General features: G+C 36.3%; 52 protein-coding genes (2 of these 52 cut by a window edge). 8 read left to right on the plus strand and 44 right to left on the minus strand.

What is annotated here, in order from left to right:
* From murA to A5866_RS05160, 22 genes are all read right to left on the minus strand, one after another.
* On the minus strand, positions 1 to 923 hold the 5' portion of the coding sequence (gene murA, locus A5866_RS05055) for a UDP-N-acetylglucosamine 1-carboxyvinyltransferase (RefSeq protein WP_086444185.1). 376 nt of this gene lie to the left of the window's left edge; 923 of the gene's 1,299 nt are visible here — the first part of the coding sequence; it begins with the start codon at positions 921 to 923; the stop codon falls past the left edge of the window.
* A 106-nt stretch (positions 924 to 1,029) separates the two neighbouring features.
* Positions 1,030 to 1,266: a DUF1146 family protein gene (locus A5866_RS05060; protein WP_086279032.1), complete on the minus strand. Its 237-nt coding sequence runs from the start codon at positions 1,264 to 1,266 to the stop codon at positions 1,030 to 1,032.
* Positions 1,267 to 1,663: 397 nt separating this feature from the next.
* On the minus strand, positions 1,664 to 2,083 hold the full coding sequence (locus tag A5866_RS05065) for a F0F1 ATP synthase subunit epsilon (protein ID WP_010772960.1): 420 nt from the start codon (positions 2,081 to 2,083) through the stop codon (positions 1,664 to 1,666).
* Positions 2,084 to 2,100: 17 nt separating this feature from the next.
* Positions 2,101 to 3,507, minus strand: coding sequence for a F0F1 ATP synthase subunit beta (gene atpD, locus A5866_RS05070; protein WP_086444184.1), 1,407 nt, complete (start codon positions 3,505 to 3,507; stop codon positions 2,101 to 2,103).
* Between the two features lie 374 nt (positions 3,508 to 3,881).
* Positions 3,882 to 4,802, minus strand: coding sequence for a F0F1 ATP synthase subunit gamma (locus tag A5866_RS05075; RefSeq protein WP_086444183.1), 921 nt, complete (start codon positions 4,800 to 4,802; stop codon positions 3,882 to 3,884).
* A 15-nt stretch (positions 4,803 to 4,817) separates the two neighbouring features.
* Positions 4,818 to 6,374 carry a F0F1 ATP synthase subunit alpha gene (gene atpA / locus A5866_RS05080; protein ID WP_086444182.1) on the minus strand — a complete coding sequence of 519 codons (1,557 nt, stop codon included), beginning with the start codon at positions 6,372 to 6,374 and terminating at the stop codon, positions 4,818 to 4,820.
* A 28-nt stretch (positions 6,375 to 6,402) separates the two neighbouring features.
* On the minus strand, positions 6,403 to 6,945 hold the full coding sequence (atpH, locus tag A5866_RS05085) for an ATP synthase F1 subunit delta (RefSeq protein WP_086279028.1): 543 nt from the start codon (positions 6,943 to 6,945) through the stop codon (positions 6,403 to 6,405).
* Positions 6,932 to 7,459, minus strand: coding sequence for a F0F1 ATP synthase subunit B (gene atpF / locus A5866_RS05090; protein ID WP_086279027.1), 528 nt, complete (start codon positions 7,457 to 7,459; stop codon positions 6,932 to 6,934). Before atpF ends, atpH begins: the two co-directional genes overlap by 14 nt.
* A 454-nt stretch (positions 7,460 to 7,913) precedes the next feature.
* Complete coding sequence (atpE, locus tag A5866_RS05095) at positions 7,914 to 8,135, minus strand: F0F1 ATP synthase subunit C (protein WP_069654656.1); 222 nt, start codon at positions 8,133 to 8,135, stop codon at positions 7,914 to 7,916.
* A gap of 41 nt (positions 8,136 to 8,176) precedes the next feature.
* Entirely contained in the window at positions 8,177 to 8,893 is a 717-nt protein-coding gene (atpB, locus tag A5866_RS05100) for a F0F1 ATP synthase subunit A (protein ID WP_010763288.1), read from the minus strand.
* A gap of 339 nt (positions 8,894 to 9,232) precedes the next feature.
* Positions 9,233 to 9,697: an SsrA-binding protein SmpB gene (gene smpB, locus A5866_RS05105; RefSeq protein WP_086444181.1), complete on the minus strand. Its 465-nt coding sequence runs from the start codon at positions 9,695 to 9,697 to the stop codon at positions 9,233 to 9,235.
* Between the two features lie 17 nt (positions 9,698 to 9,714).
* Positions 9,715 to 12,063 (minus strand): ribonuclease R, encoded by a 2,349-nt coding sequence (rnr, locus tag A5866_RS05110; protein ID WP_086444180.1) that lies wholly within the window; start codon positions 12,061 to 12,063, stop codon positions 9,715 to 9,717.
* Positions 12,060 to 12,824, minus strand: coding sequence for an alpha/beta hydrolase (locus tag A5866_RS05115; protein ID WP_086444179.1), 765 nt, complete (start codon positions 12,822 to 12,824; stop codon positions 12,060 to 12,062). Before A5866_RS05115 ends, rnr begins: the two co-directional genes overlap by 4 nt.
* Before the next feature lie 145 nt (positions 12,825 to 12,969).
* Entirely contained in the window at positions 12,970 to 13,206 is a 237-nt protein-coding gene (gene secG / locus A5866_RS05120; RefSeq protein ID WP_010765524.1) for a preprotein translocase subunit SecG, read from the minus strand.
* Between the two features lie 131 nt (positions 13,207 to 13,337).
* A complete protein-coding gene (locus tag A5866_RS05125; protein WP_086279022.1) occupies positions 13,338 to 13,613 on the minus strand; it encodes a GNAT family N-acetyltransferase in 276 nt (91 codons plus the stop codon).
* A gap of 2 nt (positions 13,614 to 13,615) precedes the next feature.
* Entirely contained in the window at positions 13,616 to 13,888 is a 273-nt protein-coding gene (locus A5866_RS05130) for a (4Fe-4S)-binding protein (protein WP_086444178.1), read from the minus strand.
* 156 nt (positions 13,889 to 14,044) lie between these two features.
* The gene (locus A5866_RS05135) at positions 14,045 to 15,835 is read right to left on the minus strand and encodes a heavy metal translocating P-type ATPase (RefSeq protein WP_086444177.1); all 1,791 of its coding nucleotides are present in this window, start codon (positions 15,833 to 15,835) and stop codon (positions 14,045 to 14,047) included.
* 178 nt (positions 15,836 to 16,013) lie between these two features.
* Complete coding sequence (locus tag A5866_RS05140; RefSeq protein ID WP_086444176.1) at positions 16,014 to 18,482, minus strand: HAD-IC family P-type ATPase; 2,469 nt, start codon at positions 18,480 to 18,482, stop codon at positions 16,014 to 16,016.
* 517 nt (positions 18,483 to 18,999) lie between these two features.
* Positions 19,000 to 19,827 carry an ammonia-dependent NAD(+) synthetase gene (gene nadE / locus A5866_RS05145; RefSeq protein WP_086279018.1) on the minus strand — a complete coding sequence of 276 codons (828 nt, stop codon included), beginning with the start codon at positions 19,825 to 19,827 and terminating at the stop codon, positions 19,000 to 19,002.
* A gap of 141 nt (positions 19,828 to 19,968) precedes the next feature.
* The gene (locus A5866_RS05150; RefSeq protein ID WP_086444175.1) at positions 19,969 to 21,441 is read right to left on the minus strand and encodes a nicotinate phosphoribosyltransferase; all 1,473 of its coding nucleotides are present in this window, start codon (positions 21,439 to 21,441) and stop codon (positions 19,969 to 19,971) included.
* Between the two features lie 82 nt (positions 21,442 to 21,523).
* Positions 21,524 to 21,934 carry a GtrA family protein gene (locus tag A5866_RS05155; RefSeq protein WP_086444174.1) on the minus strand — a complete coding sequence of 137 codons (411 nt, stop codon included), beginning with the start codon at positions 21,932 to 21,934 and terminating at the stop codon, positions 21,524 to 21,526.
* A 222-nt stretch (positions 21,935 to 22,156) separates the two neighbouring features.
* Positions 22,157 to 22,513, minus strand: a complete 357-nt coding sequence (locus A5866_RS05160; protein ID WP_086279015.1) for a DUF1827 family protein — start codon at positions 22,511 to 22,513, stop codon at positions 22,157 to 22,159.
* Positions 22,514 to 22,669: 156 nt separating this feature from the next.
* On the opposite strand from A5866_RS05160, the gene A5866_RS05165 reads away from it, so the two are divergent.
* Positions 22,670 to 23,428, plus strand: coding sequence for a MerR family transcriptional regulator (locus A5866_RS05165; RefSeq protein WP_086279014.1), 759 nt, complete (start codon positions 22,670 to 22,672; stop codon positions 23,426 to 23,428).
* Between the two features lie 131 nt (positions 23,429 to 23,559).
* Here A5866_RS05165 and A5866_RS05170 read toward each other — a convergent pair whose 3' ends face one another.
* The 19 genes from A5866_RS05170 to A5866_RS05260 form a co-directional block, all read right to left on the minus strand.
* A complete protein-coding gene (locus A5866_RS05170) occupies positions 23,560 to 24,768 on the minus strand; it encodes a hypothetical protein (protein ID WP_086444173.1) in 1,209 nt (402 codons plus the stop codon).
* Positions 24,769 to 24,876: 108 nt separating this feature from the next.
* Positions 24,877 to 25,728, minus strand: a complete 852-nt coding sequence (locus A5866_RS05175; protein ID WP_086279012.1) for an HAD family hydrolase — start codon at positions 25,726 to 25,728, stop codon at positions 24,877 to 24,879.
* A 218-nt stretch (positions 25,729 to 25,946) separates the two neighbouring features.
* Complete coding sequence (locus A5866_RS05180) at positions 25,947 to 27,017, minus strand: acyltransferase (RefSeq protein WP_086279011.1); 1,071 nt, start codon at positions 27,015 to 27,017, stop codon at positions 25,947 to 25,949.
* Positions 27,017 to 28,048, minus strand: coding sequence for a glycosyltransferase family 2 protein (locus A5866_RS05185; RefSeq protein WP_086444172.1), 1,032 nt, complete (start codon positions 28,046 to 28,048; stop codon positions 27,017 to 27,019). Before A5866_RS05185 ends, A5866_RS05180 begins: the two co-directional genes overlap by 1 nt.
* 24 nt (positions 28,049 to 28,072) lie before the next feature.
* Positions 28,073 to 29,752 carry a hypothetical protein gene (locus A5866_RS05190; protein ID WP_086444171.1) on the minus strand — a complete coding sequence of 560 codons (1,680 nt, stop codon included), beginning with the start codon at positions 29,750 to 29,752 and terminating at the stop codon, positions 28,073 to 28,075.
* Positions 29,753 to 29,774: 22 nt separating this feature from the next.
* A complete protein-coding gene (locus A5866_RS05195) occupies positions 29,775 to 30,512 on the minus strand; it encodes a hypothetical protein (RefSeq protein ID WP_086279008.1) in 738 nt (245 codons plus the stop codon).
* The gene (locus A5866_RS05200) at positions 30,512 to 31,483 is read right to left on the minus strand and encodes a DUF5067 domain-containing protein (protein ID WP_086444170.1); all 972 of its coding nucleotides are present in this window, start codon (positions 31,481 to 31,483) and stop codon (positions 30,512 to 30,514) included. The genes A5866_RS05195 and A5866_RS05200 overlap by 1 nt, the downstream gene beginning before the upstream one ends.
* A complete protein-coding gene (locus A5866_RS05205; protein WP_086444169.1) occupies positions 31,480 to 34,074 on the minus strand; it encodes a YfhO family protein in 2,595 nt (864 codons plus the stop codon). The genes A5866_RS05200 and A5866_RS05205 overlap by 4 nt, the downstream gene beginning before the upstream one ends.
* 73 nt (positions 34,075 to 34,147) lie before the next feature.
* Positions 34,148 to 34,822, minus strand: a complete 675-nt coding sequence (lepB, locus tag A5866_RS05210; protein WP_086279005.1) for a signal peptidase I — start codon at positions 34,820 to 34,822, stop codon at positions 34,148 to 34,150.
* Between the two features lie 22 nt (positions 34,823 to 34,844).
* A complete protein-coding gene (lepB, locus tag A5866_RS05215; RefSeq protein WP_086279004.1) occupies positions 34,845 to 35,585 on the minus strand; it encodes a signal peptidase I in 741 nt (246 codons plus the stop codon).
* Positions 35,586 to 35,611: 26 nt separating this feature from the next.
* Positions 35,612 to 36,280 carry a hypothetical protein gene (locus A5866_RS05220; protein WP_086279003.1) on the minus strand — a complete coding sequence of 223 codons (669 nt, stop codon included), beginning with the start codon at positions 36,278 to 36,280 and terminating at the stop codon, positions 35,612 to 35,614.
* Between the two features lie 21 nt (positions 36,281 to 36,301).
* Positions 36,302 to 37,354: a DUF916 and DUF3324 domain-containing protein gene (locus tag A5866_RS05225; RefSeq protein ID WP_086279002.1), complete on the minus strand. Its 1,053-nt coding sequence runs from the start codon at positions 37,352 to 37,354 to the stop codon at positions 36,302 to 36,304.
* A 100-nt stretch (positions 37,355 to 37,454) separates the two neighbouring features.
* Positions 37,455 to 38,267 (minus strand): WxL domain-containing protein, encoded by an 813-nt coding sequence (locus tag A5866_RS05230; protein WP_086444168.1) that lies wholly within the window; start codon positions 38,265 to 38,267, stop codon positions 37,455 to 37,457.
* Between the two features lie 30 nt (positions 38,268 to 38,297).
* Entirely contained in the window at positions 38,298 to 39,101 is an 804-nt protein-coding gene (locus A5866_RS05235; protein WP_086444167.1) for a WxL domain-containing protein, read from the minus strand.
* A 4-nt stretch (positions 39,102 to 39,105) separates the two neighbouring features.
* The gene (locus A5866_RS05240) at positions 39,106 to 39,450 is read right to left on the minus strand and encodes an LPXTG cell wall anchor domain-containing protein (RefSeq protein ID WP_086278999.1); all 345 of its coding nucleotides are present in this window, start codon (positions 39,448 to 39,450) and stop codon (positions 39,106 to 39,108) included.
* 19 nt (positions 39,451 to 39,469) lie between these two features.
* The gene (locus A5866_RS05245) at positions 39,470 to 42,541 is read right to left on the minus strand and encodes a hypothetical protein (protein ID WP_086444166.1); all 3,072 of its coding nucleotides are present in this window, start codon (positions 42,539 to 42,541) and stop codon (positions 39,470 to 39,472) included.
* Between the two features lie 138 nt (positions 42,542 to 42,679).
* Positions 42,680 to 44,011 (minus strand): pectate lyase-like adhesive domain-containing protein, encoded by a 1,332-nt coding sequence (locus tag A5866_RS05250; protein WP_086444165.1) that lies wholly within the window; start codon positions 44,009 to 44,011, stop codon positions 42,680 to 42,682.
* Between the two features lie 243 nt (positions 44,012 to 44,254).
* Positions 44,255 to 44,977, minus strand: coding sequence for a winged helix-turn-helix domain-containing protein (locus A5866_RS05255; RefSeq protein ID WP_086444164.1), 723 nt, complete (start codon positions 44,975 to 44,977; stop codon positions 44,255 to 44,257).
* A gap of 409 nt (positions 44,978 to 45,386) precedes the next feature.
* Entirely contained in the window at positions 45,387 to 46,451 is a 1,065-nt protein-coding gene (locus A5866_RS05260) for a tyrosine-type recombinase/integrase (RefSeq protein WP_254907266.1), read from the minus strand.
* A gap of 758 nt (positions 46,452 to 47,209) precedes the next feature.
* Here A5866_RS05260 and A5866_RS05265 point away from each other — a divergent pair.
* Positions 47,210 to 47,953 (plus strand): TraX family protein, encoded by a 744-nt coding sequence (locus A5866_RS05265; RefSeq protein ID WP_086444163.1) that lies wholly within the window; start codon positions 47,210 to 47,212, stop codon positions 47,951 to 47,953.
* A 63-nt stretch (positions 47,954 to 48,016) separates the two neighbouring features.
* Here the strand turns inward: A5866_RS05265 and groL are convergent, their stop codons facing one another.
* Both groL and groES read right to left on the minus strand, forming a co-directional pair.
* The gene (gene groL / locus A5866_RS05270) at positions 48,017 to 49,645 is read right to left on the minus strand and encodes a chaperonin GroEL (RefSeq protein WP_086278993.1); all 1,629 of its coding nucleotides are present in this window, start codon (positions 49,643 to 49,645) and stop codon (positions 48,017 to 48,019) included.
* Between the two features lie 61 nt (positions 49,646 to 49,706).
* Positions 49,707 to 49,991, minus strand: coding sequence for a co-chaperone GroES (groES, locus tag A5866_RS05275; protein WP_086278992.1), 285 nt, complete (start codon positions 49,989 to 49,991; stop codon positions 49,707 to 49,709).
* Positions 49,992 to 50,240: 249 nt separating this feature from the next.
* Between groES and A5866_RS05280 the strand changes: the two genes are divergently transcribed.
* Together A5866_RS05280 and A5866_RS05285 are read left to right on the plus strand one after the other, a co-directional pair.
* A complete protein-coding gene (locus tag A5866_RS05280) occupies positions 50,241 to 50,423 on the plus strand; it encodes a hypothetical protein (RefSeq protein ID WP_086445511.1) in 183 nt (60 codons plus the stop codon).
* A gap of 75 nt (positions 50,424 to 50,498) precedes the next feature.
* The gene (locus A5866_RS05285; protein WP_176271466.1) at positions 50,499 to 51,167 is read left to right on the plus strand and encodes a CPBP family intramembrane glutamic endopeptidase; all 669 of its coding nucleotides are present in this window, start codon (positions 50,499 to 50,501) and stop codon (positions 51,165 to 51,167) included.
* A gap of 67 nt (positions 51,168 to 51,234) precedes the next feature.
* On the opposite strand, the gene A5866_RS05290 is transcribed toward A5866_RS05285, so the two are convergent.
* Positions 51,235 to 51,900, minus strand: coding sequence for a redox-sensing transcriptional repressor Rex (locus A5866_RS05290; RefSeq protein WP_086278990.1), 666 nt, complete (start codon positions 51,898 to 51,900; stop codon positions 51,235 to 51,237).
* A 216-nt stretch (positions 51,901 to 52,116) separates the two neighbouring features.
* On the opposite strand from A5866_RS05290, the gene A5866_RS05295 reads away from it, so the two are divergent.
* The 4 genes from A5866_RS05295 to A5866_RS05310 all read left to right on the plus strand — a co-directional run.
* Positions 52,117 to 54,060, plus strand: coding sequence for an ABC-F family ATP-binding cassette domain-containing protein (locus A5866_RS05295; RefSeq protein ID WP_086444162.1), 1,944 nt, complete (start codon positions 52,117 to 52,119; stop codon positions 54,058 to 54,060).
* 16 nt (positions 54,061 to 54,076) lie between these two features.
* Positions 54,077 to 54,712, plus strand: a complete 636-nt coding sequence (locus tag A5866_RS05300) for a TrkA C-terminal domain-containing protein (RefSeq protein ID WP_086444161.1) — start codon at positions 54,077 to 54,079, stop codon at positions 54,710 to 54,712.
* A gap of 330 nt (positions 54,713 to 55,042) precedes the next feature.
* Positions 55,043 to 56,233 carry a quaternary amine ABC transporter ATP-binding protein gene (locus A5866_RS05305; RefSeq protein ID WP_176332551.1) on the plus strand — a complete coding sequence of 397 codons (1,191 nt, stop codon included), beginning with the start codon at positions 55,043 to 55,045 and terminating at the stop codon, positions 56,231 to 56,233.
* Positions 56,226 to 57,671, plus strand: the 5' portion of a protein-coding gene (locus tag A5866_RS05310; RefSeq protein WP_086278986.1) for an ABC transporter permease/substrate binding protein. Its footprint extends 270 nt past the window's final position; the window shows 1,446 of its 1,716 coding nt (coding positions 1-1,446); its start codon is at positions 56,226 to 56,228; the stop codon falls past the right edge of the window. The genes A5866_RS05305 and A5866_RS05310 overlap by 8 nt, the downstream gene beginning before the upstream one ends.

The following is a 57,671-nucleotide window of genomic DNA, read 5'->3' on the forward strand; positions in this document are numbered from 1 at the left end:
ATATCTGTAGGGAAGCCCGGATGAGGCAATGTTTTAATGTCAGTTGGTTTAATCACTTTAGGTCCAATGACACGTAACCCGCCTCGTTCTTCGCGAATAACAGCACCCATTTCAGTTAATTTTGAAATAAGTGGACGATTATGTTCAGGAATTGCTTCTTCAATCAACACATCGCCTTCAGTCATCGCAGCTGCAACCATGAATGTTCCAGCTTCAATACGATCTTGAACGATGGAATGTTCAACAGCGTGAAGTTTAGTCACACCCTCGATACGCATCGTTTCAGTACCAGCACCGACAATTTTAGCACCCATTTTATTAAGAACATTCGCTAAATCAACGATTTCAGGTTCTCTTGCAACGTTTTCGATAACTGTCATTCCTTTAGCTTTGACAGCTGCCATCATAATATTTTGAGTAGCACCTACACTTGGGAAATCTAAATAAATCGTATTACCGATCAATTCATCCGCAATAGCTTCAATATAGCCATTTTTTTGAATGATTTTTGCACCTAGAGCTTGGAAGCCTTTCAAATGCAAATCAATTGGTCGTTTACCAATGGCACAGCCACCAGGCATTGCAACCTTGGCATGACCATTACGAGCCAATAGAGGCCCCATAACAACGATTGACGCTCTCATTTGACTAACATACTCATAATTTGCTTCGATGCCCAAAGGCTTAGTTGCATCTATTGTGACTTGGTTTTCTTCTTCATTAAAATCAATATCGACATTTAAGTGTTTGATAACTTGGTTCATTGTAAAAACATCAGAAAGAATCGGTACATTATTTAAAGTTGTTGTTCCTTCTTCAGCTAAAAGGGTTGCTGCTAAAATTGGCAATACTGCATTTTTAGCCCCTTCGATTTTCACAGTTCCTTTTAATTGGTTACCACCATGAACAATGATCTGTTCCATTTTGTTCCCCCCAAAAAAGTTAGAATTGGACTCTTCGATCCAAAATCTTTTCTATTATACCACTATTTACCAACAATTAGTATCTTTTCTTTTTATTCATCAACCTTTATGGAAAAAAAACAATAAATAAATTACGGCATAATGCCAGAAACTCTAAGAAAAATGAGCTTACCGTATAGCCAATAACGATTGATAATAGTACGATCAACAACCGCACCTGAGAGGTTTGATGAGCTTTAAAAAACTGCTCTATCCTGATCGATTGCATCGACCAAAAAGTAACATAAATAAACATCATATGACAAATGATCCGAATCACTGCATCAATACCAAAAAATTGCATAGGACTCTCCTTAATTTAAAAGCGTAGTAGGCTCGTTCAGTTTTGACAGGAAAATAGGAAAAATTGAGTGAGACGCTTTTTGTCTCACTCCATTTTTATCTTTTTCCCGAAAGACTAGCCTGCGAAGCTAGATACCATTAAAAGCTGAACGAGGTCGTTCAGTCTCGACTGCAAAATAGGGAAATAGGACTGAGGTGCTTTTTGCCTCAATCATATTTTATCTTTTTCCAAATGTCTAACTTACATAGCTTCACTAAGTAATATAGAAACAGTTTATCACAAATAAGCTGAAACAAAAAATAAAGATTCTTAACTTTTCTAAAAGAATTTATGTATATATCACTTTTTTTTAAAAAGTGAACTGAGACAATTAACTTATCTCAGTCACTTCTTTTTTTTACGTATGTTTTGACACATTGATTCGATTGATTGCGCGATGAAGCGCAACTGTTGCACGGCGTAATTCATCCGTATTTGCATTTTCCTTCGCTTTTTCAATCATACGCTCAGCTCGTTGTTTTGCACGCTCTGCACGGCTTACATCAATATCTCTTTCACGTTCTGCACTATCGGCAATAATTGAAACAACGTTATCACGAACTTCCATGATACCGCCATTAACAGCGATCCAATCCACGTGTGTATCAGAATCTGTTCTTTTTACACGAACTTCATCAATCGCTAAAGGAACAATGATTGGTGCATGTTTAGGTAAGATCCCAATTTCACCATCTGTTGTTTTGGCAACAACAATCGTTGCACGATGATCATAAACCAATCCATCAGGAGTCACCACATTGACAGTTAAACAATCCATATCTGTGTCTCCTCCTTTTAGTAGTTCAACGTCTTCGCTTTTTCTATAACATCTTCGATTCTACCGACACTACGGAAAGCTTCTTCCGGTAAGTCATCGTATTTTCCATCAAGAATCGCTCTAAAGCCACGAACAGTATCAGCAACTGGAACATATGAACCAGGTTGTCCGGTAAATTGTTCTGCTACATTAAAGTTTTGAGATAAGAAAAATTGGATACGGCGAGCGCGGCCAACCAAGATTTTTTCTTGATCTGATAATTCATCCATCCCTAAGATGGCAATGATATCTTGTAACTCACGGTAACGTTGCAATACATGTTGTACTTCTGTGGCTACAACATAATGCTCGTCACCTACGACTTCTGGTGCTAAAGCACTTGAAGATGAAGCTAACGGATCAACTGCTGGGTAGATACCCATTTCAGTTAAACGACGCTCTAAGTTAGTTGTAGCATCTAAATGGGCAAAGGCTGTTGCCGGTGCCGGATCAGTATAGTCATCGGCTGGCACATAGATTGCTTGAATCGATGTGATAGAGCCTTTTTTGGTAGAAGTAATGCGTTCTTGCAATTGTCCCATTTCAGTCGCAAGTGTTGGTTGGTACCCAACAGCTGACGGCATCCGACCTAAGAGGGCAGACACTTCAGAACCTGCTTGAGTGAAACGGAAAATATTATCGATGAACAAGAGTACATCTTGACCTTCAACATCACGGAAATATTCCGCAATCGTCAAACCCGTTAACGCCACACGCATACGGGCACCAGGAGGCTCATTCATTTGACCGAAAACCATGGCTGTTTTTTCGATAACTCCAGAGTCCTTCATTTCAAAATAAAGGTCATTCCCTTCACGTGTCCGCTCGCCAACACCAGTAAATACGGAAATACCGCCATGTTCTTGTGCAATATTATGAATTAGTTCTTGAATCAAAACGGTTTTACCAACACCGGCACCACCAAATAGTCCAACTTTACCACCTTTTAGGTAAGGTGCTAATAAATCGATTACTTTGATCCCAGTTTCTAAAATTTCATTACTTGTGCTTAAATCGGCAAAATCAAGGGCTTTTTTGTGAATGCCACTGCGGATAGCATCTTCTGGAAATGGTTCTTCCAAGTCGATCGTATCGCCTAGAACGTTGAAAACACGACCCAAGGTTTCTTTTCCAACAGGAACAGAAATGGGTTTACCTGTATCGATGACTTCCATGCCACGTTGTAATCCATCTGTGGATTCCATGGCGATCGAACGAATAACACCGTCACCTAGTTCTAAAGCTACTTCTAGCACGACTTTTTGTTTTTCTTCGCCGTTTTTATAAACGACTAATGCATTGTTTATATCTGGTAAGGATTGATCTAGTGAAAACTCCACGTCAACAACGGGACCGATTACTTCAACAATCTTTCCTGAACTCATGTGTCTTTCCTCCATTTCGTTTAAAAAGGTTATAAAAATAGTGTTAAAGAGCGAGCAGTTAGAGCACAGTCAGACTGTCCATTTTTTGGATATTCTGACTGCGTGAAACTGCTGAGCTCTTGGTATTTTTATACCGTTGAAGAGGTTATAAAAATATTGTTCAAGAGCGAGCAGTTGGAGCACAATCTGACTATCCGCTTTTTGGATATTCAGATTGTGTGAAACTGCTGAGCTCTTGGTATTTTTATACCGTTAAAGAGGTTATAAAAATATCGAAGGCTCGACAGATTTACACCTAACGAGGTCGTGATAAAACCTATCTTCTCTATTACTCTATACGAAGTTTGAGTCAATCTGACTCAAATTCTACTTTTTTATTCTAACGCTGCAGCACCTGCTACAATTTCGGTGATTTCTTGTGTGATTGCGCCTTGGCGAGCACGGTTATAAGAAATCGTCAAATCACTAATAATATTTTGCGCATTATCAGTGGCTGTTTTCATCGCTGTCATTCCAGCAGCATGTTCCGCTGTTTTGGCATCGATAATAGCGCCATAGATCAAACTTTCAGCATATTGCGGTAATAAATTATCTAAGATGGCTTCTTCTGAAGGCTCTAAAATATATTCTTGCTCATACGTTGTCGCTTCATCTGGATCTAAATCTGAAATCGGCAGCATTTTTTCTACACGAAATTGGCTAGTCAATGAATTAATATGGTGGTTATAGCAAACATACAACTCATCAAAGACTTCACTTTCATACATCGTAGTAGCCGTCGAAACGATTTTCCTAACTTCATCAAAACTAGGTTGATCACTTAAGCCACGAAGCTCATAGGCAACATTTATTCCACGAGCTTTGAAAAAATCTGCCGCCGTTCCGCCAATAGCAATCAAGACATATTCATCTTGAGATTTATGATCATCTGCCATCATTTTCATCGTTTGTTTCAAAATTGAACTGTTATACCCACCAACTAATCCTTTATCAGAAGTAATGACGATATAACCTGTTTTTTTCACAGGACGAGATGTTAGCATCATATGGTAGTTTCCACTTTCTGACGCTTCTTCATTGTCATATGAATCCAATTCTTCCAGATCACTTAATTGTGCTGCCACAAGATGAGTCACGATAGAACGGATTTTTGACGCATATTCTTGAAAACTTCTAGAAGCCGCTTCTGATTTTGTCAGTTTAGCACCTGAAACCATCTGCATAGCATTGGTGATTTGACTGGTTTTTTTAGTTGAAGCAATGCGTTGTTTGATTTCATTTAATGAAGCACCCAATTCTTGTCACCTCTCTTACGCATTTTGAATTGATTCAAGTGTATCTTTTGCAGTAGAAACTTCTAAGTTGGCTGCACCGAAAATTTCTTTAAATTCGCTGATTGCTGCATCTAGATCTTCTGATTTTGGTAAATCTTTCGTTGTGCGGATCGTTTCAAATAACTCAGGATGTTTGCCATCTAAAAAGTCAAATAATTCAGATTCAAAATCTAGAATTTTTGCAACACTGATACTGTCTAAGAAGCCATGTGTCAATGCATATAAGATCACAACTTGTTTTTCTACCGCTAATGGCGCATGTAGTTTTTGTTTTAAAATTTCGACAGTACGACGACCACGATTTAATTTTGCTTGTGTTGCCGCATCTAAATCAGAACCAAATTGAGTGAAGGCTTCTAATTCACGGTAACTAGCTAAATCTAAACGAAGCGTACCTGCTACTTTTTTCATTGCTTTGATTTGTGCTGAACCACCAACACGCGATACTGAAAGACCGGCATCAACGGCTGGACGAGTTCCTGCATAGAATAAGTCGCTTTCTAGGAAGATTTGTCCATCTGTGATTGAAATAACATTTGTTGGGATATAAGCTGAAATATCTCCGGCTTGGGTTTCAACAAATGGCAAGGCAGTCATTGAACCACCGCCTAATTCATCGCTTAATTTTGCTGCACGTTCTAATAGACGTGAATGCAGATAGAAAACATCACCTGGATAAGCTTCCCGACCTGGAGGACGGCGTAGTAATAATGAAAGTTCACGATAAGCAACAGCTTGTTTTGATAAGTCATCAAAGATGATCAAAACATGTTTGCCGTTATACATGAATTCTTCACCCATCGCAGCTCCTGCATAAGGGGCAATATAAAGTAATGGCGCTGGTTGAGATGCTCCAGCATTTACAATAATTGTATAATCAAGGGCACCATATGCTCTTAGTGTTTCAACTTGGTTACGAACCGTTGATTCCTTTTGTCCGATTGCAACATAGATACAAATCACATCTTGACCTTTCTGGTTGATGATTGTATCAATAGCAATCGATGTTTTACCTGTTTTACGGTCACCGATCACTAATTCACGTTGCCCACGACCGATTGGTACAAGTGCGTCGATCGCTTTGAGACCTGTTTGCATTGGTTGGTCAACTGATTTTCTTTGCATAACACCTGGCGCTGCCGCTTCAACAGGACGAGTCTTATCCGTTTTAATTTCACCTAAGCCGTCGATTGGTTGGCCTAACGGATTAACAACACGTCCGATCATTGCTTCACCAACTGGAACTTCCATGATTTTACCAGTCCGTTTTACTTTGTCGCCTTCTCGAATGGTTTCAAAATCACCCAAGATGATAATACCGACATCATTGGTTTCTAAGTTTTGCGCCATTCCGTATGAGCCATTAGAAAATTCAAGTAATTCTCCACTCATCGCATTTTCTAAACCATGGGCACGAGCAATTCCATCCCCAACGTATGTGACAGTTCCAATCTCTTCGACTGCCAATTCTTGTTGATAATTTTTGATTTGTTCCTTAATCAAGGCACTGATTTCTTCTGCTTTGATAGCCATTCAATTCACCTCTTTATTGTGCTGAACGTTATTTTAATAACAATTCTTGGATTCGTTCTAACTGTTTGTGGATACTACCATCAATCACTTTGTAATTGGCTTCGATGATTACGCCGCCAACAATGGTTGGATCGATTAAATTGATTAAATTTGCTTGTTCATAGCCTAAAAGTTTGGCTGCTTTTTCTTCCATCAATTGATGCTGTTCTTTCGTTAATGGAACGGCAGTCAAAGCTGTTCCTAAAAGTAAGCTCTTGTGTTCATCATAACGTCTTTCGTATTCATCGATCATCAATAGAAGATCATTCATACGGGAATAGTTATAAACGACTTTTAAAAAGTTCTCTGTCGTGCCTTCAAAGCCATTTAACATTTGTTTCATGATCTCGTCTTTTTCGTAAGGTTCAAGACGAACATCACTTAAGATATCACCTAAATCTGGCACTTCATTAAAAATTTCTCTAAGTTTTAATAAGTCTTGATAAATGCTGTCAGCTTCTTGCTTTTCAATCGCCAACTCAAACAAAGCTTTGCCATAGCGTTTACCGACTGTATATTTATCTAGCTTCATTTGACTTACCTAAGCCTTCGATATAAGAATTGATCAGCGAGTCATGTGCATCGGGGGTCAATTCTTTATTTAAAATTTTCTCTGCAATTTGTAAAGACAAGGTTGCCACTTCATCTTTAACAGACGCCAACGCTTCTTCATGCTCTTGAGAAATATCAAGACGTGCTTTTTCTCGTAAACGTGAAACTTCATCATTGGTTTCTGATAAGATTTTTTGACGGTTTTGGTCTCCGCTCTCTTTCGCATGTTTAAGGATTTCTGCTGCTTCTGATTTAGAAGAAAGCAATTTTTGTTGGCGTTCTTCTTGCAATTTAGCAGCTGCGATTCGAGATTGTTCTGCAGAATCTAAATCGTTGGCAATTTTATCTTCACGTTTTTTTAACATATCAGTGATAGCTTCCCAAGCGAATTTCTTGATTAGAAGCATCAAAATTAGAAAAGCGCCACTTACAACAATCATTGTACCAATTGTTGTACTGGGTCCTGCTTCACCGATTACTAAATAATCTAGCATGAAGTTTCAACTTCCTTTCTCTGCAATACTTTATGGTGATTGTGGTTTATTACTTTTTTTGGATAAGCTTGATGTTTTTTTATAAGTGACTGCTCATCATCTGCTCTGCCTTTGGTTAGAATTTTTGAAGTGTACTTGACGTTTTTGACGGTCTACTTTATTTTGGAGAAGTTTGATGGTTCTTTTAATCGGTTACTTCTCTCTCTTCGTTCGCCAAGTACTGCTCATCATCTTCTCTGCCTTTGATTAGAACTTTTGAAGTGTACTTGATGTTTTTGACGGTCTACTTTATTTTGGAGAAGTTTGATGGTTCTTTTAATCGGTTACTTCTCTCTCTTCGTTCGCCAAGTACTGCTCATCATCTGCTCTGCCGGAGGCAGTCGCAGTGATTCGCAGCAAAGAAAGCAGTAACGCGTGGCGTTTTAAAAACTCAGCGTCCTGCCTTCTAAAGAAATTATTTAAGCACTAATAACAATGCAATAACTACACCTAGAATAGGAACCGCTTCGATCAAGGCAACCCCGATAAACATTGTTGTTCTTAGTTGTCCAGCCATTTCTGGTTGGCGTGTCATTGATTCGATTGTTTTTGAGATAACTTTTCCGTTACCATAAGCTGCTCCGACTGCTGCTCCGAAAACTGCGATTGCTGCTGCTATATAATTTAATCCGTCCATTTTTGTTTTCCTCCTAAGAAATAGTTGTTTTCATTTATTGTTTATTCTTCGACTTCAACTTTATGAGCCATGTAAACCATTGATAATGTTACAAAAATAAATGCTTGAATTCCGCCGATAAATAATGAGAAGGCTAACCAAATCATTTCTAGCGGTATTGCGAGTGGAATTGTCCAAAGTCCAACGCTGGATACAAGTCCGGCAATTAGTCCAAGTAATACTTCACCGGCAAAAATATTTCCGTACAAACGTAGTGCCAACGTAAGCAAGTTCGTAAATTCTTCCATCAACTTGATTGGCATTAAAAAAGATACCGGACTTAAAAAGCTGTTTTTGAAATATCCTTTTAAGCCAAAACGACTAACACTGAAGAAATGTGTTAAAGCAATCATAATCAATGCTAGTGTTAAGGTAACCATTGGATCGGCTGTTGGGCTCTTCCAATATGTGTAATCCCCGATAGCCACTTTTGTTACTAACCCAATAATGTTAGCAACTAAAACGAACATAAACATCGTGAATGCTAGCAGGTGAAAATTTGTTACTTCTTTACTCGGCATATTGTCGGTAATGATACTTCGAACAAAATCAATGAGATACTCAATGACATTTTGTTTGCCTTTAGGTTTCATTTGAATATTCCTTGTGCAGAAATATACTATCCCAAAGACAATGACACATGTTAACAGAACCATTAAGCAAATCGTTCCGTCAAACCAAATTGGCCCAATCTTGAAGAGTAGTGTCTTCTCTTCCAAATTATTTCACCTCTTTTCCAACAAACTTGCGAGAAGCTTAAAAAGGCTTCTATTTCTTAACCACACGTATCATACCACCAACGATGAATAATTTCAAAAGAATTTCATGAAAATTTGACACTTCTTTTAATGTGACAAAATATTAAAAGAATAGAGTCCAACTGGTATTCGATAGTACGAAGGTCGGTTACTGAAAAAACGATGAAAACTCATCAGTTTCCTTACACTCTACCAAATTTTTCACATAAGATAAAGCAAAGAAAACAAATATGCGAAAAAGAATAAAATCACCTAATTAAAAGAGTTCATTTTATTCTTAAACACTTGAATTTTATTCCATTAACGTAAACTTTCTTTTAAGGTACGACTGATTTCTCGATTGATCTCTTTGCGTTTTAAATCTTCACGCTTGTCATATTGTTTCTTCCCTTTTGCAAGACCAATCAACACTTTAGCATAGCCGTTACGGATATATACTTTTAACGGGATGATCGTAATTCCCGTATTTTTTGTTTCAGCAATCAATTTTGCAATTTGTTTTTTGTGTAACAATAATTTTCTTGTTCTTAAAGGATCATGATTAAAAATATTCCCTTGCTCATAGGGACTGATGTGAACATTGAGCAGGTAGGCTTCACCATTTCTGATTCTAGCAAAGCCGTCTTTCAAATTGATTCGTCCATTGCGAATTGATTTGATCTCTGTTCCTTGTAAAACAATTCCTGCTTCCATTGTATCAACAACAGTATAGTCATGCCGTGCTTTACGATTTTGGGCAATCAGCTTACCTTCCCCTTTTGGCATACCCATTCCTCCAATTTCTATTTATTCTTTTGTTTCTTACTTTTTTTCTTTTTCGCTACTTCTTTATAGAAAGGTTTTTTGCCTTTTTTCTTATTCTTCTTTTGTGTAAATGGTTTTTTATCACTATTTTTATGATCTAAACTGCGTTTTCGGCGATTATCCTGACGTTTCTTTTGTTTCGGTGCTTCGATTCTTTCTACTTCTTCCGCTTCAAGAAACTCAAAATCGATTTCTCTTGTTTCAGGATCAGCTTTATCCACTTTTACCTTAACTTTTTGACCGATTTTCAACGTCATTCCTGTTCGTTCACCAACAAGAGCCATATGATTTTCAATAAAATGGAAATAATCTTGTTTCAAGTTATTGACATGGATCAACCCTTCAATTGTATTCGGAAGTTCTACAAATAATCCGAATCGAGTAACTGAGCTAATGATCCCATCATATTCTTCACCAATTTTCTCTGCCATAAATTCAGCTTTCTTCATTGAGTCAACTTCACGTTCTGTCTCAACCGCTCGACGCTCCATTCTTGAGCTATGATCTGCAATATCAGGTAAGTCCTGTTCCCATTTTTCTTTTAGCTTTTCGGAGACATTCCCTGCATAACTGCGAATCAATCGATGCACGATCAAGTCTGGGTAACGACGGATCGGTGAGGTAAAGTGAGTATAGTACTCAGCAGCCAAGCCATAGTGTCCATAGTTATCTTCTGAATAACGAGCTTGTTGCATACTACGCAATAACATTGTATTGATCACAGCTTCTTCTGGCTTATCTGCAACTTGTTCTAAAACTCTTTGCAAATCTTTAGGTGTAATATCTGCCTTCGTGCCTTTAACTAAAATACCTAACATAGCGGCAAAATCGAAGAATCGCTGCATTTTTTCTTCTTTAGGTTGTTCATGGATTCGATAAATAAACGGTAGTTTCAAATCATTGAAATGCTTCGCTACCGTTTCATTGGCTACAAGCATAAATGATTCAATCAAACGTTCACCAACGCCTCGTGTCCGAAGTAAGATATCATGTGGGTGACCTTCTGCATCCACTAAAACTTTTGCTTCACGATCTTCAAATGAAATTGCGCCACGGTTTTCCCGCATTTGTTCGAGAATATGGTGAAGTTCTCCCATTTCTTTAAACATGGTTAGTAATTTTTTATAACGTCTCATCGTTTCTGGTTTTTCTTCTTCTAAAATTTCATTGACTGCCGTATAGGTCATTCGTTCAGTCGTTTGGATCACACTTTGGAAAATATCATGCTTCACGACATGACCTTCTGGTGTTATTTCCATCTCGCAACTCATTGTAAGTCTCGGCACATTAGGATTCAACGAACAAATGCCATTAGATAAACGTTGCGGAATCATCGGCACAACTCGGTCAGTCAAGTACACGCTAGTCCCGCGTTCATAAGCTTCTTGGTCTAACTCACTGCCTTCTGTTAGATAGTAAGAGACATCTGCAATGTGCACGCCTAAAAAATAGTTGCCGTTCGTCAATTTTTGTACTGTTACTGCATCATCTAAATCTTTGGCATCTTCCCCGTCGATCGTGACGATCAGTTGATCCCGTAAATCTCGACGACCTTGTATATCGGTCTCTGAAATAGTCTCTGGCACTTTGTCCGCTTCAGCGATCACTTCATCAGGAAAACTAGTTGGAATACCGTGAGCCACAACGATCGACAAGATATCCATACCAGGATCGTTTTTATGCCCCACTACTTTTTTGACGATTCCTTCTAAACTTTTTGGATATTCTTTTTCTGGATAGTGGGTCACTTCTACGATCACAATACTACCGTCAACTGGTTTGATTCCTTGAGCTGCGATGTTAAACGTCAGCCCAGTCATTTTTTTGTCTTTTGGAACTGCATAGCCATATAAATCGGTTTCGTTGACTTCTTTTTCATCATAGGCGATAAATTCACCGACTACCTGAGTAATTGCACGTGTTTTAATTGCTACAACTTTCCCTTCAGCACCTCGGTCTGAAAAAGCATCTGCTGGTTGTACGATATCAATTACAACAATATCGCCATCCATAGCAAAGTTAACTGCTTCTTTTGGAATATAAACGTCTGCTTCTTCAGGGTCGATTGTTACAAACCCAAAGCCTCGTTCATTAGCACGGAAAGTTCCTTCGATGTCACCATTTTTTTGCGGCAAACGGATCTTGCCTTTTTTGTTAAATTCAACTAATTTTTCACGTTCCATGGTTGCAATGGTTTGAACTAACAATTTAAAGTCTGAGCTTTTTTGTAGTTGCAACCCTTCTGCGATTTCTTCCATGGAGACACTTTTTTTCGGATGATTTTCCATGAAAAACAGGATTTTCTCCTTGATTGTTTGTTTTGTCATTCTTTCTCCTCATTCCAAGACAATGTATTCAAAAATGTGACTACGTCTTGTTCTAATTGTTTATGATCTGGTCCAATCGTTAGTACATGACCACTATCTGGATACCAGTTTAATGTAAATCGTGTTTGGGTCAGCGCTTCAGCCGTTTTATAAACACCTAGCGGATCGATCATTTGATCCTTACCTGCTTGTCCCATAAAAACAGGAACCTTGATTTGATCAAGTTTATTGGCCGTCTGTTCTGAAAAATTTTCAATATCTTTTAATTGCGCGAAAGAGGCTTCTTTGATTTTGACCATCCGCTGTGCTCTTTCTTCATTTGGCACACCAGCCGTTTTTAACACTTTATCTGCATATAAAACAAAATTTTCCGGAACTGTGTTTTTTACTGGGAAAATCGGTGAGCAGAAAAAACCGCCACCTATAATTCCTGCCACCTGACTTGTCAATGCCTCCATTGTAAAAATTCCACCCATCGAAAGACCAAAAACGGCAATTTCCTGATACCCTTTTTCTTTTAAAAACTGAACAGCCTCAATTGTATCCCGCTGCCAATCACTTGTTGTCTTTTCTAAAATATCTTCTGGCGCAACGGTTGCATGACCCGAAAAATTTGGGGAATAAACAGTATAATTTTCTTTTTCTAAATAACGACTCAGCATACGTACATCGTTGCTGCTTCCTGAATAAGCGTGTAAGAGTAATACTGCACGAGAACCATTTTGCGTAAATAATGGTTTAGGTAGACTTATTGTTTTCACTTCTCAATTCACCTCATCCTCATTTTAGCACATTATCCTTTGAAAACCTTATGAAAAGAAAGGTTTTCCTGTAACTTTTCATAAGTGCCTATTCAATTTTTTAAAAGAAAAAAAGCCCCTCAGTAAATGAAGGACTTCAAAGGTCTTACTTTGATGATAATAATACTAAAATAAATAATAGTAACATCCAAACTGCACCAATAATTGCTGTTGCGCGTTGCATAACAGCTTCAAATCCACGTGCTTTTTGCTTACCGAAAAGTTTATCTGCGCCACCTGTAAATGCACTTGCTGCACTGTTTTGTTTACTTGGTTGCATCATAACGGCAATAACCATCACTACTGAAAGGATGATTACGAGTGTTAAAATAAAATTATACATAGTCTAATTCTCCCTTATTCACAAAATACATCTATTATACTTTAGCATATTTTTCAGACAAATACCAGTTCAACTTTCGTTACTAGTTTAAAAAAGATCTGTGCTGGTCTAATCCAACACAGATCTTTTTTCTATTTTCTTAAAACGTCCCCATATTCAGGTTTTGTATCAAACTCTTTTTTAGCAAAAGGACAAAGCGGAATGATTTTCTTTCCTTCACGGCGTGCTTTTTCTACACCATTTAAGACCAACTTTTCCGCTAGTTTTTGACCTCTGTATGTAGGGTCAACAAAAGTATGATCGATGATCATCATTTTATCACCAGCATTCGACCAAGTCATCTCACCAATTTCTTGATTTTCATCATTAAATAATACAAAACGATTTTCTTCTTCTTTAATTTCCATAGCTATTTGCCATCCTTTCGAATGTATTTTAGAGCTCCACTTGGGCAGGTATTGATTACACGGATATCATCCTCGATACCACCATTATCAGCTATAATCCATGGACGACGGCCGACTTCAAAAACAGCTGGATTTCCACGAACACAGTTTCCAATATGGGCACAAATATCTTTGCTGTAAAAAATGTCCAGATCTTCACCCGAATATTTACGAAACCCTTCCTCTAAAAGCATCTGTTCTGCAACTGCTTTATCGTTTATTTTACTTCCATCCATCTTGTTTTCCTCCCAATGTATAAGCTAACCTATAAACTTTAGCTAACAATAACATTACGTCTGTTTTTTATCAATTTCTTATACTGATTCTAACAACTTAAGTCATTTGGTGCAACTATCTTTTCTCGCTGACAACACTCACTTTCTTTATTGTACTCAGTCATTCTTGGCACGCAGAGAGGACAGAATAGAAACAGTATCCACTACTTCTTGTAAAACTGCACCAAATAACGCTGGTATAATTCCCGTACTTGCAATCAACATCAAGATTGTACAAATCAAGATCCCGATCAAGACAGATTGTTTGGCGATTTTCATTGTATCTTTTGAAATCTTTACAGCAGTACTTACTTTTTCTAGGTCATCTTTTAAAATAACGGCATCTGCTGTTTCACTCGCAGCTGTAGCACCATGAGCCCCCATTGCAATGCCCACATCTGCAATAGCCAAAGAAGGCGCATCATTTACACCATCTCCAATCATGATTACTGGACGGTTGGAAGCTGGAATTTTCTTTATCACATCAATTTTATCTTGGGGTAAGCATTCTGCGTAAACTTCTGTAATCCCAACATCTTTAGCAATCGTATCTGCAACTTTTTGATGATCTCCTGTCACCATCAGCAAATGGTTCACGTTGAGTTTACGAAGTTCTTCCATTGTTTTTTTCGCCTCTGGACGAATAGTATCTGTAAAAGTAATATATCCTAAAAATACTTCATCCTGAGAAATGTAAATCGTTGTCTGATCTACAATTTTTTCTATTTTTTGAGGTGAGACAAACGCAGGTTTTCCCACACGAATCTCTTTTCCTTCAATTATAGCTTTTACCCCTGAACCTGTTACTTCTGCTAAATCAGATACTTCTTTTAATTTTTTTGGCGTATCTTTATAGGCAAGGAGTGAGCGCGCCAAGATATGGCTTGACTCTTGTTCAGCACTTGCTGTTAACGCCAACAATTCTTCTTTGGAAATACCGGATTCTGGTACAATTTCAGTTACTGATAAGGCACCTTTTGTAATCGTTCCAGTCTTATCAAAGGCAACTGATTGTGTTTCCGCCATTTTCTCCAAGGTCGTTCCTGTTTTTACAATGATTCCGTTTCTACTTGAACGGCTCATTCCAGCAACAAGTGCGATTGGCGCTGCCAAAATCAACGGACATGGTGATGCCACAACCAACACTTCAGCAAATCTAGTTGGGTCTTTTGATACAAACCAAGCAACACCTGCAATTACATACGCATTTATCGTAAATGGAATAGCGTAACGATCCGCCATCCTAACAAAGTGAGCTGGTTGTGACTCAGATTCTCTGACTAGTTTAACAATCGTTTGATATTGGCTGTCTGCTGCACTTTTTTCCGCCTTCATTGTAATAGAGCTATCCCCATTTATTGATCCAGACATCAATGGATCCCCTTGATTTTTATTTTCTGGGCGAGATTCTCCAGTTAATGAAGATTCATCAACAGTTGATGATCCTTTTATGACAACCCCATCTACTGGAACTATTTCTCCTGGCTTTACGACTAGCTCATCATCAACTTTGACTTTCTCAGCACTGATATCCAGTAGAGTCCCGTCAACCAACTGATGAGCCTTTTGAGGTGAGTTATCAAGTAATGACTTTAATTCTTTATTGGCTCGTTTAGCAGCGTAGTCTTCTAAAGAATCACCACCAGTCAGCATGATCAAGATCATCAAGCTTGCCCAATACTCACCTACCGCTAGTGTCGCTACAATCGCTGTAATCGCTAATATATCTACTCCATATCTCCCTGATTTTAAGGTTTGAATCATTTCAACCAACATAGATAAAGCCATTATCGAACCTGTGATCACAATGATGCCAAATGCTAAAGAAGCTTGGTGAAAAACAAGTTCAAATAATAGCGCTAAAATACCTGTAACGATTGTTATGATCAATTTCGTTAAATGTTTCATTTTTACTCCCCCTTTTTTACTCTTCTCGGCCTCTATTACTAAGATTACGCTCAGTTAAACAAATAACAAAGGTAAAAGCCTTAAATGAAAATGATTGTCATTCTTACTAAGTCAACATAAAAAAAGTGTGCAACACTTCCTCTTCTTGGAAATGTTGCACACTTTTTATTTTTATAGGTTAAATCACACGTTTCTTCTTTTTGATTTTTCTATTTTCACTTCTTTTTTCAACTTCATGTACTGCTCTAGTCATAAATAAAGAAATGTAGTTGAAAATTGATCGACTACCTAAAATCAACGGCAAGTAGAAGAGTACATTTCTTGTGAACAGTGAGGTCAACATAAAGAAATCGCCAAAGAATAGGAAACAAGCAATGAATGCAACCAATAGCAAACCAATCATGATTTGTTTTTTCAAATCAAGTGGTCGAGCTGCTTTTAATAACACTTGAAAACCAACACAGCCAGTTAGCAAGACGCACATCGTGGAAACATCTTGATGGGATAAATCAAACCAAATACCAGCTAGTTGCAAGACTAAAATATTAAAAACAACTGTTAAAGCGCCTGGAACTGAGATTCGCAATATATTCGTTAAAAAATGTCCTTTAATCCGTTGATAATTAGGTTCTAACGCCAAAATAAAGGAGGGAATCCCTACTGTTAAGGTATTGATCGGTGTTAATTGTAACGGCGCAAATGGATAAGGTAAGAATAAAAAGATAAATGTTACAGCCAGAATCGCTGAATAGATCGTTTTAACCATATACATCGATGCCACTCGTTCGATGTTATTGATTACTCTGCGCCCTTCATTCAAGACTTGAATCATTGAACTAAAATCAGAATTCAACAACACGACATCGGATACTGTCCGAGCTGCATCACTTCCACTAGCCATTGCAACACTAACATCCGCTTCTCTTAGTGACAGGATATCATTGACGCCATCACCCGTCATACACGTTGTATGTCCATTTTGTTTTAAGGCTTGAATCAACTCTCTTTTTTGATAAGGGGTTACCCGGCCAAAAACAGTTGTATTTTCAACCAATTCATTAAAATCTGCTGAATCGGAAATCGTACTCATATCGACAAAATTTTCTGCACCGGCGATTCCTGCTTGCTTCGCTATTTGTGCTACAGTAATTGGGTTATCTCCTGATATAACTTTTAGGGTAACATCTTGTTTGGCAAAATAAGAAAAAGTATCCACTGCATTCGCACGAATCGTATCCGCAATAATAAAAATCGCAACAGTCTCTTTTGTTTGTGGTAACTCCGGTCTAGTTAATTCTTCAGAAAAATGAACTAAGATCAACACACGATCTCCTTGCTCATTATAAGGAGCTAACTTTTCTCTTAAATCCGCAGGGACTTCTGAATAAATAAATTCTGGTGCCCCCATAACAAAAGATCCTTTTTCTTTAAACGTCACACCACTCCATTTTCGATCGGAAGAAAATGGAATCACTTCTTTGACTTGCCATTCAGTTTTAGCTGAAGGAAATCTCGTTCTCAGAACTTTAGCCGTAGCATTTTGATCGGATAAACCAGCCATCATTTCACTCATTGCACGTTCAATTTCACTAGCTGGAAAGCCTGCTTGAGGAATCAGTTTTTTAAAGGTCAACGTCCCATCAGTAATTGTACCGGTCTTATCCAAGCAAATCGTATCAACACGAGCAAGCGTTTCTATACATGATAGTCGCTGGATCAACGTTTGTTTTCTAGCTAAGTTAGCAGCACCGACGGCAAATGCAACACTCGTTAAAAGCATCAAGCCTTCTGGAATCATACTGATCAACGCACCTGAAACCCCTAAAACAGTTTTAGGAAATGACTGTGTCGACTGATACTGTGACCAAAAGAGCAATAAACCAATAGGAACAATGGCAAATGTTAATCCTTTGATCAAAAGATTCAACGAATTCATTAGTTCAGAAGTTGATGGTTTTTCTGTCTTAGCCTCTTTAGATAGTTTGGAAACAAAGTTGTCTTCTCCCACGGCATTGATTTTAACAAAGCCCAATCCAGCAGTAATAAAACTACCACTCATGATTTTATCGCCATTTTGTTTTGTGATTTTGTCCGATTCCCCTGTTAATAAGGATTCATCTACTTCCATTCCCTCTGCGTGTAAGACGATTCCGTCTGAAGGGACTTGGTTTCCTAAGGATAGAACCAAAACATCCCCTAATACAATTTCATCTTGAAAAATCTTTAGTAATCGGTTATCCCTTAAAGCTGTAACTTCTGTTTTATTGACGATCGATAATTTGTCGATCGTTTTTTTGGCATGGATTTCTTGAATCACACCAATTGCTGTATTTATGATAATGATCCAGAAAAATAAAGCATTTTTAGGATATCCCACAGCAAAAACTGCTACTGCCAAAAATAAGTTGATAAAGTTGAATAACGTCAATGAATTATCTAAAATAATTTGTTTTGTCGTTCTAGATAGATCTTCGACTTCCTTATTATATTTTCCTTCGGTATAAAGCTGTTCGACTTCTTGATCGGACAACCCTTTAATAGTGGTTGGAATCCGAATATCATTAGTGTTGACTGATTGCGTGTTTTTTTCAGATGAAAGAAACGCTTCATTATCTATATCTCTTTTTTTCCTAAACCATTTTTTCATATTTTCATTCACCTTTTTCTTGCTGTAATTAAATCTATTGTAGAGGAATTCATGGATTATTTCAGATAACTAGTTTAAGTTTACACTTTTTTTAACCATTTGCACAAAATGAAGGTACTCTGATCAAAAATTCGTGAAAAAAAGAAAGGCTAAATTTTTAGTCTTTCTTTTTTAGTCTTTCTTTTTTAGTCTTTCTTTTTTAGTCTATTTTTACTGGGAGTTGGTTGAAATTATGAATGTCTCACTCATAACAGAGTGAGACTCGTATGTTTTCATCGATTCCTCGACCCATTGTTATTTCAATCCACTCACTCACAACAGAGTGAGACTGTGAAAACAAGCGATTATCTACGAAAAATCAGTGACAATCACTAAATTTCCACATAAAACTATTTAAACATTAAAATAAAATGATAAAAAGCTCTAAATAGCACTTATATCTGTACTTTTTTTGGTGCGAATCTCCCAGTAATTTTATGGGCACTTAGGGTTCGCACCAAAATGAGCTGGTGATTTCTTATTTCCAGAAATCATCGAAAATAGAAATTGGCATGTGACGTTTATGCTGTGTTTTTTTATACCAACCTTCAATTGTTTCTTTGGCTTTCTCTGATACTGTTTTTCCTTCAACATAATCATCGATATCATCATAGGTTACCCCAAGTGCTACCTCGTCCGCTACTAAAGGTTTGTCGTCTTCTAAATCAGCAGTCGGGATTTTCGTATATAACTCAGCAGGAGAACCTAACTCTTTTAATAAAGCCTTGCCTTGACGTTTATTTAAACGGAATAATGGTAAAATGTCCGCTCCCCCATCACCAAATTTTGTGTAAAAACCAGTAATATTCTCAGCAGCATGATCCGTTCCAATCACAGCCCCTGATTTTTCGCCTGCAATCGCATATTGGACGATCATGCGTTGTCGTGCTTTCATATTTCCTTTATTGAAATCATTGATTGGAACACCTGACTCTTCAAGAGACAGAACACAGGCTGAAATCGCTGGTTTGATATTAACTGATAATGAGACATCAGGTTGAATAAAATCTAAGGCTTTTTTAGCATCAGCTTCATCTGCCTGTTCACCATATGGCAAACGAACCGCAATAAACCGATAGTCTTCATCTTTGGTTTCGTTACGCATCTCTTCCATCGTTAATTGAGCAAGTCGACCTGCTAGTGTCGAATCTTGGCCACCGCTAATTCCTAAAACAAACGTTTTTAAAAAAGGATATTTATATAAATAGCTTTTCATAAACTCAATACTTTTACGAATTTCTTCCTTTGGATCTATTTGTGGTTTGACACCTAATTCTTCGATAATGGCTTTTTGCAACGATTCCATAGAAAATTCCTCCTAAATTTAAGAGCTGAACGAGCTCGTTCAGCTCTGACAGGAAAATAGGGAAACATGTTTGTGACGCTTTTTGTCACAGGCAGATTTCATCTTTTTTCCTAGAGACTAGCACGCATAGTTAAATAATCGTTATTTCCCTTCACTTAATGCTTTTACATCTACACGAACTTTTTCCAGTAAACGCATTTTATGATTCCAACATTCGGTAGATAAATCGACTGGGTATTTTTGTGGATTAAGATCACGCTTGTACTCTTCCCACAAAGAATCAAGATTTTCTTTCGCATAACTTTTGATTTCTTTCAAGGTCGGCATTGTATACACTCGTTTGCCTTCGACAAAAATGTCTTGTAAAACAGCTCGAGCTTCAAAATCTCTAACGGTTTTGTTAATGAAGGTATGCACTGGATGGAACATATAGATTTCTTCTTGCTTACGAGGATCTTCATCCCATAATGTTACATAATCACCTTCAGATTTTTTATCTGATTTACGTGTGATCCGCCAAACTTGCTTTTTACCTGGCGTCGTAACTTTTTCTGCATTACTAGAAAGTTTGATCGTATCTTTCATCTGACCGTCTTTATCTTCAATCGAAACTAATTTGAATACTGCACCTAAAGCAGGTTGATCATAAGCTGTGATCAATTTTGTACCCACACCCCAAACATCGATCTTCGCTTTTTGCATTTTTAAACTTAAAATAGTATTTTCATCTAAATCATTAGAAGCAAAGATTTTCGCTTCTGTATAGCCTGCTTCATCCAATTGTTCACGTACGCGTTTGGAAATATAGGCCATATCCCCGCTATCAAGACGAACGCCTAGGAAATTGATTTTATCGCCCATTTCCTTGGCTACACGAATCGCACTTGGAACACCTGATTTCAACGTATCATAGGTATCTACTAAAAAGACACAGTCTTGATGCGTTTGTGCATAAGCCATAAAAGCATCATAGTCGTTTCCATAAGATTGTACTAATGAATGAGCATGCGTTCCACTAACTGGTATGCCAAAAATCTTTCCAGCTCGAACATTACTCGTCGCATCAGCTCCACCAATGTAAGCTGCACGAGTTCCCCAAACAGCCGCATCTAACTCTTGTGCACGACGTGTGCCGAATTCCATTAATGGATCTTCACCGATCACGGATTTGATCCGTGCAGCTTTTGTTGCAATCAGCGTTTGGAAATTGACCATGTTTAAAAGAGCCGTCTCGATCAATTGACATTGGGCTAATGGACCTTCTACCTGAATCAATGGTTCGTTATTGAAAACTAGGTCTCCTTCTAACGCGGAACGAACAGTACATTTAAATTCGAACTCTTTTAGATAGGTCAAAAAATCTTCTGGATAATCTTCAACTTCTCTAAGATAAGCAATATCCGTTTCTGTAAACGTCAAATTTTCTAAATAATCGACTAAACGTTCCAACCCGGCAAAAATTGCATAGCCATGGTTAAAAGGCATTTCTCGAAAATAACATTCAAAAACCGAATGTAAATCTGCTCTCCCTAATTTCCAATAAGTCTGCATCATATTGATTTGATATAAATCCGTATGTAAGGTTAAGCTATCATCATCGTAAACTTTCTTCATCTCACTGTGCCATCCTTTATTTTTTCTAGAATTGTAACTTCCATTGTAACAAAAAAACATTTTTTTTAACTAAAATCTGCTTTTAAGGTGTTTTTTTTTTAAAAATGAGAAACTTGCTGAAGAAGTAGTTCAATACGACAACTGCTACTTGGGTCACCATTTTTGCCCAAAAATCTGAGATATGCAGGACTTCGATCATCAAAATCATCAATGCCATATCCACTACAAAAGACAATATGCGATACCAATAAAACAGTAGCATTTCTTTCACAAAAGAACCAAAATCTTCATGATTACTGGCAAAAACAAAATATTTGTTTGTGAAAAATGCAAATAATACAGATAAAAACCAGCCAATCGTATTACTAATTTTATAATCGATCCCTAAAACATCTTTGCAAAGAAAGAAGACAAGGATATTCACAATAGTTGTCGCTACTCCAAAAACTAAATACGAGATTACTTCTTTATATTTATGAAACAATTCTTTCAACAGCTACGCATCCTTTCACTCTACTTAACATTTTATCAAAGTTAACATAGAAATCATACTGCTTTACTACATTTTTCATTTTTTCTCCTATTTGCGGGAAGATGAAACACTTGATAAATTCAGTTCACTATGCTGACGAAATCGAATCATTTTAACAGGATTTGCAAAAAAATAAAACTCCAGAAAAAGCGCTATTTCCACTTTCTCAAGAGTTTTACTTTTTTATGATGGCTCCACATTTTTCTGAATCACAATAATATCTTTTCTCGGAGCACTAAAAGAATAACCATTTTTCTGCATTTCATTTTTAATCCCAATATGCACAGTGACTTCTTCTCTCGTCGTATTTAAAAGTTTCTTGATCACATAATCAACTTCTTTTTTGTTGATCTTCTTTTTGGTATTGATCATGATGATATCAATTTTATCAAAGGCATCAGCATACACGATTTGTGTTCGATCCAATGCGTATAATTTAAAAAATTTAATTGCCTTTGTCCCAAAAACGAATTTAGTAATATTTGGATAAAAATACTCTAAATCTAAATTTCTATTGATCGGGGTTTCAATTAGTTTCATTTACTCAGCTCCTTTTTCCATAATAACTTTACATAAAAATTTTACTCTTTCAGCTCCGTTTTGTAAATCAAAAATTTATAGTTATGTTATGCTATAAAAAACTTGACCTTCACGTTAAGTAAAGGTTTATGCTAGATTCATACAGGAGGGAAAGAGATGGAATACACAATCAAAAAAATTGCCGAATTATCTGGAATCAGTACGCGAACGTTGCGTTATTATGATGAAATCAACTTATTAAAACCGGCACGTATTAATTCTTCTGGTTATCGTATCTATGGAACAAAGGAAATCGATAAGCTGCAGCAAATCCTTTTTTATCGTTCGTTGGATATGAAATTAGAGGACATCCAAACGTTACTTGGCACACCAAACTATGACCCCCAACACGCGTTACAGGACCATTATCAAAAATTATTGGAAAAGCGGCGACAAATGGATCATCTAATCCTGACTGTAGAAAAAACATTACGTTATCAAAAGGGAGAGCTAATCATGACCGACAAAGAAAAATTTATTGGCTTTAAACAAGAAAAACTACAGAAAAATGAAGCAAGCTACGGACAAGAAATTCGAGAAAAGTATGGGGAGGAAACAGTGGAAGCATCCAATCAAAAGTGGCTAAATCTAAGTGAAGCAGATTTTAATCAAATGGAAACTGCAGAAAAAGAACTGATCGACGCATTAAAAGTTGTGATGGAAACCAAAGACTATCACTCGCAAGAAGCAGAAACAGTCTTTTCAAAACACAAAGAATGGTTAAGCTATACTTCACCTACCTATTCAGCTGAAATGCACCGAGGCCTTGGTCAGATGTATGTAGCCGATGAACGATTTGCTGCTTACTATAATAATCGGGCCGGCGCCAATGCTGCACAAGCCTTAAATGAAATCATTCAACAGTTTGCTAACTAGATAATCATTAAGATTACTGAATACTATCTACTAAAAAAAAAACCTTCTACCTAAATGTACGAACCCTTTTGAAGTTAGATATTATCGTCTAACTTCGAAGATTACGACATCTTTGAATAGAAGGTTCTTTTTTAAATAACTGTCCCTTTTGTATCAAGTTCGATTGAACCCAGGATTTCTTGTACTTGTTGCGCTAAGTCAAGGTCATCCGTTTGAGAAGTTGCTGTTATTTCACACATGATCCAGCCATAATTATGACCTGTTTCAAAGAAATAAGTCGTATAATTGCTAGAATCTGGCTGACCATTTTTACTAGTTTTAGTGGTGATGATATATTCGTTTTTGAACAAATCAGGATGTAACGTTTCGTTAGTTTTTTTATCGTTTATTTTACCGTCGTCTTCTAGCACTTGACCTACAAATTCTGATAAGCTAGTTGCATTTGATACTTGACTCATGAGGATTGAAACATAGAGTGTGGGACTACTGAAGGCTTTACTTGCCAGTCCTTTTACTTCATCTGCTGATGACAATTCACCTTTTTCTTCATGAAAACGCTTTGGCAACTGAATTTTCAACGTTTCATTTTCATTGGTGATAGCAAGCTCACTAATCCTTACCTGCGTCTCTTGACCAATATTATCCTCATCTTCACCCTCAACCCCTTTTTCATATAAGGTTCGACCATCGTCTTGTAAGTATGTTTTTGCACCAAAATAAACTAACATACCTAGTACGGCTAGTAAAATAAGCGTTAAAACAGTAGTTTTGATTCTCCTTTTTCTACGCTTTGCAATAAAATTAGTATTTTTTAGTATTTCTTTTTTATAATTCGCCGAATGTTTGATTTGAGTGATATCATAGTAAAAAAATTGTAGTGGCTGTTCTAGTCCATTTTTATTTATTTCGCCTGTAAAACCGACCAACAAGGTATATTGTCTGATCTTTGACGGAAAATTTCGAGTGTTTTTCTTTTTCAATTTAACAAATAACGCCTGATCATCTGAAAAATAATACGCTTGGTCATCTTCTTGGATTTCAATCGACGTCGTTTTCTGAAACTCATTTGGTAACTGTTCTTTTATTTGCTGAAAATACGCTTCAAATGTTTCAGCTCGCAAATAACGGAACAAATAGACCACAATCCCCGCTTCAATTAAAAAGACTGCAATTAACAACCATCTAACGATTGATTCAGTGGCTCCAATTCCAATAGCGGTTCCCAACATGACCGCCAGCAGAATCAACAGATATTTTTGATAGGTTTTTAGATACAATTGTCGGATACCTGATTGATAATACTCTAAATCGTGTTCGATGTTTTCTTTATTTTCTTTCATTTATACTCCCCCAAAACGATAAAATAATTCTTTTACGTCAATGACCACGTATTTGTATGCCTATTCCACAGTTCTACTAACTATCGAATTTTTTTATATGAAACTACCTTATTCAATAATTTCTTCAAATATAAATTGCCCAACACCGCCGTCTAAACAGTCTCCAATAATTTTTTGACACTTTTCTTTGACGATTGGTTTTGCATTGCCCACTGCAACTGGAACATCGACAACGTCTAACATAGCCAAGTCATTTTCACCATCGCCAATACCATAACTGCGAGCTCCTGGATATTTTTTCATAAACTCATTGATTGCATTGCCTTTGCTACTTTTTGGATCAACGATTTCCAGACACTGAATAAATGAAGAGAAGACTTCTGCGCTATCACTACTTAACACGTCACGTAAAAGTTCGTGTTCTTGATCACTGGCTTCCATCAATTCAATTTTCATCACTTTTAATTCAGGATGTTCAGTCAGATAACGGTATGGATCGTCAACGTGCTGACACTGCTCTTTGAAAAAGCTTTCTTTGAAGTCCATGATTTGTTTTCCCATAGCGCCAATTGGTTCAAGTTTTTTTCTTAAAGCCAAAATATTTGTCTCGTATTTTTCAACTGCTTTTAAAATGATTCCTTCGTTCGTGTGAATATGATAAAAAATATTGCGCTCTTCTAAAGTAGCTATCACTCTTTCACACTCAGCCATTGATAAACAGTGATTATACTGCACTGGTTCGCCAACTAATTTGTAGCCGCCGCCATTGCTAAAGATAACATCACATTCACTATCTAACTGATCCATCAATTCAGTCAACTGTGCATACCCTCGTCCACTGATAAACACAAAATGATCCCCTTGCTTTTGCAGGGCATAAATTGCATCATAATTGACTTGAGGTACCTCGCCACCAAGATCTTGAAATGTTCCGTCTATATCACAAAATACTATGTTCATTGGTTGTTAAACTCCTTTTTAGCTTTAATGCCATTCTATTATTATTTTGAACGCTTCATTTCCGCTTATTCACTCGCCCTTTATTCAAGAATTGGTGTAATCGGAAAAATTCAATTCGTACATTTGAGTATAGCATAATAAACTTCTCGATGTTACTGCTCCTATTCAATTTATCTGCCAACTATAAACAAAAAATGATTGGAATATAACTCCTAGAGTTATAACCCAATCAACTGATGCAACTTTTCTCCAATTTTATCTGTTAAATTTGAAACTCGTAATAATTGAAATAACAGCGATCGAATAAAATCAATCAAAAGACAACTCAAATAAATCAAACTTGCGAATATCAACACTTGAATCATTGCCATAATAGTCGGCTCATTTACTAAAAAAATGAAACGATCTTTTAAGATAAAATAAAAAATGATTGGATGCGTATGAATAAGATAAACAGCAAAAGAATAAGGTACGACTTTTTCAATCACAAAAGAACGTTGTTTATTTTTGATTGGCGCTTTTAAAAATAAAATAAAGAATAAAATAGAACTTGCTATAATAAGCGGCGACACGTAATGGATAAACCAAACAGTATCTCTGGACTCTTCCAAACTTCCTACCATTGTTTTAATCGCAATCAGCCCTAACGATACACTATTTATGCCTAAGTAATAGTAAAGGATTTTCTTCTTGTTAATAGAGTCAATATCCACATGTAAACGAATAAATGCACCAATAAAATACATAAAAATCAGCCAAATCATACTATACCCTTCAGCCAAATTAAACGGATCCGCTTTAAATAGAATAGATGCTGAACCAAAAAGCACGATGACGGATACACCGTAAAGCATTTCTTTTTTTGTAAGTTTATTTATGGCTTTATTTAGTAACGGCATGAACAAAAATAAACCTGCATATGCCGAGAAAAACCAATAGTTTTTTTTGAATAAAGGAAATAATGAATCAGTATACATCGATAGTGGAACAATCTCGCCTAAAATAAAATAAGTAACGAGACTTATCATAACTGAATAAAAAAGTACTTCAACCCACAACTGAATAAATCGTCCAATTCGCCACTTTCCTTTACTCATAAAGTAACCCGTTACTAAAGCAAAACAGTTTACAGCGACAAAGCATATAATCTCTACTGCCCAAAAAAGATAATAGTTGAAACTACCAATCTGTACATTATTCAAAATTCCGCCATTTCCTAAAATATGTAGAATCAAAATCATAAACATAGATACCATTCGTAATAATTCAATGCCTAAATGCCTTTTCACTAATGACGATGCTCCTTTCTGATTCTCTTATTTTCTTCTATCAATGAAAAAATAGGGTTTCCCTCTAGTTTTTGTTCACTTAGTTTAGATGTCTCCGAACTTTGGGTATCATAATACGTGTCAATAAAATACAATGGTCGTTTTTTCGTTTCATTAAACACTCGACCTAAATATTCTCCAATAATGCCAAGCGAAATCAATTGAAGTCCTCCAAGAAATAAAATACCGATCATTAATGAAGGATACCCTGAAACATCTGCTCCTAAAAGAAGTGTTTGAACTAAAACGATCAGCATATATATAAATGCTGCGAATGAAACGATCCCTCCGATAACCGTTGTGATTTTCAATGGCAATGTTGTGTAAGAGGTGACTCCATTCATCGCAAGATTAAACAAAGCTGAAAAACGCCATTTTGTCGTTCCTCCAGCTCGTTCATCAGCATCATAATAGAGTTCCTTTTTCTTAAATCCGATCCAGCCATACAACCCTTTAGTATAGCGTTCATGTTCCCGAATCGTTTTTAGCGCCTCTACAGCTTTTCGATCTAGCAAACGAAAATCACCTGCATTCGGATAAATGTTTGTCTTACTCGCTTTTTGTAAAATTTTATAGTAACAAGCAGAAGTCCATTTTTTAAAAAAATGTTCCCCTTTTCGTTCTTTTCTGACCGCATATACATCTTCGTAGCCTTTTTCCCACCAAATAATCATTTCTTTAATTAATTCTGGTGGCTGCTGTAAATCAGAATCAATTACAACCACTGCGTCTCCTTTAGCATGATCGAAACCAGCCAACATCGCAATTTCTTTCCCATAATTTCTTGAAAGATCAAGCAGGGTGACTCTGTCATCCTTTTTTCTTAGCCCTAATACAATTGCTAAGCTTTGATCATTACTGCCATCATTTACAAAGAGGAAATCAAAACGATACGTAGAACAATCATCCGCTAATAAAATGAGTCGTTCGTACAGTTTTTCTAAAACAGATTCTTCATTCAAAAATGGAATGATCACAGTAATTCGCTTCATTTAGATTTCCTCCTGACTTGTTAACTATTCTTTATAAAAAAGGATGAAATCAGCATTTTCATTCACTGAAAAATCCTTTAAAAATGTTTTTTTCGATAAATCAGTTCCTTTGTGATACAGATAACCAACGCTTGTTTCATCCTTTTTTGTAGCCTCATTTTCATCTAAAAAAATATACTTTCCATAATAACGATAGGTCAGATTACTATTTTTATCATATGGCGTATCACGGCTAGCCTGATAACTCTCTGGTGAGATAGGATCATAAAAGCGGATGAAGATAAAGGTTAAGTCTTGCAACTGTTTCAAGCTAGTTCGCTCAATATATATTTTTTCTAAATTTTTTTCATTTCCAACCACAAGTATCTCTTCTAATGTGATCGGTGCCATATACGTGCTATCTTGCTGTTCTTCTTTATAGACAACATTATAGGTGTAAACATAGGCAACAAATAATATTGAGAAAAAGACAAATGTACTTTTGAAAACTGTCTTATTTTCTAATACCCCTAAACTGGCAAGTCCATATCCCATCATAATAATTAAAGGAAACATAATGACATTCCAATGATGGACAACAGGAACGATAATTAGCAATAAAGGAATGCTACATACAAACCAGCCCATCGTTAATTGACTCAACGGACTTTTCTCCTGCCGCATGTGGATCCAACCTAAACTAGCCAACAGTAACCCCGCCAAGTTGTACATAAAACCAAACCCATGTATTGAACTAAAGATCAAGCCATCTCTACCACTTAAAAGAAAACCCAAAATTCGTTGAAGATTACCTAAAAATGCGCTCCAAATATCTTTTTGAAATAAAATGGTCTGCCCTTCACTCTGACTACCGATCATTTTTGCAAATGTTATACCGTAAATAGTCAGGGTTTCATGCCGCACATACTGGACATATGCAAAAATCACGATAGGGATGATCGTAACGATTAAAATGGTCATTAATACCATCACTTGCCATCTATTTAATAGATTTTTTTTTAGGAAATAGCCTAAAAGAAAAAGTAAAAATACAGGTAAGAAAAACCACGTTGCTAAATAGGCATATGAAGTTAAACCAATCAACCAAATCCCTAGACTATAAAAAATCATCTGCTTGTTTTCTACTTCATTCATACCAACTAAAACTAGACAAACAGCAATTAATAATAAATGTGGCGCTACATTTGCATCCAAACCAAACCGACTAATCAACATATGCCATGGGTTAATGATCAGCATAAAGAAAATCGATACAGTTAACGTTTCTGATAGTTTCAGTCTTAATAGGGTCCATAATACTGTCAAAATCGTAAAAGAAGAAAGACAAGCCATTGCTAAACGAGTACTAACAAGAGATAATCCTAATAGTTTTACAAATGGTAAAGATAAATAAGTATAAAATGCAGACGGTCCTGTCCCGTACCCCATCAAGTAAATTGGCCACGAATTCAAGGCACTGTCTGTCCCATAATTGGCTAAAGCCCAGGTATCATATCCTGACATCGCTTCATCGATTTGGAGGCCAGGCAATTGATTGATATTAATAAAACGGGTAATTACTCCTATAACGAATAAAAAGAAAAGCATTTGTACAAACTGCTTGTTCTTTTTATTTTGTTCCCCTAGTATCCATACGCGCCGAAGAAAATCAGCTCCAACTCCAATAAACCCTATCATAACTGAATATAATACAATGACCGCCATTTAGTTTCTCCCTTTTATTCGTTTATTCCGTACGATCCACAATCGCAACTTGAAGTCCTTTCAATTCTTTCTTTTGACTGAATTCAGCCACTATAGACTGTGTGATTCGTTTTTTTTCTGTCATTTCCTCATCATTACTATAAACTTTTACTCGTTGTGCTGCTGGGCGACTATCTAATTCTTGATATGTTTTGCCAAAATTTTCAATTGAACGATCTGATATCGTTTTAGGCAAATCAATTATTTTAGCCGTTTCTTCTAACAGAGTATGAAATTTTTCTTTGGTAAATGCTTCTTTTTCTCCAACATTCACAATAGAAAAACTCTGAGTTCTTAGTCGAACATCTTTTTCTTCCCGCCTAAACAAATACGTAAATTCTACTGCAGCAACTGTTTCTAGCTGACTCTCTTTAGAAAATGGATAATAGCCTTGAATTCTTAATTCATCCCCTTCAGCATAAAGAGTATATTCGGAATCACCAGGTTTCACTCCATCTGTTGCCACTTCTTTTTCCATCAATGCCTCTGCTTGGGCTATCATATCTGGTACTTTTACTTTAAACTTGTCTTTCAACAAAGAGAGTCCTTCTTCTTTGCTGATGTTGGGATAATCAAATCGACCAAAAGGCTTTTCTCTAGTATCGTGCCAAAGTAGTTGTTCATGTTCTATCGAAGTTGTCTTTTTATTTGCTGAGCAGGCACTTATTATAAGTAATAAAATCATTGTTGCACACAAAAATAAAGTACGCTTTTTTTGCATTATTTCCCGCCTTCCTTTCCACTAACATTTGCAAGCGTTAAATGGACAGGTTCAGCATCTGTAAAGACCTCTTTAGAAGGTGTAAGTACTATATCCTTTGTCTTCTCTTTCAACGTATATATGACAACCGCCTCAAGACTTTTCCCACTGGGAATCGTTTGATTTTGTTGTTCTAATAGCTTCGTGATATCCACTACTTGATCATCTTTTTTAACGGTTCCTTCTTGTAGCTCTTGATCATTTTGAGTTACTTTAATCAACTCTTGCCATTTCTTTGGTGTGATATCATCTTGTTTCCCTTTGTTCGTAACCATATAACGAATCGCATAAACTAAAGTATCATTCTCTCCAGATAAATCCATTACACCTGTCACTTTTACGTTTAATGCACTTGAATCAAATAAAATTTCATCTTCATCTTCAACAGGACCTTGATCTTCTTTTTCTTTGATGGAGTATGCGGAAGAATCAATGATATCAACACGTTTCTCATGTTGACCATCATCAGCAGAATAAAAATCAAAATGAACCAAGCCATGTTCTGTCTCAATATAATAGAGATGTAACCAAGTAGAACGTTTGTCAAACGTAGTATTTAGTGTATATTTATAGGCTTTATACTTGCCAACTTTGGTTTCTTTCATATATATATCTTTCGCTTTATAGTTATATAGCTTTGCCAGTTCTTTACGCGTTCGTTCACCAAAATCAGCTAAATCAACATTCTCTTTACGGGAAGCTAAAACAAATAAAGTAGAATTACTCTTTTTATCCTTCGCTCCAAAAACAGCGGACTTATTATAAGTTGCTTTATAATCTTTGGTAACTTCCCAAGTACTCGGCAATTGAAATTGATATTGAATTCCATCTGCTTCAAAGTATTGTTTTTTATCCGATAATTTTGCCGAACAACCACTGATTATGAATAAACTAAAAACGAAAATTGGGAAATACCTGATTGCTTTTTTCATTCCTCTTTCTCCTTCTGTATATAAATCTGTTGTTTCATTTTCTTCCTTAGCCACCAGTTGTACACTATAAAAAGTAGAATACAACTAATAAATAATGAAAGACCGATTCTAAAGCCTTCAGGTAAAAATACTAATTTTACGGTATGTTTTCCTTTGGGAACTGGCAGCGCTAAGAAAGCATCTTTAAATGTGGGAATCTCAACTCTTTTACCATCAATATAAGCTCTCCAGCCTTTGTCGAATGGGATAGTTGTCAAAACAACCTGATCTTTGGACAACTCTACTTCTGCTTCTGAAGTTCGACCGCTAGTTTCGAACGAAACACCATTTTTTTTGATTGTTTTCATCATATTCTCAAAACGATCACTATTTAAAAACATCGCTTTGGGTTTAACCAGTTGTACAACATTTTCACCAGTGAATACAACCTGGACTTCAACCGTTTTGGCTTCTTTATAATAGCCTAAATCATAATACTGACCGCTGGAATCCAGACTCCCATGACGCTGTATCCCATTCACTTTCGTAATAATATCCACTTCTGTTCCTTTACCATATAGACTTAAATAGGCTTGGGAACGCTCCGGAACATCAATTGAATAGGTCAACTCACGATTGGTATTTGCGGTTCTTGAATAATAAACGCCACCTTCTTGTTCTTCTACTTTGACATTGTTTTCTTTCACTGTCTCAACTTCAGCAAAAGAAAAAATATTTGATTCGTCCCCAGATAGGTATTGCATTAGTTCTGTTTGATTTTTTACAGCATTTTTCTTATAAATCCCCTTGTCTGTTAATATACCTAGAGGCATTGCAAACTGATTTTCATACAAGGTATAATCTCCTGCTGTTTTTATCGCTTTATAGCCATATTTTCTTAAATCTTCTTTTGCTAAATTGTATTTTATTCCTAATAAAGCATCCATAATCAACGTATTATTTTCATATTGAATCGTCAAATTAGTTCCCGCTGAACGAAAGCCTAACTGATCTAGATACTGAGAAGAGTGACGATTTCGAATAGAAGAAAACATTGTAACACCGCTATATCCATGAATAAAACTTTCATTTCGAGATGTTGCATCAACATTTCCTACCCGGTATAGACTAGTGTTCTCATTTTTGGTTGTCTCGATCAATGTATTGATATCAGAAAAATGATCATCATAAGCTCTACGATCTGGATAATTCCATTCTCCTGCAATTCCTTTTACAATTCTTTGTGCATTAATCAACTGTTCTCCAATAAAAACAAAAGAAAATAGACATCCGATCAATACCAAACGTTTCGGCCACTTTTGAATCAGAACGCCTAATAGCACATAGAGCAAGGCAACAGTCAATGTAGCAAGTAACGTTTTCTGATCCAAATACTCATATCTTTTACGATTTGCTACAAAACTGATCAAAACATATAGAAAAATCAAGCCCAACACAACATTAACCAAACGATTGAAGTCATCCTTGGTTACCTGTTCTAATCCAAAGCCGGCCAATAAAAGCCCTAAAAAAGAAAACAAGAAACTAAAACGAAATAAAAACATATAAGGAGAATGCATTCCATGCCAAAAAAGATTCATCGGCTCAATATAAACACTTGCAATCAATAGAAGAAACAAACTTCCATAGATCAGCTTATTTTTAAGCGCGATTTTTCGACTTGTAAAATAGAAAAGACAAAAAATCAACCCTAGCATCCCAAAATAAATAAAAGGTGCACTCCCATATTTACTAGTATCGTAGGACCCTACCATGGTTTTTGCTGGAATATCCCAGATATCCATCCCTCTTGTTAGAAAGCTATAGATAGGTGTTAATCCCTCACCATTGTTTTTCAAGTCTAATAATGTTGGCAAAATCGTGACCATCGACGCACCACCTGCAAGTAGCGACGTTATCAAGTAAGGAACCAAGCTTGCTTTAAATCGCTTAGGCTCTGTTAAAAATCGACAAAACACATATAAAAATGAAAATACGCCAACCATAAATGCCATATAAAAGTTGGATAAAAATAGTAATAAGTAACTAATAAATAATAGCGCCGGTTTTCGGTCATCCATTAAATAATGAATCCCTAAAATAACTAAAGGTAAATAGATTAATCCATCCAACCACATTTGTTGCGGCGAATAGGCAATACTAAATCCGCACAAAGCAAAACTAACACTTAACATTATTTTTGCAATTTGCGGCAATTTAAATAAACGATCACTCATGATCCAAAATGTACCGCCAATGACTCCGAATTTGAGTAGCAAAATCAAATACAGTGCATCAGGAATATGTTGATTATCAAAAAACGCAACAACAAAACTAAAAATGCCGTTTATGTAATAGGCCATAAATGACCAGTAATTCAATCCTAAAGAACCATACCATGTATAAAAAAAACTTTGTTTCCCATGTAATGTATTATTAAAACTTGCAAAAAAATTAGAAGTTTGAGATAACGCATCACTCGCTAAGACTGTTCTTTGACTAGTAGGATAAATGCCCATCATTAAGTAGACTACTGCCATTATTACGATGGGAATGAGTACACTTAAAAGAAATGCCCAACCTTTTCTTTTAAGCCATATTTTTAGTTTCATACCATTTCTTCCTCCTATGTACAAATTAACTGTGGTGCGGTATCGCTTTGTGGCTATTATTTTTCATACTTTATCAGTGCACTAATCCCATTTTGTTGAATGGAAAGTAGCGAAATACTACTACGCCTTCAATCTGTTTTTCTTCAATTAATCCAAGGGCTCTACTATCTTTGGACTCAGCGCGATTGTCTCCTAATACAAAATAGTTCCCTTTTGGGATTGTGGAAAGCCCCGCTAGCTTTAAAGCTACCTCCTCATGAACCAATACTTTAAGCGTGCTATCCGGCAACATGCTGATAATAAATTTGGGAACTTCATCTTGTTGCCACGGTGCAGCATTAGATGGACGAATATAAACCGCATTTGATTCTGTCCAAATTTGGTCCCCTGGAAGTCCTATTATTCGTTTGACATAGCTTGGGTCATTTGGAATCTCAGGATCAAATGTCACGATCTCATATCTTTTTGGGGATGTGTTCTTTTGTACAATAATTCGATCATTATTTTCAAAAGTTGGTGCCATTGATTTCCCTGAAACACGATGGGTTTTAAATACAACTAAAAAAACAATAACTAGTATAAGTGCAAAAAACCAAAAGCCTTCTTTTAGCCAACTTCTTCTATGCTCCAGCGTATTATTTTCACTTTGTTTTTTTGGTAAATTTAGTCGTTGTTCTCTTCGCTTATTTGGACTTAAAGTCGTTTGCCGTTGTTTTCTTTTCTTTGAGAAATGAGGTCCTTTTACCATATCCATTCCTCCTATCTCTTCCTTAAAATGATGTTATTTGATGCATCGGTGATATTCTTACTTTTACAACCCCTAAAATATCTTTCTTCTCAACCCAGCCATAATTACGGCTATCTGCAGCATAATGACGATTATCTCCCAAAACAAAGTAGCTATCTTTGGGCAAACGGCTTTCATCTGTAACAGTTCTCAAACTGAAGTTATCCGTCAATAATCGTTGCTCCACCTTTGCTTCATTTAGTTCTTTCTTCAAAAAGCGTTCTACAATTGGCTTTTGATCAACCAATAGTTGATCGTTTTGATAGGCTATTTCTTCTTCAGGTAAACCAATCACTCTACGGATCATCGTTCTTTTGGTTCCTGGTTCCCTGATATAAACTAAATCAAACCGTTTAATTTCCTTCGTTTTTCTGACAATCACCCGTTCACCATCGTTTAACAACGGGGTCATTCCATAGCCCTCAACCGATGGAAAAGAAAAAAGCAATGACTGTACTACAACTATCAATCCTAATAAAAGGGATAAACTCACAACTAATTCTTTTACTAGTTGCTTTTGCTCTTCTCTTTTACGATCAATATATTTTTTTGTGGGTCTTTTCTTTCTAGAAGAAGACTTCTTCGTAGGTTCATTCGACTTTTTACTTTTTCTTTTCTTTTGATCGACTACATTCTTTTTGCTTTTTTTTGGTTGACTTAATTCCCTGTTAGGAGTTGCTTTTAGCGACTGTCGTCTAACTTTAGTTTTTTTTGTCTGTTTCATGTTGTTTCCCTCAGCAATCAGTTCCCTTACCCTTTTCTTTTTAATGCTGATTCATTCACTCTAAAATACTTGAAGACTTCTTTTTGCTGCTGCTTCATTTTTTGAATATCTTTTAAATAGCCATCAATCGTTTCTTTATTTTCTAATTGTTGTTCTGATAGACTATGGAGATTCATCCCTAAGTTTTTCATACTCACGTTATAACGGGTCAATAATCGCTTTCCTTCTTCCGATAGTCCGTCAGAAACAGATCGATTGCTATAGGTTACTATTAAAGAACTAATTTCCAGATATGCTTGATATTCCTTTTCAATACTTCCGCCATCTCTCATTGTCTCCAACTTTTTTTCGATATCTTCCGACATAAAATAACCTTGAACAACTCCTTTTGCATCTTCAGCTGTTAAATGGGTCATCTGATAATATCGAGAATAAAAAGCACTTCCAGACGCTATAATCACGAACAGTAAAAAAATAAAAATATTTCGATCAAATTGTTTCCGACGTTTTTCCAATTGCTTTCGCTCTTTTATCCAACGTTTTCGTTTCGCTTTGTTTTTAGGTCGTTTTTGCCACTTTGCTTTCTTCAGTTCTTTTCGAATCGATAAAGAATAGAAAAAGAAAAAAAAGATAAACAAAAAACTAAGCGTCGCAAAGGAAAGTTGTCCAATGAAAAACCAGTCTAATAGACTCATATTACGATAACCTCCTTAAGCTTATTTTTTCTTTCTCTTCTTATTTCCTTTCTTTTTCTTCTTATTCTTATTTACCGCTCGAACGATAAAGAAGATTGCTAAGAATGCCAGAAAAATACCCGCACCAATCAAAGCCACTAGTTTCCAATTAATTCCTGGTTCCTGAATTAAAGAGACATCTTGAGCATTATATTTATCAGCTTCTTCATTGGTAATTTTAAAGTTTTCTGTCCATTCCCATTTTTGGTCACCACTTGTAACCAATATATGGGCCTTATAATCCCCTGCGACCATCTTATCTCCATTCATTTCTAAAGGAAATTCAATCATAGAATTTGGGGCCATCTTCATATCAGCTTTTTTTGTATCATATAAAACAGCATCTGAATCTTTTGCCATTACTTCCATTTCTACTGTCATGTTATTTAAAAATTCTGGTTTTATATTTGAAAAATTGACAAATACACTGTTTCGATAGTTTGACAATCCTGCATAAACTTTGTTTAATTTTAAATCATTTGTTACTTTCTCATCTGTTTCCTGCAAAACCATTGCAACTAAAAATGCATACTCATTGACTACACCTTTTGCTTTTTTATTTGCTTCTTCCTCTTCTTTTGTTGGTTTGGATTTCAAATAAATTCCACCAACGATTTTTCCATCATAGCTTGTTGCTGGCATCGTGATGGTTAGCTCTAAGGGCTTTGTTTCATTTGGAGCCAAGGTTACTTCTGACGGCCCTTTAACAATGTCTTTAAAGTCATGTTTTAAAGATGGGTCATTTTTCAATGCACTTGGTCCATATTCTAAAACACCATTTGAATTAGTTTTTACCCCATTTAAGGAAACTTGAATCGTTTGTTCTTGATCTGCACGATTCGTTAACATTACTTGGACCGTTTGTTCCTGCCCAGGTGTCATACGTAAGTCAAAATAACGCCCTTCCCCTTTTTGATTTTCAGGTAGCACAGTTTCATATGCAAATTGCAATTCAGCATATGCATCTCTTGAAAAACCAAAAAGTGAAACTATGTATAAACATAAAAAGAGACTTAATAAAATTCGTTTTTTCATGTACTTCGTTGTCCTCTCTCTTCCATCATGAAAGAATTCACCGGCAAACCACCGGTGAATCTTTTAATCTACTACTTGTTAAATTATAGTAGCCTTCGTATTACATTGGTGTTTCTGAAAGTGTCCAAAGAATTGTTGCTACGTATTTACCATCACGGATATCATCAGCTTGGTTCGCTGGAATGCTCAATTCGATTGATTCTTTATCAGAATTTGCTGGATTGATTACATCACCAAAGTAAACAGCGTATTTTCCACGACCTTTACCAGTGTTGTTTTCGTTAACTGTAAGCAATTTAGCTTTCGTATTTTCAGCTAAATGAAGTGTTGGTTGTAGACCACTTGTACTTGGTGCAAGTGCAAGGTTATCTTTATGAGCTTCTAATCTTGTATTTTTGTAGTCAATTGTTGCTCCCTTAATACTTCTTGTTTTGCTATTTGCAGTATCTTCAAATTTAAATGCGCCTTTGCCATCTGAATCAACAAGTGTAGCTGACAATTCATACGTACGATCATCTACAAGACGATCATCTTTAAATTGAACCCAGTTTGCTCGTCTTGCAACGTGGTCATCAGCTCCTACTTTATTGGCAGTTGTTGGTTTTGCCCAAGACTTGATAGCACCTGTTGTTGCTTGTTGTTCGTTAAAGACTAATTTTGACATCCCTTGAACAACGAATTCACCATCTAATAATTTAGTAGGGTCAGTATCAGTTGTTGATTGAGAACTTGTATCTGGTGGTACTACCCCACCTGTAGAATCATATGAACCATAAGTAGCTTTAGTGAATTGGATTTCACCTTCGCCTGCTTTTGAATGATCTGGTGCTGCTTTTGTTGCGCCTGGTGCTGCTACTGCTACACCTAGTACAGCTAATAACGCTGCACCACATAATTTGTGTGTTAATTTCATTTGTGTTTCCTCCTAATTTTTTTGTTCTATTTATGGTAACTCAGCTAATACCCAAGTTAGCACCGTTGAATAAGCGCCTGCTTCTTTCTCAGTCGCCCCTGGCACAGAGAGCGTAACTGCTCGGTTTGTGTACACAGGTTTTTTAAAGATCGGATCTATTATTTCTTTACCTGAACCGTCTTTTCTTATTTCCAATGTATTTGGACGTTCATTATGATTTTCTTGTGATGCTCCAAACACAATACTCCAAGTTCCTGCCCCTTTGCCCGCTTGTGCAACAGCTAGGTTATACGTTTCACCTACATTGCTCATACGAATAACTTCTTTTGATACAGTCGGTGCTTTGGTCAGCTCTCTTGAAGAATTGACCCACGTTTGATCAAATGATATCACTGCACCTTTCAATTCTGCCCCCAATTTAGTGGTATGCTTAAATTGATTCTCCTGTCTGACTTGCAACGTCCAGCCATCTGAATCGTCTCGATAGTCTGATACTTGCACAAAATTTCCACGAGCAGAAGTATCACCATGAAATAGTTGTGCATTTACAGGAAAAACAGTATTTTCATCTGATATCATTACTGTACTAAAATTCAGTTTTGGAGCAAAATCAATCCTTAAGTCTCCTTCAGTTTGTGGTGTTTCACCAGGATCAACTTCTACTTTTGGATTTTCTGGATCTCGGATAATTGAATTTTCTTCTTTATACCCTTTTAGCTCAACTTCTGCATCTCCAGATAATGAAGCGTCTTTAGCATAAGAAGTCTTCGTATTGCTAAGTGTAAACAGAAGGGATCCAAGAAGAATAGCGGCAAGAAATGTTTTTTTCTTCAATTGCTTATCCCTCCTTTTCACTCGCATCTTTTTTTCTTTTAACAAGATAAAAGATGACTACTAAAGCAGCTAAAGCTATTCCACTAATCGTCAAACTCTTCATAACAAGTTCGCCTGTTGAAGGATATTTGCCAGTTGGCTTTTTAATCAGTTCACTGCTAGAAATTGTTGATTCTGAAGGAGTTGTGCTAGAACTTGAATCACTACTTTCAGCAGAAAAAACAATCTCACCATTTGTTTGCACTGCAGCTTCTTCTCCGTATACAGAAGTAGCGAATATACCCAAGATTCCTCCCGTTAAAGCGAGTAACATTAGGCCAATATACAAATTTTTTGCTTTCTTTATCATTGACACTCTCTCCTTCGCTTTAAGGAAGATTTGGCACTTCACTTAATGTATAAACAATTTTTGCTCGATATTCGCCTAACTGTTTGACATAGTCTCCTGGAACTTCAACTTTGAAGCCTTTTCCTTTAGCTGTCCAAGTTTGGCTAATGTTATATTTCGTATCTGAATAGTTATCAGGTGACGTCAATAATTGATTCTGATCTACTGGAAAACTTTTTTCAGTTGTTCCACCATCGTTATAGCGTAAAATTCCTGAGAGTGTTTTATTCGAGCCGTCAGTTGTTTTAAAATCTTCCGTTACTTTGGCATATAAATACCATCTTTGTTTTGTTGCGCGTGTATCTGTAACAACTAAATCCTTATCGGTTTTAGCACTTTCAACTCGAAGTTCTTTTGCACTGGCTTCATTCATCTCAAAATCAAGTAAAGACGGTGCCGATGTGATTAATAATGTTCCCTTGTAATGGAATTCAATCGTTGAAATTTCTCCGTATTTCCCTTTGACAGATGTTGGTAATGGTTCTGGTAATGCTTGACCATCAACAATGATTTTATCTAAGACATACCCATCAAACGTTTCAGGTGTGATATCAAATGCTGTACCATCTTTTTGAGTAGTGATTGCATCACGATCTGGATCCATTTTCACATCATTATTAGTTTCATCTTTTTTCCTATAAAGAACATTTAACTGGCCTTCACCAGCGATAATAGCTAGCGAAGTTTCATTTGATGTTTTCGCTGCCTCATCTCCGGATACTGTATAGGTTTGTTTTAACGTTTGCAAAGTTGCATCTGCAGCAATTTCAACTTTATATTTGATGATTACCTGATTTTGATCCAAATCACCAAGATTGATTTTAAACGCTCTTGTTATAGGATTAAATTCAACTTTATCTGCTGCTATTGGCATACCATTAACTGTCACACTTGTTGGATCAGGTACGATTTTATCAGGAAAAGGTGTGTCAACTTGATAAAAAACGTTACGCCATTTCGTAGGTGCTTGAGCAGTATTTTGAATCGTTGCTGTATACTCAGTTTGTCCACCTAAGGGGACAGTGGTTGGATTAACAGCAAACTTTGCATTGACCACGGGTGTTCTTAGCTTGGTATATTTAAATGTGACTTTTTTATTCGTTACGAATTTAGCCGTCACTGTTAACGGATCGGTTAACTGCGCTGGTGTCTTATCCACTCCATCTACTAATACAGCCGTAGGAATATAACCTGAAATTGCTTTTGATGTAGCCAGATATTCCTCATCTGCTTCACCACTTGGCAACGGACTCGTTGTTGCGATTACCGCGCCTGTTTCTGCATCTAAATGTTCGATGTCTAAATCAAATATAGTTTGAGTTATCTCAATCTTTACTGTAATTGGTGTTTCAACACCTTTGGCAGAAGTCATGATCAATGGTACATCTACAATATCCCCAGGTTGTTTAGCACTAATATCTGGTGGCGTTCCAACGTATGAAACTGTAACCGGACGATCGATTTCGTTTCCTGTATCAACATCATATGAAGTAAGTAAGTCTTTAGCATTTGGATATGCTGTAGCAATACTTCCCCCCATCGGGATTTTCACATCCGTTTTGGCAACGCCATAAGGAACACCTTCGTAGAGAACTTTTGCCTTCGTTTGATCATCTTGTACAACGACTTCAGCATTTAGATCACCAGAAAAACGATTCAGATAAGTATAATGAGTGGTCGTTGTCGTTCCACCCAACTCATAAATCATATGAGCATCATCTTTTCCGCCAACCTGGTAATTGTGATCAACTTTATTAAATTTGAATGTAGCGTTCTGTTTGGCTTCTACTTTTATCTCTAAAACAGAGCCGTTAAATTCATTCGTTGTCGGATCTTTTGCAGTCAGAATAACTCTGCTGGAATTCATTGGATCTATGGCGATAGTAAATTGACCTGTCTTTTCGACAGTTTCTCCCGTTCCAAACTCATACACTCTTACTTTACTTAAATCAATATCATATTGACTTGGAACCATTGTTTCGATTGAAAAAGTCGTATTTCTATTTTCAAGCTTGTTATCAGCAACCGTTTGTAAAATTGAATATTTGATTCTGCCATAGTCAGCTTCTGTATGAACAGCACTATTTTTTTCAGCAAAAATAATTGGTTTAGCTGGTGCTATTCTGGCAAGAGACTCTGTACTATACATAATCCCCATCGCACCTAGAGCAGTACCACCATTTCCGTTACTGTATCTTTTCTCCATGGATGTAGCAAAAGACTGGCTTTCAAAAAGTTGCGTTAATCTACTGGCTGGTGCATTAACTGTAGTTCCGTTACCAAAAAGTTCAAGATAATTTGGTTTGCTAGCATCCTTATAACCGATCCATGTAGAATCCAAAACAAACATTTTATCAAAATCATTATTGAAAGGCGTGGTTACGGCCTTAGCTATATTGATATTGTTAAAATTCCATGTTCCTTTATAATTCAGCTGTTTTTTTGTTTCACTATCATAAAACTCGTAGTGATAGGAAGCATTGTCCTCAAACGTATACGTATCATTGATTTTCGATGCACTTCTTGTAGTACTTCCTAAGAATAAAAATGCCTCACCCCAAGTTTTAGTGTTTGGAATGATCGTATTTACTGTGGAGTTAATATCAGAAAAGTCAACCGCAACAAAATTGAAGTATGGACTATTCCCGCTACCCTTATCTGCAAAATCCATCTGATCAATAACTAATTTCAAATCTACGCTTCGCCCATTGTACATCCCAGCATTTCTGATCCAAACTCCCTTTTCGCTTGCCACAGTATCATTATGAAAGCGATAAGACTTCGATAGATGAGAATCATATTCGATTGTTTCAGCCTCTCCGAATGGTTCATAAGATGTATATTGTGTTAATTTAAACATCGAACCATAATCTCCATCGATTTCAGAAATAGCTGAATTTGCCCCTGGAACAATATTTACCCCTGGTGCTGTCAGAATATCTGAGTAACCTGAAGGAGGTGCCGCTTGGATCTTGTTTTGATGACCATAAAATATGAAATAACCAACGCAGAACAATATAGACATAAATATGGATAATCTAATTTTTTTCATTGTTTCACCTCCCTTATATAAAAGATTACTGACTCAGTTCATCATCAAATTCATCATTTTTAGTTTGAGTTCCAGAAATTCATTCTGAAACTCAAACCATTCAAAGTGTTTATTTTATAACAACGTAATTACAATTGATTATAAAATTCCTCCTACTAGAGAAAGTTTTCCATAATTTTCAAGTTTGAAATTCGGTGAAATATCTCCAGTTGTTGATAATGTTTTGCTGTTACAGATTTTACCGAAGTTGACTGAGAAGTTTCCACCATCTAAATAGATAGGGGCATGCTCATAGTTACCGCCAGTTTGAGACCATGTTGAAATTTCACTTACATCAGTAGCATTAATCGTTGTATTGGTAGCATAGAATAATTTTGAATTTGGTTTTTTGTTTGTAAGTTCAAAATTACGTGGTGCATCCAAATTAATTACAGCGCCTTTATATTCACTTTCAACAACAGCTTTTGTACTGTTACCAGTGACAACTAACTCAGCATCGTTTGCAACATTTATTTCTGATCCATAATATTGAAGTTTCATAGTTGCATAGTTACCGCCACCGCGGCCGTTCAAATGAACTGAGCTGCCAGTTGCCAGATTAAATGTCGGTACTTTATTTACATAATCCGCACGTGGGATAAATTGGAAAGCAACTCCTGCTGCGTCAACATCAAGTGAAGCATTTTCACCTACATCAACTTTTTGTACTTTATCGTAAAATACTGGATAGTAATAGTTAACATCACTTTGTGGGCCAATTTTTACATTGATTTTTGCATTATCACCGATAATTGCTTCACCAGTTGCTTTCCCTTTGATCAAGGCACCATTAAAGTAAAATGCTGAGAATTGACCATGATCTTTATTTGCTGCAATTCCGTTATAAACTGTTCCAGGCATAAATTCTAAATCATGCACCCAAGCATTTTCAGCACGAGTATTGATGTTATTTGTGCCAGCAAATGTTAATTTACCTTCACTTAAATGTACAAAACGTGCACCTTGATATGTTACATTCTCTGCAAAGACATCCCAACCATAACTTGAAGGGCCATTACCAGAACCACCAGTGAAGAAACGTCCATCGCCATCAGCACCTACGATATTGACATTTTTGATTGAAATCGTATTTTTACCTTTAGTATTTTGTTTACCATAGATAGAGTTGTGTGCTGAGTTGATCACTACACCTTTATCTGCATTACCATTGATCGTTAAATCACGGTTTGGAATGTTTGTAATGTTTTTCTTGAATTGTATACTTTGATTAACATTGATTACAGTAATTACTGGATTTTTCAACGCTGCATCAAATTCTTCGATCGTTGATACTTCAGCTGTTTCTTCCGCTGCATAAGCAACAACTGATTCTCCTGTAAATAGTGTTGGTGCTGACAATACTACTGCTCCTAGTGCAACAGTTGCAGCTAGTGTTAGCATACTTCTTTTTAACATTTGTGTTTTTTTCAATTCTTTTCCCTCCTAAAATGTGTGTTATTGTCGAAACTTTTTTTTACTCCCCCTCCTTTCCAGAAAAACGAGCAATTATTTTCTTCACTCGTTATTTCTAACCAGTTTCGCAAATTATCTTTTTGACTGAAATCAAATGTTCAAGCATGTCTTTTCCTCCCATTTTTTAAAAATTAAGTGGTTTTTATTTTTACTGAGCATGTTTTCCATCAGCCGATTCTCAGTCTTTTCTCTCTTTCGTTATTAGATATTTAGCATGTAGCCTTTTGAGCGAATCGTCTTAATATACTGTGGTTTTTCAATGTCCAACTCAATTTTTTTTCTCAAATGAAAAACTAAGTTAGAAACCCGATATTTTCGATTTCTATAAGTATCGTTCCAGACGTTTTTATAGATTTCTTCATATGTCATCGTTTTACGTGCGTGTTTAAGTAAATATTCGATTGTAAGAAACTCCAATTTTGTTAAATTGACTTCTTTCCCTTCTTCTAAGCAAACACTTAGATTTTGTGGTATTAACTTAAAGTCAACGTTTTGTTCCTGTACTCCTATTTTAGGTACTACTAATTGGTGCTCTCGTTGTTTGACACGTTTCAGTAAATTTCTCATCATTAATATAGATTCATCTAGTCCGTGATTTTGTTCAATGATTCCATCGGCCCCCAATTGTAAATAAACAATTCGATTTGTTCTATTGATGGTTTCTGAGGAGGATAAAATCCAAAGTGGTAAGGTTGTGTGTTCTCGTACATTCATGATTAATTCACACGTCCAGTTAATATTACTCGTCTCAGAGTCGTCAATAATTAAAGTGTCCATTAAATTCAACGTGTTATTGTCACTTTCAAGTAAATGTTCTACTTTTTCTTTCTTGATCATTTGAATAGTACATTGAAGTGATTTGAACATTTCATTACATTCTTTGCTAATTTCACTGTTGTGTGAGATGCAACCGATCCGATACATATTGATGCCCTCCTTATCATCATTTTCTAAGAGTTTGGTTTATTTTGTTTGGTTAGTCTAAGCTTTCACTCATTTCAGTGCTTTAGAGTTTAGAAATTATGGTTTTGCCCTTATAATGGTTACATGGCTATTTATTATGAGCTTAATGAATAGCCGATTACGGTTTATCTTTGAAGAAAGATAATTTATTTGGCTTTTTCTTGAATGTAACAGGTATAAGAAAAAGGTCATTTTTCCTCTGTATAACGGCGTTTGCTAGTGAGGTTGACCATTTTTTGACGGCTTTAAAAATCAATTGGATAAAATTTCCGCGCCATTTTAAAATAAAAAAAATAGCCTGAGATATAACTTGAAAAGTTATATCTCAGGCTATTTTGTCCGAGTAAACGCTTCTAACCCAACCTCTTTTTTAGGAGACGATTATTCTACTGCCAAGTTTATGATCTATGACAGAAACTGCTGCTTTTCTATTTTCCCACAGTGAATCCGTGTAGGTGTCTAAAGTTAATTTTATTGAAGCATGCCCCAATAATTTACTCAGTGTAGCAATATCAATCCCCTGCTCTACACATCGAGTAGCGAAAGTATGACGTAACACATGAAAATGAATAGAGCGAATCCCTGCTTGTTTCATGCTTTTTTTAAATCTATAACTGATTACTCGCGGTTCTGCATAACTTCCTTTACAAGAAATCACATATTCAGAAGTATCGATTTTTCGTTTATCTAACAAATAGTTTTTTAAATTTTTTGCCAAGGGAATCGACCGTTTAGAACTTTTTGTTTTTGGCTCTGCCATAATGATTTCTGTTTTTCTATTATTCACGGTATTAGATATTCTATAGAGTGTTCTTTTGATATGAATAATATCTTTTTCGAAATCAATATCAGACCACTTCAATCCACTGATTTCACCAATTCTTAACCCAGTATACAGTGCTAAAATAACCGCAGAACAGGCTTTTTCGTTTAGTGCAATCTGTTCGATTTTTTCTTGATCTTTTAAACTAAGTGCTGATATTTCAGACATTGCCACTGTTGATAGCGATAAGTTATTACATGGATTTGAAAGAATATAATTTTCTAAAAATGCTTTATTCATTGCACTTTTAAGTACAGTTACAATAGAATGCACTGTGGCAGAGGATAAATTCAAATTTGTCAGATAATTGACAAATTCCTCTATTTCTCGGCTTTTTACTTGAATCAGCTGTTTTCTGCCTAAAAATGGATTAATGTATTTATCAATACGTAAGCGATAGCTGGAATATGTAGAAAGTTTGATCTTTTTTCGCATTAATCCATCCAACCAATAATTCAACCACTCTTGAACCGTTCCTTGATATAAGTTAAGATTATTATGCGAAAAAGAGTATTGAACTTTCAATTCGGCGAGCTTTTTTTTCACATGCGCATAGCGTTTTCCGTAAATGTAGCCATAAATGATTTTGCCATGTTCATTTCTTGCCTTCATATAACGCCCTTCCCAGCGACCATCCTTTCTTTTATAAATATTCTCACCTTTTCTACTCAAAACTTGACACCCTTTCACAAAAAAATTGACGGCTTATTTGACGGCTTAAAAATATAAATCTATTTTTTAATGTACAAATAACTAGTATTGATTGAACAGAAAACAATATTAATATGAAAATTCAATAGCAAATTCATTTATTTTCTATTTGTAACCAAAAACAAAAAATAACAATTCTCATTTTTTTATTAAAAATCTTAAAATTATGATAAAAAAACGATCTTTTCTTTATAGACTGCTCTTCACTTTTGAGATAGAATGAATTAGTAGTTGAAATTGAAATACATTTGTCTATTAATTAGATTCATTATTTTCTTATACCTGTTACATTCAAGAAAGAAATTCAACTTCCAGAACACAATCTCATTATAACAATATATCTTCTATATTTCACCTTTTTATCAAAATAAACTTTTTTTTATATCAAATTTATATATATTCGAATAAAAACAGTTGAGATAGATTAAGGACAATCTATCTCAACTGTTTTTTGTATGGTCTATTTGTTCAAAAGCATAAAATGAAGATTTTATGGCTATTATTGTGGGTATTCTAGCGTCTTCTTTTACAACAAAAAAATCTTATCCCACTTAAATTCATCTATTATAAATAACAGTAGAACTAATTTTTTCTAATAGAGCGAGGCTATCTATGGTAAAATAATGGAATCAACTATTCTATTTAAGAGGAGTGAGTTATTGAATCCAAAACCGTTTTTTTCAGGGAGTCAGTTAAAGTGGATTGCGATCATTGCCATGTTTCTTGATCATACCGCAAAAATCATTCGTTTTCAGCCCCTTATAAACGGAGCACTTCCTTATATGACTGAATCGAACCAACTGTTTGCAATGAGTCAAACTATTTTCCCGCTATTCATCTTGATTGGACGACTTGCTTTTCCACTGTTTTGCTTTTTATTAATTGAAGGATTTGTTCATACCTCAAATCCTAAAAACTACTTGATGCGCTTGTTTCTTTTTGCAGTGATTTCAGAGATTCCTTATGACTTAGCTTTTTCGCATCAGTTTGTTAATTTGGAAAGCCAAAATGTGTTTTTTACATTGGTGATTGGTTTAGTGGTGATCATGGGTTTAGACAAGTTTTCTTTCACTTCCGTCAAAAATAGTTTTTTCTCTCTGATAATTATCACCAGTGGAATTTTTTTAGCAGAATGGTTACAAACGGATTATGGTGGCTGGATCGGTATTTTACTCATCACTATTTTGTATCTATTTAGGCGTTCTTCATTGTTGAAGTGTATTTTAGGCGGATTGGTTCTTTTACAAAATAGTTGGTTTGGGTTGTTTGCTTTTATACCAATTTATTTTTACAATGGGCAACGTGGTAAACAATGGAAATATTTTTTTTATTGGTTTTATCCCGTTCATTTACTCGTTCTTTTTGCAATTCAACAATTTTTGGTCGTACCTTACCTGATTTAACAGAAAATCATTGTAAAAAAGCAAGCCGACATCTAAAAATGTCAGCTTGTTTTTTTATTCGTATTACATCATGCCGCCCATACCCATTGATGGATCCATTGGAGGCATGCTTGCCCCTGCTGGTTCAGGTTTATCTGCAACTACCGCTTCTGTAGTTAACAGTAAAGCTGAAACAGATGCAGCGTTTTGCAATGCTGAACGAGTTACTTTGGTTGGGTCAACGATTCCTGCTTCTACCATGTTTACCCACTCGCCTGTTGCAGCATTGAAGCCAATACCTAAATCGATATTTTTCAATTTATCAACAATTACTGAGCCTTCATAGCCAGCATTTTCAGCGATTTGACGAATTGGTTCCTCTAGTGCACGAACTACGATTTTCACACCAGTTGCTACATCGCCTTCAACATCTAATGCAGTTACTTTACCAATAACATTGACTAAGGCTGTTCCACCACCGGAAACCATACCTTCTTCAACGGCTGCACGTGTTGCATTCAACGCATCTTCAATTCGTAATTTCAATTCTTTTAATTCTGTTTCTGTTGCAGCACCAACTTTGACTACTGCTACACCGCCTGCTAATTTAGCTAAACGTTCTTGTAGTTTTTCACGGTCAAAATCAGAAGTTGTTTCTGCAATTTGGTTTTTGATTAATTGGATACGAGCATCAATACCAGCTTTTTCGCCAGCACCTTCAACGATTGTTGTATTGTCTTTATCTACAACCACTTTGCTTGCATTCCCAAGGTTATCAATAGTTGTGTCTTTTAATTCAAGACCTAAATCGTCTGTGATAACTGTAGCACCTGTTAACATTGCAATATCTTCAAGCATTGCTTTACGACGATCTCCAAATCCAGGAGCTTTTACAGCTACAACATTGAATGTTCCACGGATTTTGTTTAATACTAATGTTGGTAATGCTTCACCATCTACGTCATCAGCGATGATCAATAATGGACGGCTTTGTTGTAAAATTTGTTCTAACAAAGGTAAAATATCTTGAATATTCGAGATTTTTTTGTCCGTAATCAAGATATATGGATTTTCTAAAACTGCTTCCATTTTATCATTATCTGTTACCATATATTGCGATAAGTAACCACGGTCAAATTGCATTCCTTCAACTACGTCTAATTCAGTTTCGATCCCTTTTGATTCTTCGATCGTAATCACACCGTCATTACCAACTTTTTCCATTGCATCCGCAATCAATTGGCCAACACGTTCATCACCAGAAGAAACAGCCGCTACTTGAGCGATAGCCTCTTTTGAATCAACAACAGTTGAAATATTGTGTAATTCTTCAACCGCAGTTTTTGTTGCTAATTCGATCCCACGGCGAATGCCTAATGGATTAGCCCCTGCAGTAACGTTTTTCAAGCCTTCGCGTACAATTGCTTGTGTCAAAACAGTAGCCGTTGTTGTTCCATCTCCAGCGATATCATTGGTTTTAGAAGCAACTTCAGAAACTAGTTTAGCACCCATGTTTTCAAAGTGATCTTCTAATTCGATTTCTTTGGCAATTGTCACACCATCATTTGTAATCAGTGGTGAACCAAAAGATTTTTCTAAAACAACGTTGCGGCCTTTAGGGCCTAATGTTACTTTTACTGTATCAGCTAAAATATCTACACCACGAAGCATTGCTGCGCGTGCATCTTCTGCGAATTTAATTTCTTTTGCCATAATTCCTTCACCTCAAAATAGTATTTTTTATTTAAATGGTTTTGTCTCTGTTCTAAACGATCTATTCAACGATCGCAATAATATCTTTTCCAGAAACGATCAAGTATTCATTACCTTCATATTTAACTTCTGTACCAGAGTATTTTTCAAACATTACTGTGTCGCCTTCTTCAACAGCAGCAGGAACTTTTGTTCCGTTTTCTAGTACACGGCCTTCACCTACTGCGATAACTTTTCCTGTTTGCGGCTTTTCTTGAGCTGCTGATGCTAATACGATACCGCCTACTGTTTTTTCTTCTTCTTTCGCGACTTCAATAACGACGCGATCGCTTAATGGTTTTAACACAATAAATCCCTCCATAAAAAATTTTTTCTATGTTAGCACTCTTAGTTATCGAGTGCTAACTCACACTATTTATAATACTCATTTCCCCTTCACTTTGCAAGTCTTTTGACTAATTTTATAAAATAATTCTTTCCTTATTTCTATTTCTAAATTTAATAGACGACAAAGTATTTTTCCATTTGGGTTCGATTATTTCTTTCCTCTGAATCATTTCATGGTAAAATACTTATAGAAAGAGAGGCGATGGAAATGAAACAACGAATCACAGGTGCTTTGATAGCTACAGGACTTTATTTGGTCATTGCAAATGTCGGCAATTTCTTTTTTGGTGTGACCAGACGATTTGATTGGACAACGACTTTGTGGGAAGCAGCATTCTTCTTCGTATTTATCTTTCTATTATTAGGCTATCGTAATAAGCATAAGAAGTAACCCAAACTGTTTATACTATACTTTTCTTTATGCTAACAATTTTGAAAGGAGTTCTCTGCTTTTATGTCAACAACTATGTCTATAAAAAAATTAAGCATTACAACGATCCTACTCTATGGACTTGTCTTTTTCTCTCCATTTATTTTTAGACCATTTTCACCTGACATCGTCATTGGAGGTACAACATTTACTTATATCCTCGGTGCTGTTTTGATGATCTGGCTTTATTTCAACAATAAAAAAACTGCTATCACTCAAGTTGAGCAAAATGCTAAACTCACATCACCTGTTTTTGTTCTGTTGCTTGGCTTTAGTGGAATCTTTATGGCTATGATCATTCAAGCCATTGTTTTTGGTATTGAAACAGCAATTACTGGCGTTCAACCTAGCTCCCAAAATACCCAAAATATCATTGCTGTTATTTTAGCTAATCCACTATTTATCTTAGCAACTACGATTGGCGGACCGATTATGGAAGAATTTGTTTTCCGCCGCTCTTTGATTGGTTTGACAGAAAGTTATACCGGTTTTTGGATTTCAGCTATTATAAGCTCCTCATTATTTTCAGTAATTCATCAAGACGGTCATTTTTTTGTTTATTTTTTCATGGGCTTCTTTTTCGCACTACTTTATAAAATGACCGGAAAAATTTGGACCTCGATCATTGCGCATTGTGGAATGAACACACTCGTTGTGATTGCCCAACTAGTGATGCATTATGCCAATATCGAATTACCAAAATAGAGAATACTCTAAACAAATAAATCCCATATGATTGCATTTTAAGAAGTGCAATCATATGGGATTTTTATTACTCTTTTTCGTTTTCGATTTCTGTGTCGACTAATTCACTGTCGTGATGCAAGAAATAAATCAACGTTTGTAATTCATTCGTCAAATCCACATTTTGGATCAACACGTCTGGAGGTGCTACTAATCGAGCTGCCGTAAAATTCAAGATCCCTTTTACTCCAGCATCTGCTAATTGGCTAACAACTTCTTGCGCTTTTCTAGCAGGTAAAGTTAAAATAGCCACTTCGATTTGCTGTACTCGAATTTGTTCCATCATATCCGTCATTGGATAAACCGGAATACCATCAACAATTCTTCCTACAATCTCATCGTTGACATCAAAGGCACAACTTACACGAATACTGTTGCTTTGATGGAATTTATATTTTAGTAAGGCACTACCTAAGTTACCTACACCAATCAAAGCGACATTCGTTAATTCATCATCATTCAGTGTCTTTGCAAAGAAATTCATCAAATTCTCTACATCATAACCATAGCCGCGCTTACCTAATTCGCCGAAATAAGAAAAATCACGTCGAATCGTTGCGCTATCTACTTGAACCGCTTCGCTTAACTCAGTAGATGATACTTTATTTTTTCCTGCATCATGCAGAATTCTCAAATAACGATAATATAGGGGAAGGCGTCTTGCCGTTGCTTTTGGAATAATTTGGTCTTTCACAATCGTACCTCCAATACTCTAAATATAGACAAATATCCACCTCTCATAATAGCAGTTGTTCCAGATAAAAAGCAATCTTACAGCTCAGAAAAAGAAACATTTTTCAAACTTTCTTAAAATTGTTCTGATAATTTTTTTCTCAAGCTGTTGGATGGGTGCTATTTTGAATCAATTTATGCTACACTAAAGGCATTGAAATAGAAATGAGGTTACCCTATGATTTTACTCCAAGCAAATCAAATCGCCCGTTATTTCGGTGCGGATACTTTGTTTGATAACATACAAATGGAGATCAGTACAAACAGCCGGATTGCCTTAGTTGGCCGCAATGGTGCTGGTAAATCTACTCTTTTAAAAATCATCGCTGGAATCGATGCACCTGATGCCGGCACGATTGCTAAAAATAAAACAGCTAGTTTAGGCTATTTGGCCCAAGATACAGGACTTGATTCTAATAAAACCGTGTGGGATGAAATGCTTGAAGCTTTTGCTGAAGTCATCACAATGGAAAAACGAATGCGTGAACTTGAATTGATCATTAGTGAACTGTTACCGGATGCATCAAATTATGAATCGGTTATGAAAGAATATGATCGCTTACAGCACGAGTTTTCAGAAAAAAATGGCTATGGTTATGAGAACGAGATTCGTTCGGTCTTGCATGGCTTTGGCTTTAAAGAAGAATTTTATTCAAAAAATATCAGTACGTTATCTGGGGGACAAAAAACTCGTTTGGCTTTAGCTCGAATGTTATTGCAAAAACCTGATATCTTGATCCTCGATGAACCAACCAACCATTTAGATATCGACACTCTTTCTTGGTTGGAGAACTATTTACCGAATTATTCTGGTGCTCTTTTGATTGTTTCACATGACCGCTACTTTTTGGATAAAGTTGTTAACGAGGTCTATGAGATCAGTCGCCATAAAATGCGTTATTACAAAGGAAATTATTCAAAATATTTAGAATTAAAAGCTGAGCAGCTGACCAGTGAATGGAAAGCATACGAAAAACAACAAACTGAAATCAATAAGCTCGAGGATTTTGTCGCCCGTAATTTAGTTAGAGCTTCCACGACCAAACGAGCACAAAGCCGTCGCAAGACGCTAGAGAAAATGGAACGCCTAGACCGCCCTCAAGGAGATGAAAAATCAGCAAATTTTCTTTTTGGAATTGAGAAAGTTTCTGGAAATGTCGTTTTACAAGTAGAAGATGCTGCTATTGGGTATGACGCTCGTATCTTATCTGAACCTGTTTCATTAGATATCCGGCGACAAGAAGCCATTGCTCTGGTCGGTCCTAACGGAATTGGAAAATCAACATTGCTTAAATCGATAATCGGAAAAATTCCCTTCATTAAAGGTAACGCAATGCTTGGAACCAATGTACAAATTGGCTATTATGACCAAGAACAAGCCAACTTGCATGGCACTAAAACAGTTTTAGCAGAGCTGTGGGATGAACATCCTACTACTCCAGAGAAAGACATTCGTAATATTTTAGGTAGCTTTTTATTTAGTGGAAATGATGTTGAAAAAACAATTCCTCTGCTAAGCGGCGGTGAAAAAGCCCGTGTTGCATTAGCTAAACTTTCGATGGATAAAGAAAACTTTTTAATTCTTGATGAACCAACCAACCATTTAGACATTGATAATAAAGAAGTCTTAGAAAATGCCTTGATTGATTATGAAGGCACGCTTTTATTTGTCTCCCATGACCGCTATTTTATTAATCGAATTGCCACCAAAGTAATTGAACTTTCTGAAACTGGCAGTAAGCTTTATTTAGGTGATTACGATTACTATTTAGAAAAGAAAAAGGAAGAAGAAGAATTGGCTGCCCTACTAGCTGAACAATCTTCCGTAAAACAAACTGAAATCGTAAAACCAAAAAATGATTTCTATCAAAATAAAGAACAACAAAAAATAGTACGTAATTTAAGTCGCAAAATCACGCAAATCGAAGAAAATTTAGCTACTTTGGATACGACGATTGCAGAAATCGAACAAACGATGAGTGATCCAAAGCTCGTCGATGACCACATGCAACTTATGGCTTTAAACGAGTCATTAGAAGCCCAGCGCACTCAACAAGAACAATTGTTGACGGAGTGGGAAAATCTTAGTTTAGAGCTTGAAGAGTTAGAAGAAAATAATTGACGAAAGGTGGACAATCATGACGTCAAAACGTATGAATGTAACACAACCTAAGTATCAACAAATTGCTGTTGATGTAGCCTCAAAAATTGCAGATCAAACTTTTTCAGTTGGTGATAAAATCCATGCACGCTCTACTTTAGCAAATAAATATAGCGTGTCTCCTGAAACAGCACGAAAGGCAATCAGTGTGTTGGTTGATTTAGAAATTGTCCAAGCCAAGCATGGCAGCGGCTTTTATGTTCATTCAATTGAAAAAGCCAAGCTTTTCGTCGATCAATACCAGGATGTCCAATCGATCCATGACTTAAAAGAAGACCTGATCAGCAGTGTCAAAAAACAAAAAGAAGAATTAAGCTACTTTTCAGAAATATTGGATAAACTTGTTGGTCAAACGAAACGTTTTGACTCATTCAACCCGTTGAATCCAGTCACCTTTACACTAACGGATGATGCAGTGCATCTTGAAATGACGATCAGCGAATTGAATTTATGGCAAAGTACCTCTGCTACTCTGATTGCAATCAAGCACGGAGACGAACTGCTAGTCTCCCCTGGCCCCTATGCCAAGCTTGCTTCTGGTGATACAATTTATTTTGTCGGTCATGAATCAACGTTGCAACGGGTGCAGAATTTTTTCTATCCAAATTCATAATTTAAAGAGTTATCAACCCCATTTGTGGATTGACAGCTCTTTTTTCTTTCTTCTTATTTCTAAAACAAGCAATTTGACAAAGTGACTAGCCGATGTTAACCTAGAATGGTCACTTTTTTACAGAAAAGAAATTGATTTTCTTTACATTATTCTGTAAAAGCAAAAAGAAAGAGTGTATTGCACTTTTAGTGTTACCTAGCTTCGCAGGCTAGCTCTTCGGGAAAAAGATAAAATCCGATTGTAGCAAATAACGCCACATTCTGATTTTCCTATTTTTCTGTCAGAGCTGGACGAGCCTGCTCAGCTTTTAAAATAAGGAGGAATTTTGTTTTGCTCAAAGTAAAAGTATCGCATTTAACAAAAATATTCGGTAAAAGATCAAAGCAAGCACTGGATATGATCAAAGAAAACAAGGATAAGACCGAGATTTTGAAGAAGACTGGTGCTACTGTCGGGGTTTACGATGTAAATTTTGAAGTAGAAGAAGGGGAAATCTTCGTAATCATGGGACTTTCAGGTAGTGGGAAGTCTACGTTGATTCGTCTTTTGAACCGTCTGATAGAGCCAACTTCTGGGAATATTTTTATTGATAATCAAGATATCTCAAAATTGGATAAAGAAGGCTTACGAGAAGTTCGTCGTAATAAAATGAGTATGGTATTCCAAAACTTTGGTCTTTTTCCTCATCGTACGATTTTAGAAAACACCGAATATGGATTAGAAGTTCGTGGTGTCCCTAAAGAGGAACGAACTGCTAAAGCTGATCAAGCGTTAGAAAACTCAAGTCTATTAGCCTTTAAAGATCAATTCCCAAATCAATTATCTGGTGGTATGCAACAACGGGTTGGTTTAGCTAGAGCTTTAGCCAACGATCCTGAGATCCTGCTAATGGACGAGGCCTTTTCTGCCCTTGATCCGTTGATTCGTCGAGAAATGCAAGACGAATTAGTTGATCTACAAGAAAACGTGAAGAAGACCATTATCTTTATCACACACGATCTAAATGAAGCTTTGCGTATTGGTGATCGAATTGCTCTAATGAAAGACGGTCAAATCATGCAAATTGGAACTGGTGAAGAAATCCTAACTAATCCTGCCAATGATTACGTTCGTACCTTCGTTGAAGATGTGGATCGTTCGAAAGTCTTAACCGCACAAAATATTATGGTTCCAGCATTAACAACAAATATTGAAATCGATGGTCCAACGGTTGCATTGACTCGTATGCGACAAGAAGAAGTCAGTATGCTTTTAGCTGTTGATAAGAAACGTCAGTTAAAAGGAGTTGTTCGTGCAGAGCACGCTTTAGAAGCTCGCAAAACCGGTAAACCACTAACGGACTATGTGGATACAGATATCACTTCTATTGATAAAGATATGCTTGTCAACGATATTTTCCCGATTATCTATGATTCACCTACGCCAGTTGCCGTTACAGACAACAATAAATTGCTTGGTGTTGTCATTCGAGGCAGTGTTCTTGAAGCACTAGCAGAAACAGAGGTGAACATTAATGAATAATTATCAATTACCAGTAGCAGATTGGGTCGAAACGATCACAGAATGGATGACGAATACTTTTTCTGGTGTTTTCAGTTTCTTCCAAACAACGGGTCAAAGCCTAATGGATGGCATCACATCCCTATTAGTCGCGATTCCACCATTACTATTTATCATTATTTTGACTGCTATTGCATTCTTTATTTCAAATAAAAAAATTGGGTTAAGTCTATTTACATTGATTGGGTTACTTTTCATTTATAACCAAAATTTATGGAATGATTTAATGAGTACCGTGACATTAGTTTTACTATCTAGCGTGGTTTCAATCGTTATCGGCGTGCCATTAGGAATTTTAATGGCCAAAAGTAATAAAGCACAAAGCATTATTACCCCTATTTTAGATTTTATGCAGACGATGCCTGGATTTGTTTATTTGATCCCTGCCGTAGCCTTTTTCGGAATCGGTATGGTTCCTGGGGTATTTGCCTCAGTGATTTTTGCTTTACCACCTACCGTTCGTTTTACTAATCTCGGTATTCGCCAAGTGCCAAAAGAGTTAGTAGAAGCTTCTGATTCATTTGGGAGTACTGGTTGGCAAAAATTATTCAAGCTTGAATTACCTCTAGCTAAAAATACCATCATGGCCGGTGTCAATCAAACCACCATGCTAGCTCTTTCCATGGTAGTTATCGCATCAATGATCGGGGCCCCTGGTCTTGGTCGTGGCGTTTTATCAGCCTTACAACGTGCTCAAGTCGGTAATGGTTTTGTGAATGGTGTTGCCTTAGTCATTCTAGCCATCATCATTGATCGTTTTACACAAAATTTAAATAAGAAAAAATCAGCTCCAACAAAATCAAAACTTTCTAAAAAACAAAAAATCAGTGGCGTTGCGATTGCTGCTGTAGCCGTTATCGCTTTGATTGGCGGCTCAACTCTTTTCTCTTCTGCTAAAAACGAAGAAAAAAATATATCCCTTTCTTATGTTGAATGGGATACAGAAGTTGCCTCCACGCATGTGGTTGGTGAAGTGTTAAAAGATATTGGCTATAACGTGTCTTTAACACCGCTAGACAATGCAATTATGTGGGAATCAATTTCAAAAGGTGAAACAGATGCGATGGTTGCCGCATGGCTTCCTGGCACACATGGTGAGCAATACAAGCAGTATAAAGATAAAGTGGATGACTTAGGTGAAAATCTAAAAGGTGCGAAGCTTGGTATCGTTGTTCCACAATATATGGATGTTAATTCGATCGAAGACCTAAAAGATCAAGCAGGTAAAAAAATAACTGGGATCGAACCTGGTGCAGGTGTTGTTGCTGCCGCTGAAAAAACACAAAAAGCTTATAGTAACTTATCTGATTGGTCAGTTGAAACCTCTTCTTCTGGTGCGATGACAGTTGCTCTTGGTCAAGCAATCAAAAATAAAGAAGAAATTGTCATCACTGGTTGG

It is taken from the genome of Enterococcus sp. 12C11_DIV0727 (assembly GCF_002148425.2).
Taxonomy (GTDB): Bacteria; Bacillota; Bacilli; order Lactobacillales; family Enterococcaceae; genus Enterococcus_L; species Enterococcus_L lemimoniae.

Excerpts from the sequence above, each read along its gene's own strand:
- A5866_RS05060 (WP_086279032.1), bottom strand. The coding sequence starts at position 1,266 with ATGCAATTTTTTGGTATTGATGCAGTGATTCGGATCATTTGTCATATG.
- A5866_RS05065 (WP_010772960.1), bottom strand. The coding sequence starts at position 2,083 with ATGGATTGTTTAACTGTCAATGTGGTGACTCCTGATGGATTGGTTTAT.
- atpD (WP_086444184.1), bottom strand. The coding sequence starts at position 3,507 with ATGAGTTCAGGAAAGATTGTTGAAGTAATCGGTCCCGTTGTTGACGTG.
- atpA (WP_086444182.1), bottom strand. The coding sequence starts at position 6,374 with ATGGCTATCAAAGCAGAAGAAATCAGTGCCTTGATTAAGGAACAAATC.
- atpH (WP_086279028.1), bottom strand. The coding sequence starts at position 6,945 with ATGAAGCTAGATAAATATACAGTCGGTAAACGCTATGGCAAAGCTTTG.
- atpF (WP_086279027.1), bottom strand. The coding sequence starts at position 7,459 with ATGCTAGATTATTTAGTAATCGGTGAAGCAGGACCCAGTACAACAATT.
- atpE (WP_069654656.1), bottom strand. The coding sequence starts at position 8,135 with ATGGACGGATTAAATTATATAGCAGCAGCAATCGCAGTTTTCGGAGCA.
- smpB (WP_086444181.1), bottom strand. The coding sequence starts at position 9,697 with ATGCCAAAAGGGGAAGGTAAGCTGATTGCCCAAAATCGTAAAGCACGG.
- rnr (WP_086444180.1), bottom strand. The coding sequence starts at position 12,063 with ATGACAAAACAAACAATCAAGGAGAAAATCCTGTTTTTCATGGAAAAT.
- secG (WP_010765524.1), bottom strand. The coding sequence starts at position 13,206 with ATGTATAATTTTATTTTAACACTCGTAATCATCCTTTCAGTAGTGATG.
- A5866_RS05125 (WP_086279022.1), bottom strand. The coding sequence starts at position 13,613 with ATGGAAATTAAAGAAGAAGAAAATCGTTTTGTATTATTTAATGATGAA.
- A5866_RS05130 (WP_086444178.1), bottom strand. The coding sequence starts at position 13,888 with ATGGATGGAAGTAAAATAAACGATAAAGCAGTTGCAGAACAGATGCTT.
- A5866_RS05135 (WP_086444177.1), bottom strand. The coding sequence starts at position 15,835 with ATGAAACATTTAACGAAATTGATCATAACAATCGTTACAGGTATTTTA.
- A5866_RS05140 (WP_086444176.1), bottom strand. The coding sequence starts at position 18,482 with ATGAAAAAATGGTTTAGGAAAAAAAGAGATATAGATAATGAAGCGTTT.
- nadE (WP_086279018.1), bottom strand. The coding sequence starts at position 19,827 with ATGGAATCGTTGCAAAAAGCCATTATCGAAGAATTAGGTGTCAAACCA.
- A5866_RS05150 (WP_086444175.1), bottom strand. The coding sequence starts at position 21,441 with ATGAAGAAAGTTTACGATGATGATAGCTTAACCTTACATACGGATTTA.
- A5866_RS05160 (WP_086279015.1), bottom strand. The coding sequence starts at position 22,513 with ATGAAACTAATTGAAACCCCGATCAATAGAAATTTAGATTTAGAGTAT.
- A5866_RS05165 (WP_086279014.1), top strand. The coding sequence starts at position 22,670 with ATGGAATACACAATCAAAAAAATTGCCGAATTATCTGGAATCAGTACG.
- A5866_RS05170 (WP_086444173.1), bottom strand. The coding sequence starts at position 24,768 with ATGAAAGAAAATAAAGAAAACATCGAACACGATTTAGAGTATTATCAA.
- A5866_RS05175 (WP_086279012.1), bottom strand. The coding sequence starts at position 25,728 with ATGAACATAGTATTTTGTGATATAGACGGAACATTTCAAGATCTTGGT.
- A5866_RS05185 (WP_086444172.1), bottom strand. The coding sequence starts at position 28,048 with ATGAAGCGAATTACTGTGATCATTCCATTTTTGAATGAAGAATCTGTT.
- A5866_RS05190 (WP_086444171.1), bottom strand. The coding sequence starts at position 29,752 with ATGGCGGTCATTGTATTATATTCAGTTATGATAGGGTTTATTGGAGTT.
- A5866_RS05195 (WP_086279008.1), bottom strand. The coding sequence starts at position 30,512 with ATGCAAAAAAAGCGTACTTTATTTTTGTGTGCAACAATGATTTTATTA.
- A5866_RS05200 (WP_086444170.1), bottom strand. The coding sequence starts at position 31,483 with ATGAAAAAAGCAATCAGGTATTTCCCAATTTTCGTTTTTAGTTTATTC.
- A5866_RS05205 (WP_086444169.1), bottom strand. The coding sequence starts at position 34,074 with ATGAAACTAAAAATATGGCTTAAAAGAAAAGGTTGGGCATTTCTTTTA.
- lepB (WP_086279005.1), bottom strand. The coding sequence starts at position 34,822 with ATGGTAAAAGGACCTCATTTCTCAAAGAAAAGAAAACAACGGCAAACG.
- lepB (WP_086279004.1), bottom strand. The coding sequence starts at position 35,585 with ATGAAACAGACAAAAAAAACTAAAGTTAGACGACAGTCGCTAAAAGCA.
- A5866_RS05220 (WP_086279003.1), bottom strand. The coding sequence starts at position 36,280 with ATGAGTCTATTAGACTGGTTTTTCATTGGACAACTTTCCTTTGCGACG.
- A5866_RS05225 (WP_086279002.1), bottom strand. The coding sequence starts at position 37,354 with ATGAAAAAACGAATTTTATTAAGTCTCTTTTTATGTTTATACATAGTT.
- A5866_RS05230 (WP_086444168.1), bottom strand. The coding sequence starts at position 38,267 with ATGAAATTAACACACAAATTATGTGGTGCAGCGTTATTAGCTGTACTA.
- A5866_RS05240 (WP_086278999.1), bottom strand. The coding sequence starts at position 39,450 with ATGATAAAGAAAGCAAAAAATTTGTATATTGGCCTAATGTTACTCGCT.
- A5866_RS05245 (WP_086444166.1), bottom strand. The coding sequence starts at position 42,541 with ATGAAAAAAATTAGATTATCCATATTTATGTCTATATTGTTCTGCGTT.
- A5866_RS05255 (WP_086444164.1), bottom strand. The coding sequence starts at position 44,977 with ATGTATCGGATCGGTTGCATCTCACACAACAGTGAAATTAGCAAAGAA.
- A5866_RS05260 (WP_254907266.1), bottom strand. The coding sequence starts at position 46,451 with ATGAAGGCAAGAAATGAACATGGCAAAATCATTTATGGCTACATTTAC.
- groL (WP_086278993.1), bottom strand. The coding sequence starts at position 49,645 with ATGGCAAAAGAAATTAAATTCGCAGAAGATGCACGCGCAGCAATGCTT.
- A5866_RS05280 (WP_086445511.1), top strand. The coding sequence starts at position 50,241 with ATGAAACAACGAATCACAGGTGCTTTGATAGCTACAGGACTTTATTTG.
- A5866_RS05285 (WP_176271466.1), top strand. The coding sequence starts at position 50,499 with ATGTCTATAAAAAAATTAAGCATTACAACGATCCTACTCTATGGACTT.
- A5866_RS05295 (WP_086444162.1), top strand. The coding sequence starts at position 52,117 with ATGATTTTACTCCAAGCAAATCAAATCGCCCGTTATTTCGGTGCGGAT.
- A5866_RS05300 (WP_086444161.1), top strand. The coding sequence starts at position 54,077 with ATGACGTCAAAACGTATGAATGTAACACAACCTAAGTATCAACAAATT.